The organism is Anaeromassilibacillus sp. Marseille-P3371 (assembly GCF_900169665.1).
Taxonomy (GTDB): Bacteria; Bacillota; Clostridia; order Oscillospirales; family Acutalibacteraceae; genus Anaeromassilibacillus.
On record NZ_LT835157.1, the window covers coordinates 301,133 to 358,803 of the forward strand.

Sequence of the window (57,671 nt, forward strand, 5' to 3'; positions counted from 1 at the left end):
CCGACAACGGTGAAGCTGTCGATCGACGGGGAAGAGCAGACGATTGCAAACCTGATCGGTGCATATAAAGACGTCGTAATGGCAAACACGAATCTCGACCTGACCTTTGAGCCGAGAGTCGAAGGAAGAGAGATCGCAGGCGTCACCGTGAACGGCGAAGCCGTAGCAGAAGAGAACTTTGACGTTGCCGAGTATATCTACAGCCTGGCAATGCCGAATGCAGACACCACGATTGAACTGGGCTTCACGATCGTGGATAAGGAAAATCTGCGCGAAGTGATCACAATCGCAGAGAGCGAGAACGTGAAAGCGCAGGTAGAGGCGGCAGTCCCGTCGGTACAGAAGAAGTACAAGAATGCGTTGCAGGCAGCGAAAGCGATCGAAGAAAAGAAGACCGCAAGCCAGGACGAGATCAACAACGCGATGTTTGAGCTGATCGAGGCATTGCAGTATCTGAGCTTTACAGCGGGCGACAAGAGCCAGCTGGAAATCCCGATGGAGATTGCAGAGAGCATCAATCGAGAGAACTTCACGCCGGAGAGCGTACAGGCGCTGGACGACGCCTACAAGGCGGCAGAGGACCTGATGGACGACGAGGAAGTACTGGAAGCAGACATCCAGGCAGCGGCAGAAGCGCTGTATGAAGCGCTTGACAACCTGGTCTTCCGTGCAGATAGGACGGATCTGGAAGCTTTGGTAGCAGAAGGCAAGAAAATTGTAGAGAATGCTTCGAAGTACATCCAGGACGAAACCTGGACGACCTTTGAAACCATCCTGGGCGATGCAGAAACTCTGTTGGAAAATGACAATGCAACCCAGGAGGCAGTGGATGAGAAGGCCGAAGAACTGCTCAATGCGATTACAGCACTGCGTATGATTCCGAACAAGGACGCTCTGAAAGACCTGATTGGAAAAGCAGAGGCAGTGAACACCAGCAAGTACACAGCAAAGAGCGTGGCAGCGATGCAGAAGGCATTGAGCAACGCAAAGGTTGTGTTGAACAATGAAGCAGCGACCGAAGAAGAGGTCAAGAGTGCAGTAGAAGCACTGGAAGCAAGCATCCAGAACCTGGAGACAAAGACGACGATAGCGAAGAAGAGCGGCTCCACATCGAGAAATGTAAGCAACACATATGGAGCAGCGGGTGTGGTTTCTGCAAGCCAGAGTGCAGCGGCAAGTGTGCGCAGTGATGCGGCAAATGCCATCACGCTGAACAGAGGAAGCATGTACACCTTCAAGATGACCGTGGTCAATGGAAACGGACTGGCGCCGAGCTTCACAGTGGGCAACGGAAGCGTTCTGAAGACGCAGTTTGTGTCCCAGATCGGCAATGACTACTACTACAGAGTTTATGCAGTTGGTACACCGGGCCAGAGCACAGGTGTTTACACCACCCTGCCGGGCCAGAATGCAGAACTGCATTGCACGGTAACCGTTGGCTGAACGCCGGGCAATTTGTGTAAGGTATAAACGTGTACATATTCGATCAAGCACCCGGCAGCCGATAGCAGAAAGTTTGCGTAGGAGACGCCGCAGGCGAGGAAGACGCTGTGCGTCCACCGGGCCGGAGCACAGGCGTTTACACCACCCTTCCGGGCCAGAATGCAAAACTACATTGCACGGTAACCATTGGCTGAACGCCGGGCAATTTATGTAAGGTATAAACGTGTACATATTCGATCAAACACCTGGTAGCCGATAGCAGAAAGCTTGCGCAGGAGACGCCGCAGGCGCGGAAGACGCTGTGCGTCCACAGGAGCATGGCCCAGCCATCCTTGGCGGACATCTTAGTAAATTGAGCGAAGGGAGCCCCTTTCGCAAAGAGCAGAATCCCCGCTCCGGGAAACCGGGGCGGGGGTTTACTGCGTTGAGACTTTGTGTACTTGGGATGTAAGCGAAAGATAAAATGTATGGGAATTTCCAAAAGGAAGCAAAAGATTGCAGGCGCGGAAGACGCTGTACGTCCACCGGGCCAGAGCACAGGTGTTTACACCACACTTCCGGGCCAGAATGCGAAGCTGCATTGCACAGTAACCGTTGGTTAAGTGTTGAGAGCGAGCAAAAGACACAAGCCATTCAATTGGGCAACCGTTGACGGAAGCGCGCTTTAGCAGGAAACGCCGTAGGCGCGGAAGACGCTGTGCGTCCACCGTGCCAGAGCACAGGCGTTTACACCACCCTGCCGGGTCAGGATGCGAAGCTGCATTTCATGGTAACGGTAGCATAAGAGTTCGTAAGAGCAAAAAAGAATAAAGAATATGGGATGTCTCAGATCGGTATATCGGCAAGATAGAAGCAGACACTTCCAAAAGTGCAATACTTCGAACCGGTAACTTTCCCAGTGTGTATGTATATCATTCGGTCTGTTTCTTATAAGAGAAATAAGAGGCCGGACAAGTAGGACACAGGCAGAGACGTTCCAACAATATGGCCCAGCAGGCGGTTTCCAAATGTAAACGCGGAAATCCCTGCTGGGCCATCTTTTTACAAGGTCTTGGTACAAATCCGACTATTGCGCAATTGGAGATACGGGAGGCAATGCTCCAGCATACGATTATACGATGCAAACCTTTCCGGAAATCCACTCATAAATCGATGTCCGGCCCTACATCATACATGGAATTTAAAACCGACCAGTTTTGTGGGAACTCCCGCATGAGATTCCAATATCCTACGCCTTTAAGTCCATACTCCTTTGGAAGCAAGAGTTTTGCACGAATACTGCGTGCATCCTCAAACCACACCTCATGTGCTTGCCCCTGTGCATCCATATAAGAAAACCAGGGGGATTGCGCTGTCTCATCGTATTGGATGGTTGCCCCAGTCCGAACAGCCAACTGAACGGCCTCCACATTGGAAATCGATCGCGCTTTGGTCGAACCCTTTACATAGGGCAAGGGCCAGTCGTAACCATAGTTTGGAATCCCCAAAAGTATCTTGTTGGAGTCGATCTGTGTCACCGCATAGTCCAAGACACGGCGCACATTTTGAATAGGGGCTACTGCCATCGGCGGACCATAAGCATACCCCCATTCATATGTCATGACCAATGCAGCGTTGGCGGCCCACCCCATACCGGCATAGTCATGCCCTTCATATAGAGTTCCCTGTTGATCGCTGGAGTTCTTGGGGGCCAATGCGACAAAAACCACATATCCCATGGGGTTTAAGGCTGTGGACAATTCCCGCACAAAATGGACATAGGTTTCCGTATCCTGCGGCAAAACATATTCAAAATCCAGGTCGACCCCGCGATAGCCCTTTAGCTCAATCATCCGGGAGATTTCCTGAACGAGCATCTGCCGTGCCGTCGGATTATTGAACACCTGACTGGCAAGTAGATTACTAAACTGTCCGTTCTGGTCCATAGCGGTCAGCAAAAGCAAGGGAGACACTCCATACGGCTGTATGGTAGAAAGCACTGCTTGATCGTTGAGATTGATAAGACGACCAGCCGGGGTAATCCCATAAGAGAAGATCGTCAAATAGGTGAGAAATGGAGCAATCTGCCTCAACAGCGATTGTCGAATGGAGGGATAAGCATATCCGTTGACTACGAGCTTCCCCATAACAGGGGCTGGATAGCGGATTACCACGGTTTGCCCCGGATAAAAAAGAGTGGGGTTTTCAGCAATGGAAGGATTATTGCGCAAAAGCTGTAAGAGAGAGACGTTATATATGCGCGATAGATAAGAGAGCGTTTCACCGGGCGCGACAGTATGTACTTGTTCTGGGAATAGAATGACCAATGCTTCTCCCAGCGCCAGTGAAAATGGTTCCTGTAGCCCGTTATTCGCTACAATCTGACTGACAGGGACACCATACTCCTGTGCAATGGAATACACCGTCTCGCCTGCCTCTACAATGTGAATGACCATCCGTTTTCCCTCCTATAGGATTCCTCCAACCTTTCAACAGGGTATGCAGGGATTACCATTGATATGAGTGTAAAGAAATAATCGAGTCAGAATATACAAATAATGGATTTTTTTTGCACAATTACAGATTCACACAAATAATTTATGAATAAAAATACGGAAAACTTGGAATGAATTATAGATTTATACAACATAATTAAAAAGCCTACAGCTACAGAACAAATTATTCAAAGGCAGAATCAGTGATTATTGAATAAGAAAGCAAAAAGATTAAACCGATTTTTTGGTTTTTTTCTAAAAAGCGTAGTGGAGAAAATTCCCAAAGTTTTGATATGATAATTTGTTATGCAATATTTCTAAAAAATTGACTTTAAAACGAAACAAAAATATAATATGAATGCATTATATCCTATAAATTCTGTGCTTTTTCAGAAAAGGAGGGGAGAATTTACAAATCTTTCAGATGGGAAGCCCGTATAAAAACCGTTTGGAAAGAAGGAGATGTACGAATGAAAAAGAATGGCAGCAGGCTGCTGTCCATGCTCTTGGCGTTTACCCTGCTCTTTAGCAGCCTGAGTTCCGCTGCTTTTGCAGCAGCAAAGGAGGAAGCAGTCAACTTTGCCCGCAGTGCAACAGTAACTGCTTCCAGCGTCGAGCCAAACACCACCTTGACCGCCAATAAGGCGATCGATGGAATCGTAGACCGCGATACGACGCCAAAATCCAATCAGTCCCGCTGGGCTGCGGACAAATCCGATACGCAGGAGGCCCGCTGGCTCCAGCTCGATTTCGGCGAAGAAAAAACGTTTAATAAGGCAGTTCTTGAATGGGAACGCCTGAACATCGACAGCTACAGCCTGCAAATTTCGGATGATGCAACGGATTGGGAAACGGTCTATTCCTCGGACTCCCGCATTACCGAGTTGCAGGAGACCATCCTGTTTGAAGACGCCAAAACGGCACGCTATTTCCGCGTCTATGTTGACGGGTATTCCGCCAACGGAACTGGAGAAACCAACGTCAATTGGGCTTCTGTCTCTTTGTTTGAAGTGGAAGTTTGGGGCGTTGGTGAAGAACCTGATCCAGGCGAACCCGGTGAACAGCCGGCCAACGGCACGAATTTGGCGCTGAATAAGACTGTGTCCGCCAGCGGTACAGAGTCCGGGACAAGCTACTATCCGCAGAATGCAGTCGACGGCGATATGGGGACCCGTTGGTCGCACGACGGCCTGCGAGCGAATCCGCCTAAATGGCTGCAAGTAGACCTGGGGCAGGTTATGACCTTCCGCCAGTTTAAGATCTTCTGGGAGGCCGCATATGCATCCGGCTACCAGATCCAAGTTTCGGATAATGGTGTTGATTACACCGATGCATATGCCACCACAGACGGCCAGGGGCGCAACGAGGTCATTACCCTGGATGAGCCCGTAACCGGCCGGTATGTCCGCCTGTATTGCACCCAGGCCCCGGCGGATACCTGGGATGGCGTTTCGATTTATGAGTTCGAGATCTACAATTTTACCGATGAAGAGATGGTGGATAGCGCCATCGAGGACATCACCGTTCCATCGGTTGTCAACCATGACTTTACCGTACCGGTGGCAAACGACGAAGGTGTACAGATCTCTTGGACCTGTGACAGCGATCTCCTGGCGATCGATGCAGAGACCGGCAAGGTCACTGTAACAGCGCCGGAGGAGAGCACGGACGTCACATTGACCGCGACGGTTGTCTTTGGTGCTTGTTTCAAACAAGTCTCCTTTACTGCCAACGTGCGCAGCGAGGCCGACCGTCAGGTAGAATATCAGGTATACCCGGTTCCGCAGAAGATGACATTGAGCGACAGCAATATGACCATCTCGGAAGAGGTCAATGTCGTTATGGAATCTGGGATCAGTGAAGTGACCAAAGCGCGTTTGGAAGAGGTGCTCACAGAAGCTGGTCTGACCTACAGCTACAGCGACGCTGCTGTAGAAGGAAAGACCAACGTGCTCATCGGCATCAATGGTTCCGGTGAAGCGGCAGATACATACGCAACCGCCAATAACGTTCCACGCGACGTCTTTACCGAAGGCGAGAATAAGTTCGATATGGAACTTGTTCAATTGGATGCCAGCAACAACGTCCTGCTGTTGGGCAGAGATGACGATGCAGCGTTCTATTCCATCGCAACCCTGGAGCAGGTGCTCACACAGTCCATGGGCGGGAAGTATACCACTGTCCTGTTTGAGGACTACGCAAACAAGCAGTACCGCGGCATGGTCGAAGGATTCTACGGTTATCCGTGGAGTGTAGAGGCCCGTCTCGATTGGTTTGAGTTTGCCAAGAAGTACAAGATGAACATCTTTGTCTATGGACCAAAGGGCGATCCGTATCACTTGGGCCTGTGGGACGAGGAATATCCCACAACGGTTACCGAGGATGAGAGAAAACGCGGCGTCTTGACACAGGATGACATCCGTGCGTTGACAAAGGAATCCAAAAAGTGCAACATCGACTTCGTATGGGTTGCTCACCCTGCTATGCAGAGAAGGCTCGATATGAGCAGCAATGCGACGGTCGATCAGGAAATCACCAACCGCTTGATGCCGAAGTTCGACAGCCTGTATGAACTCGGCGTGCGCGAGTTCGGTATTTTTATGGACGATATTACCATCGGCGAAGGCCTGCAACAGAAGTACACGCAGCCGTATCTGATCGATCAGGTACAAAAGCGTCTGTATGCGACCTACAACACGCCGGAGGCAAAAGAAGAGGACAAGGTGAAGCCGCTCTTCTATACCCCGACTTGGTATACTTATGGTTTGGGTTATGCTGATATGCAGAACCAGTGTATGGAAGCATTTAAACAGTCCAATGTACATGAAGATGTTGTAATCTGCTTCACTGGTGACGCCGTGTGCGGCCCGATCAACAACAGCTCTTGTGAGAATTTTGCCACCCGTACCGGGCGCAAGCCGTGTATCTGGTGGAACTATCCGGTAAACGATTATTCGGATGCGCAGCTCTTTACAGACCGTATCGATGCAAACTTCTCTGTCAGCACCGATACCACCGAGTGCGTAGGTGTTTTGTCCAACCCCATGAACCAGGCAGAAGCCTCCCGAATCGCCTTCTTTGGCGTGGCGGACTTTGCTTGGAATACCGCAAACTTTGATTCTCAGCAGAACTGGGAAGATTGTTTCCCGTATTTGGCAACCGAAGGAATCGGCGATGTGTCCCAGGAAGAGCTCGCGGCCGCTTATAAGGTTGTTGCGAAGAATATTGTGACCACGCCGGAATCCAAGGATATGCAGGAACTCTATACGAAGTTCCAGGCCGAATATCCGTTGGGTGATATGACTACGGCGACCAAGATGAAGGATGTCTTCCATGAGTTGAACGATGCAATTGCCATTATGCGCCTCATGCAGAATTGTGGCAACGCGGAGTACGAGCGCCTGTACACGGAGATCGAGGGCAACCTCAATAAGCTCTCCGACATGGCGACTGTGATTGAGGACAGCCTCACCGTATTGTTGACGGACGACGAGACCGTGGCATGGGAAGCCTACAATGCTGCAAGCCAGATTAAGAACACCGAACTTTCCAACAGCAACAACCCACGTTATGTTGTGCATGCTCTGGAAGGCGCCGGCACCGATTTCAGCTATGCAGATTATCAGGCAGATCCTTCTAAGACATACATGAAGCCCTTTGTCAATACAGTTTTTGATCTGGCAACGAATAAGATTTCCAATGTGGAGCCGGTTGCGACCGTCCCGCAGCTGTTCACCAACATTCCGGAGGCGGCCTTCGCCGTCGAGGATGCCGGCAGCTCTGTGACGATCAATGGGCTACAGGATGTTGCCCTTCAGAGCAATGAGTATATTGGCATTATCTTTAACAAGATTCGCACATTGACCGGGTTTACCGCGCCAGAGGCGGAAGGCTTGACCGTGGAATACTCGATGGACGGAAAGACCTGGACGGCTTATACCGGCGAAGGAGAGCCAGAGGCGGCCTTTGTCCGCGTAAAGAACAACACGCGCGAGACGATTGCACTTGGCGTAGATGCGTTGACGTGGGCGCTGAAACCCATTGCAGAATTTGCTGGCGCCTCCTGCAGTGTGGAACTGTATCAGCCTGCTAACTATCCGTTGAGCAACCTGACAGACGGCGATTATAGCACCAAGATCTGGACCAACGGTGCGCAGAATGAGGGCCAGACGGTTACACTGGAATATACCGATCTGATCAATGTCAATGCAGTCAAGCTGGTGTTTGGCGATGGCGACCGTGCAAAGGGAGCCGTTGTAGAAATTTCCGCAGACAACCTTAACTGGACCGAAATCGGTTCCTTTACCGAGACGGATCTGACAGCGAACGGCAATGCCTACAGCTGTAATGGCAACGGGCAGCCGGCCAAATATGTGCGCATGCGTCTGACAGAGAGCAGCACCCAGTGGTTGCAGCTCTATGAATTTGAAGTCAATAAGGGCGAAGTTCTCGGTGGCGCAATTCCAGTCGCTGTGACCAACGATGGCAAAGACGCAGGCGTCGTATGTGATCGCAATGTTTCCACTTCCTTTACCGCTACCGATGCGGGATATGTGGAGTATAAACTGATTCATGGACAGAAGGTTGATGAAATCTCCGTCCTGTTCCAGGCAGAAGAAGCAGCAACCGGAGCCAATCCGACGGTTGAAATTCTGGCCGGGGACGAATGGGTCAAGGTCGGAGAGCTCGATGAGAATCCGGCAAAATTCGATGTATCCACCTACATGAATGTGACGGCTGTAAGAGTCTCCTGGAATGCGGAGAACATTCCGACCCTTATGGAAATTGTTGAAAAAGGCGAGGCATATGCTGAGCCGAACCGCGTGGCCCTGTATGAGACCATTGCAGCGGCAGAAGACCTTTCTGAGGACGACTACACCGAAGAAGAGTGGGCAAACATCCAAGACGCACTGGCAGCCGCAAAGGCAGCTCTTAACGGTGAGAGCACACAGGAAGCTGTTGACACAGTGGAGACGGAACTGAGAGAGGCGATTGGAGAGATTGAACCCACAGCGCATACGCTGACCCTGAAGTTCACCACCAATGCAATGCTGCTGGGCGACAACGTCGAGTTGGCAAACCTGACGGGTACGTATACAGAAGAGTTGCTTCCGAAGGAAGCTTATGCATTCCACTTTGCACCGCGTGTGGCGGGCCGTGAATTTGCAGCGATCACCGTGGACAATGAATCGGTTCCGTTTGACGATGAGACCGATACAGAGTCCTATGTCTGTGAAGGCATCATGGGCTCCACAGACAAGACCATCACGGTTTCCTTTGTAGTAGTGGACAAACAGATTCTGAACCAGGTCATCGACATTGCAGAGGAACTTATGACAAGCGAGGAATTCGAAGCAGCGATTCCGAAGGTCCAGAAGGCGATTCAGGATGCATTTGATGCAGCGGTTGCCGTTGCAGACGATAAGACTGCGATTCAGACCGAGATCAACGACGCATGGAGCAACTTGCTCGACAAGTTGCAGCTATTGTCCTTTGAAAAGGGCGACAAGACGCTTTTGGGCGAGCTTCTGGAGCAAGTAAGCCAGATTCAGGGCGATGGCTACACAGAGTCCTCTTGGAAAGATTTTGTGGATGCCCGCGACAACGCTCAGACTGTCTATGACGATCCCAATGCGATGGACAAGGAAATCCAGGAAGCCTATGATGCGCTGGAAAACGCGCTCTATAACTTGGACTTCGCAGGAGACTTAGGCCAGTTGAAAGACCTCGTAGATCAGGCACATGAAATCGAGAAAAATCTCGATAAGTATCTGGATCTCGACAAGGACGACTTCAAGACTTTCCGCGAAGCATTGGCAAAGGCAGAGGACGTTTTGACGATGACCACACCGGAGCAGGATGTCATCGATCAGGCGGCGAGAGATCTGACGGATGCAATGCTTGCAATGCGTCTGATTCCAGATAGCGATGCGTTGAAGGACCTCCTCAACAAAGCGCAAACGGTTGACCGTGGCCAGTATACAAGCGCGAGCTTGTCCAGGCTGGATAACGAAATCGAGAAGGCAAAGACGGTTTTGAGCGTAGAGAACGCGACGCAGGAGCAGCTCAATGAGGCATATACGGATCTGTACCAGGCTTTGAATGCGCTTGAAAAGAAGAATGATTCCAAGAAGTCTTCGAGCAGCAGCTCCTCCTACAATTGGAATCTCTATGGGCCGGCTGGCATTGTCGCAACGAATGCTACCGCTACGGCAATTGCACCGTATGTTGTCTCCGATACCACTGTTAACTTTACGGTAAACAGAGGAACCGCCTATTGCTTCAAGATGACTGTGATGAACAGCAATACCTTGATCCCGAACTTCACAGTTGGCAATGGAGACGTGTTGAAGACCCAGTATGTGACCCGCATTGGCAACGATTTCTACTATCGTGTATGGGCGATTGGCACGCCTGGACAGAGTGCAGGTGTTTACACCTCGCTGCCGGGCCAAAATGCTGTCAAACATTGCACTGTCAAAGTTGCGTAAGGGTTTCATCTGGAAGAACAGCAACGGAGTGCTTATCGTGAAAATCCAATTGTGGATGCGTTAAAACTGTGTTTATAAGGAAGATCCTGAGACTCCTTTGTGAAAAGGCAGCCCCCCGGACACTTGTCCGGGGGGCTGCTGTGTTTAGCGCTGAATAGGCATGATAAAAACCCCAGTTTCATTCAAGATCAATAAAGAATACTTGCGTAAAAGAAATAGGTTCCAGCGAACGCTGGAACCTAAAGAAAAGCAGCATGTTTTAAAATAATGAAAAAGCTACATGATATAGCCCTGGGTAAGGAGTTTGCAGTGAGAAAATGATTGAATAATGGTTCAGTACTCTCTTTAGGGGGCTACCAGAAGAGATAGGCCCTTATGGGGCCTGTTCAAACCACCCGTTGAAAAGATCGGTCAGATCAGAAACTTTTTAGGAACAGCCTGGGCTATCGTCTCTAGTTTCTTAAAACAATACGCTAAAAGGCGCGTTCAGATCGGAAAAACTTGTGTGGGGTGAATATCATTCTTCTCTAGGCAAGATTGTTATCCGTCCCTACAGGTTTTCTTAAGAGGAGGCCCTAAAAAGAGCGGTGAGATCAGAAACTTTTTGGGGACAGCCCGCAGGCATCCTCTCTAGTTTCTTAAAACAACACTCTAAAAGGCGCGTTCAGATCGAAAAACCTGTGTGGGGTGAATATCATTCTTCCCTAGGCAAGGTTGTTATCCGCTCCTACAGGTTTTCTTAAGAGGAGGCCCTAAAAAGAGCGGTGAGATCAGAAACTTTTTGGGGACAGCCTGCGGCCATCCTCTCTAGTTTCTTAAAACAATACTCTAAAAGGCGCGTTCAGATCGAAAAACCTGTGTGGGGTGAATATCATTCTTCCCTAGGCAAGGTTGTTATCTGCTCCTACAGGTTTTCTTAAGACAACGCTTTAAATGTAGGCAGATATTTGTGTACCAGATCGTAAACGGAACGGGCTGCTGTTTAGGAAGATGAAGGTGTGCGGTGAAAAAAGCTCACCCCCGGACAAACTGAAAAGGATTTATGCAGGTGTGTTGGAAACCGCCGGACATAAGACGGCCGTTCAACGGGTGTTTTTGATTGATTGGAGTATTTGAGGAAAGACAGAGATTTCTTTCCAGCGGTTATCCAGCTGCAGGTTGTACCTCTTTCTGGATGGCGTGGAGCCATCGTCCACTACAAAAACGGATGAAGAAGAGAATTGCGCGGAAAACCCAGTCTGCAAACATGGCTACCCATACACCCATGACACCCATATTTGCCCAAAGAACCAGCACATAACTCAGGCCGATACGGAAGGCCCACATGGAAAAGATTGAGGTCAGCATGGTGAATTTTACGTCGGTGGCGGCGCGCAGTGCATTGGGAAGAGCGAAGGAAATGGGCCAGACAACCATGGCAAAGCTGTGCACCACGATCAATTCTACGGCTATGGAAGCCGCCCCAGGCGATAGATTGTAGATGCTAACAAGCGGGGCGCTAAGTGCGGCTAAAAGAACCGCTAGAACCGCCAAAATTCCATAGTTGATCTTGAGCAAGTATTTGGTGTATTGCTTGGCCTGTTCATGCTCCCCTGCGCCTACACACTGCCCGATGACGGTCACAATTCCCAAACCAATGGCCGTTCCAGGCAGATATTCAAACTGCACGAGGTTGCTTGCCACGGCAAACCCGGCGATAGAGACAGTTCCCAGGGAGGATACCAAACTCTGCACCAAAATTTTGCCAAGCTGAAACATGCTGTTTTCCATACCGGCGGGAATACCGATGCGCAAGATGTTTCGGATCATGTGTGGGTGAAAGCCCAAACGCAAATGTTTGTCCACATGGATCAGATTCTGCGGGTTACGCACAATCACCAGCATAATAATCGCCGCCGTGGCACGAGAGACGAGCGTGGGGATACCGACGCCAGCGACCCCCATATGAAGGCCATAGACGCACAGGGCGTTACCGGTCACATTGATAGCGTTCATACAGAGGGACGTTTTCATAGAAACCTTTGAGTTGCCCATGGAACGGTACAGTGCTGCACAAGAATTGTAGATCGCAAGGAATGGGTAGGAGAGCGCAGAGAGGAAAAAATAGATCTGCGCGTTCCCCATGACATCGGCTTCAATCTGGCCAAAGATGAGATCCAGCAGGGCACGATTTCCTGCTAGCGCCACTGCCATAATGAGTATCGAAAGCAGAAAAGTTGAAAGAAGCAGCTGATTCGCAGCGATGGATGCATTTTTTACATCTTTGCGTCCAATGTACTGCGAACAGACTACAGCGCCGCCGGTAGCGAGGGCAGCGAGCAATTGAATAATCAGTGTACTGATCGAATCCACTAGGGATACACCGGACACGGCAGCTTCACCAACTGCAGCAACCATGACTACGTCGGCCATGCCAACCAGTACCGCAAGAACCTGTTCAACCATCAGTGGGATCAGGAGGCGATAGAGGTCCCTTTTTGTAAACAATACAATCACCTGCATTTAACGAAAATACCGCAAAAGAGCCGGAGTCCCCTGCCTCCGGATTTTTTGCGGTATTTCCAAGATAGGGTCATTTTCCACCAAAAGGGGGAATCCTGTGGAAAATGAAAGGATTCCGTACTTTTATTATACGAGCTTCCTATGAAAACCGCAAGGGAAGCGCCTCTTATGAGAACACAGGGTCAAAGAATCTCGATTGGCTTGAAAACCTAAAAAAAGTACAAAGATCAAAAAATAGTTGTAATTTATTCGTATGATTCAAAATATTTCTGGAAAATAGCTAAAATAATCACACTTCTTTCCAAAAAATCTTCTATGTATCGCACAAGAAAATATTTTATAATAAATAAGACAAAGCCAAACGGATTTCCCAATTCTCTCGCCTAACAGCAAGACGGAAGTTGTAACTCTTTACACCTTCTCCTCAAATTTTTTCCTTCTCTAAAACAATCGAAAAACCGCTCTATCGATGTGCTTCGGTAGAGCGGTTTTTCGTGTATGTTGATCCGGATAAAAATCTACAACACTTGATGTGCTTATATCACTCTCTGTGTTTTTCTTGCGCTGTAACAATTTATTCATATTTCGATCACCTAACGATCACGTTACATTGCTAAACTGATAGTCACGTATAGGGGAACAAGCGGAATCCTTTGCAACCGGCTATCCCGATCTGGCAAATAAAATTGGATCGCTCCGGGCGGCCTTCTTTTTCCATTTGGCTTTCGTTCCCTGAATTTTAGAAATCGGAGGGACGCATATGATTGAGGTGAAAAACCTCACAAAGCAATACGGTTCGAATCTTGCTTTGAACCATATCAGCTTTTCCCTGGAGGAGGGAACCATCCTCGGGTTCCTTGGCCCAAATGGCGCGGGGAAATCTACGACCATGAATATCATCACAGGTTATATCTCCCCCACGGAGGGAAGTATTACCGTGGACGGGTTTGACACCCTGGAAAATCCGTTGGAGGCCAAGAAGCGCATCGGCTATTTGCCGGAAATCCCCCCTCTATATACGGACATGACCGTCAAAGAGTACCTGAACTTTATGTATGACCTGAAGAAGGTAAAACTTCCACGCAAGGAACACATAGAGGAGATCTGTTCGCTGGTCAAGATCGACGATGTGTATCACCGTCTGATTGCCAATCTTTCCAAGGGATACCGCCAGCGCGTCGGCATTGCACAGGCTTTGCTGGGCAATCCACCGGTACTGATTCTGGATGAACCCACAGTAGGGCTCGACCCAAAACAGATTATCGAAATTCGAAACCTCATCAAAGGTCTGGGACGAAAACACACAGTCATTTTAAGTTCCCACATTCTGTCCGAAGTACAGGCCGTATGCGAGCGCGTGATTGTCATCAATCGCGGTTCCATCGTTGCGGACGGCACCCCGGACAGTTTGGCGCACAGCCTGTCCAATGAAAACCGTCTGCTCCTGCGGTTAGAGGGCGAGGAAGAGCCGATCAAATATGCATTGCAGGCGATGAATGGCGTCAAAGAGGTGCTCTCCTACGGAGAAAAGGAGCCCGGTGTATTCGCATTTTCGGTTGAGAGCGAAGAGGGAATCGACTTGCGCCGCTCGGTCTTTGCCTTAGCAGCACGGAACGATTGGCCCATCCTCTCTATGAAGAATACCGATCTCACGTTGGAAGATGTTTTCCTGCGCCTTACCAGCGACCTCTACGCCGATCAAGGGTCGGAGCATTCCTCTGAGATTCTCGATGGAAAGGAGGGGGCGTAATGGGTGCGATCTACAAAAAAGAACTCCAATCGTATGTTACCTCCCCAGTCGGTTATGTGGTGGCGGCGGTATTGTTTGCGTTGTACGGCTTTTATTATTATTCGGTGATGTTGTCCGGTTCCACCTATTATATCTCCACATTTGTCTATAGCAATATGTTTATTTGGAGCATGATGCTTTTGCCGATTTTGACCATGCGGGTATTCAGCGAAGAGCAGAAGAACCGAACCGATCAGGCCCTTTTGACGGCTCCGGTGGGAGTCGGCTCGATTGTTGTGGGTAAGTTCCTTGCGGCTGCGACCGTTTATGCGGCGATCCTGGTGGGCAGCCTGATTCCCGCCGTGGTCATCGGTTTTTTCTCCTCGCCCAATTGGGTGTTGATTCTCGGTACGGTCATCGGTTCCTTCCTGTACGGTGTGGCGATTCTGGCGATTGGCACCTTTGTCTCTGCTCTTACGCAAAGCCAGATCGTGGCCGCGATCGGCACCTTCGGGATTTCCATTCTGTTGGTGGTAATCGATCAGTTGACAGGGATTATCAGCAACGAAGTAGTGGTCAAGATCTTGAACTGGTTGTCCTTCAACAGCCGGTATACCCCCTTTACTACGGGGACCTTTAATCTTGCCAGCATCGTTTTTTTCCTCAGCGTGGCGGCAGTCTTTCTGTTTTTGACTGCACGTAAGCTGGAGAGCAGACGCTGGAGCTAAGGGAGGGATAGCAGATGGACAATGAGAATAAGAATCCTTTGCTGCCGGAGGAAAAGGTGTTTCCGGCAGAAGGGATGAGCGAAACAGAAACGCCGGAAGGTTCTAAGGAAGAGCAATCCTCGGGGGAAATGCCGGTTGCGCCACCGAGTCAAGAGGAACCGGAAGAAGATTTTTCCAGAGAGGAACAAGAGGCTCCAAAATCCGACCTAGAGGCAATCGAAAAGGGGACGTCTGAACAGCTTCCCCCGGAGACGATGGAGCCGCCCATCGCGGAAGACTCCATAAAAAAACAGAAGAAACCCCGCAAGGACAGTCATAAGGGCAAATATCGGGGGATTTCCCTGGCAATGACCGCCGGGTTTCTGGCGGTTATCATCCTTTTAAATGTGGTGGTCAGCCTATTGGGCGAGCGCTATCCTTCGATCAATTTGGACCTCACGGAGGGGCATGTCAACACGCTGTCGGAAAGTGCGGCGGAGATTGCTTCCAATGTGCAGAATCCAACCACAATCTACATCATGGCGAGCGAGGAAATCGCCAAGGCGGATACCCTCTTGGCGGAATATGGAATCAAATACAGTCAAGTCAGTACGCTGGCCGAGAAGATGGCGGAAAAGAACTCCAATATATCGGTGGAATATATCGATCTGGATCAGAATCCGGCCTTTGCTTCGGAGTATAAGGACGACGGCTTGATGACTGCGGATGTGCTGGTGAAAACGGATAAGCGCTATCGCGTGTTGGCGTACACGGATCTATTTGACGTACAGTACAGCCAGACAGGAATGACCGCTTACTCCATGGTGGACAGTGCGTTGGCTTCTGCGGTGAGCTCAGTCAATGCGGACACCCTTCCACTGGCGGTGTTCGATACAGGACACAATGAGATGTTGGACACGACGCTTTATAAGAACATGTTGACCAGCAGCAACTTTGAGACACAGGAGATCAATTTGTTGACGGATGAAATTCCCGAGAATGCACAACTTTTTGTCTTGGCCACCCCTGCAACGGATTATACGCAGGATGAAATTGAGAAGTTGGAGGCATTCTTAAACGACGATGGGAAAACGACCGACCGTTCCTTGTTGGTAACCTTCTATCCCGGTCAGGATAGCCTCCCGAATCTAACCTCGTTCCTAAAAGAGTGGGGCATGGATGTACAGCAGGCTACCCAGGTGATCGAAACCGATCCCAACAGCTATATCACCAGCGATCCATCCTATCTGCTGGCAAATCAGGGAAGCGACATCACCCTCAGCCGGGCAACACCGGATTATGGGTATCTTTTGATGCCGCAGAGCTGCCCGATTCAGCTGCTGTTTGACAGCCGCAATGGAATCACTACGCACGTACTTGCAACAAGCGGCAGCACAGCGTTCCCCTATGATGGAACGGAGGAAAGCATCCGCAATCCACAGACCGGCGAGCAGACTTTGGCAGCACTTGCACAAAAGACCATCACGGCTGGAGACCAAGAAGCTACCGCCAATGTAGTGGTTCTGGGAAGCACCTTTATGTTTGTGGACGGCATCATCAATTCCAACACATTTGGAGATGGTAAATACCTCACAGATCTTTCGAAATACGTAACCGGAACAGAAGGGGAGACAGCGGCGGTAGAGACCAAACAGGTACAGACCTCGGTAGCAGATATTTCGATGAGCCTTTTACAGGTGATGGTTTTCGGATTGGGCGTGTTTACGGTTCTGATCCCGTTGATTGTCGTGGTGATTGGTATAGCCGTCTATTATAGAAGGAGGAGGTTATAATGAAACCGGCGACCAGGAATCTGCTGATTCTCGGCGTGTGCATCGTTGCGCTGGGGGGAGTGTTGGCCGCTTTGATGCTGACCGGCGGCACGACCGAGGCGTCCACTACGGCCTCTTCGTCGCAGGACATTGCACTTTTAAATCGGGAAGAAGCGGAGGTTGCCTCGATTGAGGTGACCAATACAAACGGGGTATTCACGATCGTGCCTTCGGAGGAACAGCCGGAGGACAGTGCAGCGGGCACGAGCTCCGCTGTACTGTCCTCGGAATCCACGGAGAGCGCCAGCGCAGTATCTTCGGAGTCTGAGCCGGAGATCCATTTTACCATCCAGGAATTGGAAGGGCTTCCACAGGACAGCTATGCGGTTAAAACCGCGGCGCAGGGTGGCTGGCAGCTCTTTGCCACAAAGAAGATCGGCACGGTCAGCAACCTCACGGATTTTGGCCTGTCTACTCCGCAGGCGACCGTGAAAGTTACTTTTAAGAACGGAGATACCTACGGGTATGAGATTGGGAATGCCTCTGTGGAGGATAGCACGGCTTACTATGTGCGTGGACAGACCGGGGAGGACATCTATGTGGCCAGCGTTCCAATGGCATATTTGCAGGATAAAACCGGCTTTTTGTCCCGCCAGGTATTGGATTTCAGCAGTCTCAAGGCCGATGCTGCCGCGCCGTTCCGTAAGCTGGTGTTGAGCGGTACGGCGGTTGCGGAGCCAATTACCCTTCAGCAGGGGGAAGGCACCCTATATTTGATGACAGAGCCGAAAAGGATGGAGGCGGATTCGGAAACGGTGACCTCCTTGACCGATCTGTTGTCTTATTTGACGGCTGGCGGAGTAGAGGCATTACACCCCGACGCGGACGCCCTGCGGGAGTATGGCTTGGAAAACCCGGCCAATGTTGTTCAGATGACCACGGCGGATGGGACGGAATACACGCTCAAGGCGGGGGCGGAGAAGGATGGAAACCGCATGGTGATGTTGGACGGTGTAGATATCGTATATCGAATCATGGACGATAGCCTGATTCCATGGACAAGCCTGACAGAGCCGTTTGACGTGCAGAGCAAAGTCCTTTTGACAAGGAATGTGGAAGCTGTACAGACGCTTTCGATCGAACTGGATTCGAGCGAAACATATCGTTGGAATGTCACCCGCACAAAGGATGAGGAGAAATCCACGGACGATACCACATATTATAACTATACCGTAGCGGATGCTTCTGGAACCACAAAGGATTACACCGCGTTTACAAATCTCTATCAGGTGTTGACCAGTGAGACCGTTTTGGAGGACGCTGGTGACACGGAGCCTACCGGTACGCCGCTCTTCCGGGCGGTTGTCGAATACTACGATGGTGCACTGACCAATACTTTGGAATTCTATCCGGATGGAGAGCGCAATTGTGTGGTGGTTTTGGATGATGTGGTTCGAGGGAGCGTTCCGAGAGGAGACATCGATACCTTACAGGAAGCGTTGGAAGGAGCCGTACAGTAAGGCGCATTTGACCATATTGATAGAAGTTCAGGCAGAAACGGCCCCAACAGAGCATTTTGCTTTGTTGGGGCCGTTTGGCGTTTATTGGCAAAAATATGGATTGTCTCCCGTTCGCATTGAAAACTTTTGGCCGGAACCCATGGGGATTTTACTTATTACGATCGAGAAAATTTGCAGGAGCTGCCAATCGAGGAGGAATAGCAAAGACCCCCGACTTTCTGGAAAAAACCGGTTCCCTTTTCTTTGGTATGCGATGGCACATCCGGCCCAAGGGGAGTATCCAAAGAACAGGAAGAAAAAATCAATAGCAAGGCCGAAAAGCCTCCCTTTTCAAATACATTGGAAAAGGAACAAATTTTGAAATAGGGGACTGAAACCGCATGACAGATGGACAAATGATGTTCCCTGTGTGCTGCATTAGAAAGGATCTGCCGAGGGGGAACCTTTGATAAATGGTTCGCAGGGAAGTTTCATCTCGCAGGAAAAGCCCTGACCGGGGGCTGTGTGCGCGATAAATTGTCCGCCATGGGCCTCCGTTATGCGCCGAACCAAAAACAATCCCAATCCGTGGGCACGCTTTGGCGCATAGGGGGCATTCAGAAGGTTTTCCAATTTTTGCGGATCGGCTCCAACGCCGTCATCGTACACACAAATTAGGCAGAAGCCGTCCTCCCTGCGAACGGCTATTCGGATCGCGCAACCCTGCGGATTGTGCAGAACACTGTTTTGGAGAAGGTTTGTCAAGGCGCGCAGAAGCAGCCGCTCGTCCCCCTTCAGCTGAATGGATTCGTCTATGGCTTCGAGTTCGATGCCGCAGGGATTCTCCGGCATGGCATTCATAAAATCCGTAACCGTGCGGCGAACAAGCTTGGCGGCTCGCAACAGCCGATATTCCAGAGGCTGCATGTCGTATTCCAAACGCGATACAAGATTCAGATCGCTCACCAGGTCGCGTAGGCGAATTCCCTGACGGCAAATCACAGCAGCTTGCTCCTGTTCCTGTGGAGGGAGTGCCGGATCGTCCTGCAATTCACCTGCATAACCGAGGATGACCGAAAGCGGGGTACGGATGTCGTGGGAAATACCGGCAATCCAGTTTGCGCGCGCTTCGTCTTTTTTTCGGAGGGCGGCATCCCGGCGCTGTAATTCACCCGAAGCCGCGTTGATTCCAGCGGCTACTTCGCGGAGGCTGCCGCGTTCTGCAAGTTGAACCGCTTCCCCATGGGCCAGACAGGAAAGGCCATGGAGAATGGGCCGTACTGGCCGCACCGTCCACCAACAGAGAAACGCATAGAGAAGAATGGCAACCAAACTGTTTCCGATCACAAATAACACGAGGTATTGAAAGAGGGTTCGGACATCCGATTCTGCAAAGTCGAGCGTGTAGCGCATGTAGGCCCCTTTTGGATACCCCGTCACCACGAGACCATCTGGATGCGCCCAGCAAAAGACCGGATAATCCTTTAAGTAGTATCGGGTGAAGCCAGCGATCTCCTTTGGCGTATAGGAGAGGGGAATCTCTGGAGGAAGATCCAGAGACCAGACCACTTTTCCCCGATCATCCAACAGCATGGCCCAGGCGCCATGCTCCTGCAGTTCTTTTGTCACAGATGGGGCCAACTGATATTGTCCGTCCCGTTGAACCAACCCTTCTACAGCCACTCGGACCGTTCTTGAGGGGGAAAAGTCCGTCTCCCCTTCATGTGTGTCGTACAGAACGCGCAGATAAATGGATAGTCCCGCGATATTGGCAATCAAAAAAACCATGACACAGACAAAAAGCCCAATCAAAAAACGGCCTAAAAAACGCCGGATACTCTTCATGGCGGTCGCCTCCTGTGAAAAATAGCCCACCGGGGCCGCCACCGCGCCGGCCGACGCGGTGTCTGCGAACACAGTTCGCAGGAAAGACGGCGGCTTTAGGCCGCCGCTTTGCGGCCCCTGCCCCATCAGTCTGCGCGAGAAGCCACTTGCAGCTTGTATCCCAATCCACGTGCAGTCAATAGATATTGGGGATGGGAAGGGTCCTCTTCCAGTTTTTCACGCATGCGGCGGATATGAACCATCAGCGTGTTTTCATATCCATAGAGATCGTCCCCCCAGGCGGCTTGGCAGAGCGAATCGCTGGTTACGATGCGATTCCGGTTCTCATAGAGCTTCTTGAGAAGTGCAAGCTCCTTGGCGGTGAGGGTCCACTCCCGGCCATCCAAAGCTTGGACAAGTGAAGCCCCCAGGTCGACCGTGCGGTTTCCCAGGGCAAATACCGGAAGCTGTTCCTGTTGGATGGGCACATAGACGCGCCGCAGGATGGCGGTGATGCGCAAGGTCAGTTCCTTTGGAAGAAATGGTTTGACAAGGTAGTCGTCCGCGCCCATTCCCAGGCCGATCAGCCGGTCTTCATCTTCTCCGCGCGCGGTGAGAAAAATCACGGGGAGGGGCGAGACGGCACGCATCTGTTGTAGTAGGGAAAAACCATCCCCGTCCGGTAACATAACGTCCAAGACGGCCAAGTCTGGGCGGACTGCGCGCAGTTGTTCCATCGCACGGGCACAGTCCGGCGCCAAAAAAATACGCGTGAAGCCCTCTCGCCGAAGGATCTCGTCCACCATGCGCAACAGCTGCGGCTGATCGTCCACTACCAAGATCTTCTTTTCTTTTAATGCATCCATTGTTGTTCCCCGCTTTCTGTCCAGCGAATCGGCCGGGAAAAGCCTGATCGGCAGGTATCCTTATGGAATTGCCAGATTTGTTTCCTTGTTTTTCACCATGGGCCCGTCCCTAGGCGGACCTTTCTTTAGTGGCGTGCCTTTATTATACCACATGCGCGCGGATGGTTTCATCCCAAGGGATGTATTGTAAGTTTGCTGTAAGGTTTTATGAAGCTTTCTGTAAGGCAGAGGGTATATGCTTTCATCATCCTAGAAAAAAGGAGGCGGCCCGTATGGAGCGGATGAAGAAAAGATTTGGAATTCTGGCGCTGGTTGCCGTAGTAACCCTTGCGTTTGTTTTGGTGAGTGCGTTTGCCAGCCGGATGGTATATCAGAATAGTCTTCCTGCGTATTACGCAGAGATCGCTTAGGGGGAAGTAAAGATGGAATCGATTGTACACACAGAGGGACTTTCCAAAGAATATAACGGTGTGTTCCGCGTAAAGAATGTAGATTTGCAGATCCGAGAGGGCGAAGTATACGGCTTCTTGGGGCCAAACGGTGCAGGGAAGTCCACCACAATGAAGATGCTGCTGGGGCTGGCCAAGCCGACAAAGGGAACGGTACACCTTTTTGGCAAACAGATGAATGAGAAAAATCGGGTGGAGATTTTGCGGCAAACGGGCGCGCTGATCGAAGCGCCGGCATATTATGGGCATCTAACGGGTATGGAAAACCTGCGTGTCATGCAGAAACTGTTGGACATCCCAGAAAAGAATTTGAGAGAGGCTCTGCACATTGTGCGTTTGGAAAATCAGGCCGACAAAAAAGTAAACCATTATTCTTTGGGAATGAAACAGCGCCTTGGAATCGCCATGGCGCTGATGCGTTTTCCAAAGCTGCTGGTACTGGATGAACCGACCAATGGCCTGGACCCCGCTGGAATCGAGGAGATCCGGGAACTCATCAAAGCGTTGCCACGGCAGTATGGCATGACCGTGATGCTCTCGAGCCACTTGTTGGCCGAGGTAGACCAAATGGCAACTGCGGTCGGGATTATCGATCATGGAGAACTGATTTTCCAGAACAGCTTGGAAGTATTGCGTCAAAGAAGCGCCCATTATGTGGCGGTCCGGACGCAGGACGCAGAAGAGGCAGCGCGCTTGTTGGAACGGTATTGTCCCAAACGAGAACATGGCTGGTTGCTTTTGGAAAACGTGAGTGACGCGGCGGTGGCACAGATCAACCAGCAGTTGGTTTGCAGCGGGATACAGGTGTACCGAATTGAGGAGCGGCAGCGCAGCTTAGAGGAAATTTTCCTCGATCTGACCGGAAAGGCGGGAGCATTATGATGCGGTATCTGTCGTTGGAATTTTATAAGATTCGGCGCCGTGGTATTTTCTTAACTGCGTTATTTCTCTGTGGGGCAGAGGGGGCGTGGACCGCCTATTCCGCACAACAATATCTGGAGGAAAACGGTACCCATTTGGTTTGGAACAACCTATTTACGAATTTGGCACTCCTGCATGGCCTTTTCCTCCCCATGGCCATCGCGGTACTTGCCAGCCGTATCTGCGATATGGAGCATAAAGGGGACACCTGGAAGCTGCTCGGCACAGCAGCAGAGCCAATGAACCGGCTGTACCTCTCCAAATTCTTATGTGCGTTTCTGATTCTAACCTTTACCCTAACGGTAGAGCTCGCCGTTCTAATTGTATTTGGTATTTGGAAGGGATTCCCTGTACCAATTCCAACGGACTTGGTACTGCCCATCTATTTTGGAACGCTTCTTGCGAGTGTGTTTGTGCTGGCTTTACAACAGTGGGTTTCGATGGCGGTCTCCAATCAGTTGGTAGCGTTGATCGTTGGCATGGCTGGCGCATTTCTGGGGTTTGTAGGAGCGCTATTTCCCGCACAAGTGCGGATCGTGTTTCCCTGGTGTGCCTATGCCGACCTCTCCTGTGTACAGACGGTTCCGTTGGGAGAACATGAATGGGCGTATATCGCGATAAGCCCCAATTTGTTTCCATCGCTATTGGTGTGTGCTGTGGGAGTGCTTGTATATTTCCTGGGGAAACACCACCTGTGCAGAAAAGAATTTTAGGAGGGGAAGGTCATGTTAAGACATGCAGTTGTGGCCGAATGCCGTAAGCTAAAGGGATCGTGTATCTGGTTGGCATTCCTGTTTTTACCTGCATTCAGCGTCTTTGTGGGAAGCGCGAATTTTTCCATGAATCGGGATATTCTCACAAAAGAATGGCAAAGCCTTTGGACCCAGGTTAGCCTGTTTTATGGAGATCTGTTTTTGGCGGTCCTGCTATCGATCTATGCTGCCTATGCATGGCGTTTGGAGCACCTCAACCACAATTGGAACAACCTGATGACAGCTCCTGTACCCGTACGGAATATCTTTTGGAGCAAATTTCTGGTGATTGCGGGCCTAAGTTTCGTAACACAGGTATTCTTTTTTGCACTATACTTGGCGGCGGGGTTCTATTTTGGATTTCAATCGTCCATTCCGCCGGATGTGGTCCGTTGGTTTCTATGTGCTTGGTTTGGTTCCCTTCCCGTAGCGGCCATGCAACTTTTCTTTGCCATGCGTATCCGAAGCTTTGCAGTACCGGTGGGAATCGGATTCTGTTGCAGCGTAGTAGGGTTCCTATTGGCGGTTAAGGGCTGGTGGCCAATTTTCCCCAACGCCCTTTTGATTGCAGGAATGGGCTCGGTCAGTCAGGAAGCATTGGGAGAGGTGGACATGGGGATTTTCTTTGTAATGTGTGCTATGTTTACGGTAATATTCTGTGGATTGTCCCTGCTGGTTTTGAAGCGGACAGATGTCAAAAGCTGATTTGAGGTTCCTATTTCGATTGGACAAGGAGCCATCCAAAGGACGTATGTACAACCATTCCTTCTATTGCGTTCCAAGCCCCAAAAGGGATAGAAGCTCTTTTGGTCGATGCAACAGTTTGGTTTGTCTCAGAAGAACGGCCGCAAAGTGCAAATGCCAGATCGACTGCCAGCACACCCAATGTGCAAGGATTATGGCAAAGCTTTGGCCTGTACGGGCTTGCGTACAGAAACCGCCACAACATAGGGAACGGATTCCTGTATGCTTATTCATTTGACACGGTTCCCCGTCTCATTTTTGTTATTCCAACTGTTCCAATTCTCCGAAGGAAAGGGCAAGTGCTGAATGGAACGCACCTGCATGGGCCCGCTTTTGCCTTGCCGGATATAAAACTTGTGCTATTTTTTCATCGGAGAAATTGTCAGGAGAGCCCGAGGGCCTTTGTTGAGAAATACAAGAAAAGGCTTGACCGATCAGACGGGATAAAATGAAGCGCCCCTGGCTGCGTGGCAAAAGAAAGCTTGCTTTAGAGCCCTATCTTAAGAAAACCTGTAGGAGCGGATAACAATCTTGCCTAGGGAAGAATGGCATTCACCCCACACAGGTTTTTCCAATCTGAACGTGCCTTTTAGCGTATTGTTTTAAGAAACTAGAGAGGATGTCTGCGGGCTGTCCCTAAAGAAATTCTGATCTCACCGCTCTTTTATGGTGCGCATTTTTTATTTTAGTGGATGGATACCTGTTGGTTGTGATCTTCTATTGGAAAATGCTGCCCAGCTGTCAAGAGTATGACAGCTGGACATTTTTTCTCCGGAGCACAGGGCCCAAGCGAAAATTCCTATGGCAGTTTTTCCGCGCGAATCCGTGTAACAACCACACGTTTCGTTTGGAGGCAGGCGGTTTCTTCTTAGGCGTGTATTCCGGAAGGACCCTGCGCACATGGGAGGGAGTTCTCTCTTTTTAAATATGATGGCGGTCCCCGAATTCGGATGAAAATGATACTATGACCTCTGTAGGAAAAAGAGGAAGGGAAGCGATGATTTTCAGCAGTGGTCATAGTTTATCCAATCCATTCCCGGTTGCGTACGTTACTGAGCCAAGGGGTTCGTCGGTCGTGAAGGCCTTTAGGCAGACATTCCCAAGGGTTAAGTTGTGAATACCGCTGGAAACATACGTCGATTCCTGAAAATCTGCGAGATCCAGCCAAGTTCCATTGGACCCGCGGAGAAAACTTTGGCCAGGTGCGATAGCGGCGTCTGAAAAGATTCCATTGCAGGGACCGTTGCCCTCACACGCGATCGGATAGATGGGGCCGTTGGAATCTGTCAACCCGTTGCTCGTGGGGTTTTCCAACTTTACAACAATCGAGAAGGGTTCCCCGCTCTGGATGGAAACAGGTTGTTGTAACGCGATTGTATGGTAACCGGCATAGGGCTCCCAACCTTTTTGTTCTTTGAAAAAGGCGGGCACACCGCTATCTGGAACGTCGGACTCCTGTAGGCCGGTGTATACTTGAATGGAATACTGAGCGTCCGGCATGGTCGTATAGAAAGAGACCGCTTGAATCGACTGCTGTCCTGTTGCAGTAAATACATTGGCCATCGAAACTGGAGCGGTTGGCTTGTCTCTGATACCGACCGTAGTATTCCATCCCGTACCGTCATACTGGTATAGGTGGTCATAAGACGGATCGGCGGAGGCAATGAACTGGCAGGTCTCTGAGATGGAAGAATCTTCATAGGAGAGATAGAAACAGCCGTCCATTCCCCAATGGTTTCCCCAATTATTGCGGATGAGCCATCCGCCGTCATTGGAGGGCATATTGCCGGTAGGCTCTCCATTGGTCCAGCTGGTGCAGAATGATTCCTTTGGGATGGTGTCGTTCCAGCCGATAATCTGTACCTCATGGTTCACGGCTACACGGTTGGGACCGTTATAAGCTTGGGCGACAATTTGTTCCCCGTTCGGGAGTGTATACGTGTTGTATTGATTGGATGCATAGGCAACTACAATACAGGAGCCTTCTAAAAGAGCTTGCTTAATCGCATTGCCATTGAGATTTCCAAAGGAGTCCCTAGTGGGAAGATAGTTGCTTTCTACTAAACGGTAAGGGGCCGTAAAATGAAAGGTTTCTGAGACATTTCCGTAAAGGGCAGTATACGCGTCCTTAAGCGCAGGAGTACCAAATGAATCGATCTCTGTGCCAAAATATTGATAGGATTCCGGGTAAGGCACGACCTCTTCCGTCTGTACGCCGATTCGTGCGAGCGTAGCGGTTGCAAGGAACGTGTTTCCGCCGAATTCATACCATGGATACCAATAGAAACGGGAATCATTGGATGGATAACTCCAGGGATGGAAGGTGTCACCGGCTGTGCCATCCTCTGGCGTGTGCGGATTGGCTGCGCCGTTATAAGCGAAATAAGCCAAGTGGCGGGGAGAAAATACAGTGGTGTCCTCCGGATATAAGGAGGATTCCGCAGAGCCAACCGCGGCAAACGCCCAACAAGTGCCCCAAGCAGCTTGGTTGCGGACAGCCTCACAGATTTCCTGTTGTTCCCGCAGGTCATAACAGGACGGAAACGAGGCAGTCGTGCGTGTAAGCAAGGGGGAAGATCCTCCCTGCAAAAGGTAAGAGGGGTCGATAGGCGGCTGTACATACCCCGGTGAAACACTTTCCAGTCGGCTTTCTAAATCGTCCGGGGAGGAGAGATTCTTGGAAGTCGCCACGCGACTGGGAGCAAACTCCGTCGATCCATCAGCTGAATGGTTGCCAGCGTAGGAGGAAACGGGCGCAGGAATCAAGGCAATTGTCGAAATTGCCAATACGACGGACAAAATTTTGCTGCCCGCTTTCAAAAGCGATGGCAAAAGGGTCACACTCCTCTGTATATAATCTGGAACAGATCCCTTTGATGCAAGTCCACGTTCTCAGGATATGTGAATGAAGATCCTTTTGTGACACATTCTGTCCGTTTTTCTACAGGAAGATAAAAGAAAGGAATTTTTAGAAAATTTCTTAGAAAGAGAGAAACACATTGTGTGTTTTATAAAACAAACAGCCAGATACATGTATAGTATACATATACCTGGCTGTTCGTTTTTCATGCACAATTTAAGCCCGTCAGGAAGATTTCTCCGTGGGGAGGATGAGGGACCACCCAGAGATGCCGGACGCACAGCGCCTTTCGCGCCTACAGAGTTCCCTGTTATCGGTAACCGATCCCTTGATTAAATATCGGTTAGTTTTACTCTTCCCATAATACAATTCTGATGTTCACCTATCCATTCCAGACGTACAACGTCTTTCATACCTATGGTAATTCCTACGGAAGTTCCCTGCTGTCGATTGCTGGACACTTGATTCGAATACCCATTATTTTTACTCTTTCTACAACTTAATTCTTATGTCCACCTATCATAAACGGATACATCGTGTCTTTCGCGCCTACGGCGTTTCCTACGCTGGCTCTCTTCTACCAGCGGTTGCTTAATCGAATGACTTATGCCCTTCGCTGGTATCCAATATTCAACCAATGGTCACCGTATAGTGTTTCACTGCATTCTAACCCGGCAGGGTCGTATAGACGCCCATACCCTAGCCCGGTGGACGCACAGCGTCTTTCGCGCCTACGGCGTTTCCTACGCAGGCTCTCTTCCAGCAGCGGTTGCTTAATCGAATGGCCGATGTTTACGGAAGTTCCCTGCCATTGACTGTTAGGCCTTGATTGGATACAAGCTACTTCACTCTTTGTATAACATGATTCCGGTATTTATCGATTATTGCCGGATTTCTACAGTGGAAATAGTTTTTATGCCGCCCCTAAGAGTTTGCCTGCGCTCTTCCAGCTGTTGCTACATAAATCGTCACCATACCATACATTCCTATACCTTGTAAAAAGTTTGACCCAGCAGGGGTTATCCGCATTCTCGTTTGCGAACACTCCTGCTGGGTCATATGGGTGGAATATCTCTGCTTGGGCTTTCCTATGTATTCGATCCTATGGGGGCAAATCATCTACATACGATTAGGATATACATTTACATGTAGAAAAGCTATCCGTCAGAGTCGTTCCATATTCCTTTTTCTTTCCGAAGCCTTATAGTTACAATCACCGTATAGTGCTTCACCGCATTCTAACCCGGCAGGGTCGTATAGACGTCCATACCCTAGCCCGGTGGACGCACAGCGCCTTTCGCGCCTATGGCGTTCCTACACAGGCTTTCTTCCATCAGCTGTTCTTGATCGAATGGCTTATGCCCTTCGCAAGTTACTCGACATTCAACCAACGGTCACCGTACAGTGTTTCACCGCATTCTGACCAGGCAAGGTGGTGTAAACACCTGTGTTCTGGCACGGTGGACGCACAACGTCTTTCGTGCCTAGGGTATTGCCTACGAAACTCTTTACTATTGGTTACTGGGTTCGATTGGATGTAGTTTACCTTCTCGTTGTTCAGAATAGATTTGGTACTCAGCCGATTGTAACTGTGCAGTGTTTGACTGCATTCTGCCCCGGCAGAATCGTGTAGACGCCTGTGTTCTGGCCCGGTGGATGTGTAGCGTCTTTTGCGCCTTTACGTTTCCTACGCTGGTGCTCTTCCATCAACGGTTACTTGATCGAATGGCTTATGCCTTTCGCAAGTGTCCGCCATTCAACCAATGGTCACCGTACAGTGTTTCACCGCATTCTGACCAGGCAGTGTCGTGTAGATGCCTGTGTTCTGGCCCGGTGGATGTGTAGCGTCTTTTGCGCCTTTACGTTTCCTACGCTGGTGCTCTTCCATCAACGGTTACTTGATCGAATGGCTTATGCCCTTCACTGGTGCCCGGCATTCAACCAATGGTCACCGTGCAGTGTTTGACTGCATTCTGCTCCGGCAGTGCCGTGTAGACACCTGTGCTCTGGCCCGGTGGACGCACAGCGTCTTTTGCGCCTCCGGCATTCCATGCGTTGGTGCTCTTCCACTAGCGGTTACCCGATCAAATAATTTATGCCCTTCGCTGGTATCCGGCATTCAGCCAATAGTCACCGTACAGTGTTTCACCGCATTCTAGCCAGGCAGGGTTGTATAAATACCCGTGCCCTAGCCCAGTGGACGCACAGTGCCTTTCGTACTTTCAGCGTTTCCTACGCTGGCTCTCTTCCAGCAGCGATTACTGGATCGAACGACTTATGCCCTTCGCTGGTATCCGACATTCAATCAATGGTCACCGTGCAGTGTTTGACTGCATTCTGCCCCGGCAGGGTCGTGTAGACGCCCGTACTCTGGCCCGAGGTGCCGGTTGCATAGACTCTGTAGTAGTAATCGTTTCCAACCTTTGCCACATACTGCGTCTTGAGAACGCTGCCATTGCCTACCGTAAAGCTCGGCGTCTGGTTGTTTCCATTTACCACCGTCATCTTGAAGCAATAGGCCTGCCCGTGTTTCAGAGTAAAGTTCACCGTCGTATCGCTGTGGACATAGGCGTTCACAATATTCTGCCCAGCAGCTACGATACCGGCCGTACCATATGTATTAGATGGAGTGGAAATGCTGGTGGAACCCTTTTTACCGCTGGATGTTTGACCAGCAAGGACAAGCTGCTCCTTTGCTTCTTTGGCACTGTAATAGACTGCTGCATATGCCTCTCCTGTCGCGTTGGGATCTTCGACGGTTGCACGAAGTAAGTTGATCTGCGCCTGCATGGCGGCGGCACTTGTTGCGGTGTATTTGGACAGATCCAGCTGTTCCAATTCGGCCAAAAGCTCAAGAAGCTCTGCCTTACTTGGAATTCTTCGCAGCTCCAAAAGTACCTTTGAGAGAGCTTCTGCAGCGTCGTCCACTTGCTTCTGGCTGGCATCCGTATCATCCATCACAGTCTGAGCCTCTTCGATCGCTTTACAGAGTATTTCTTCACTACCTTCAACGTAATGATCGATTTCTTCCAAGATGGCTTTTGCTTTAGTTAGCACAGTATGCAGCCCGCTCTTGTCGGCCTGGTGGATCAACCCAAGCATGGCATCATAAAGATTCTGCCAAGCCTTCTCAACATCAACCGCCAAGGCGTCGTTTCCATCGTCATAGACTTCTTGGGCGGCTTCCAAAGCAGCTTGGAAAGTCTCTACGGTTTCGCTGGTAAATTCGCTTGTGTCGATACTCTCGGCCAATTCGATCAGGTTGCCCAATTCGGTCAGGTCACCCTGCTCAAAGGATAGATAGTGCAATGCGTCTAGCAGCTTTGCCCAAGCTTTGTTGACCTGTTCTTGGGTAGAAGCAGTGTTTTCATAGATGGATTTTGCCTGTTCAAGCGCTCTGTCAATCGCCTTTTGGACGCTCTCAACCGCATTTGCATATTCATCGCCTTCTACCAGATTTTCTGCAATTGCAATGGTCTGCCTTAGAATGGTTTTGTTTACCATATCAAAGGCAAAATGCAGATGGGAGTCTGTGTCCGGCATGATATAGGTATAAGTGACACGATTTGGAGTGAAGTCTACCGTCTCGCCGTTCACACGGGCTTCCAGGAAGGATCGGTCTTCGCCCAACGGTGTGAAGGCAAAAGTAATTGGGTCGCCTGCCAATATATGGGTAGCATAAATGCCATCTGCATCGACTAGGGGCTCTGTGTCGGAGGTAACCACAAGATCTACGCCTGGGCCATAGCCAGCGATCAGTAGGCGGGGAAGCCGTTCAAATTCCGCTACAATGGTGACGTCCTCATTGGGCATCACAAACCGATTGTTGTCTATGGAGACGGTTTCACCGCTTGCGGTGCGGTAGGCCAGGGACTTGAGATGGTAGTTGGGGTCTGGATTGGCGAATACGTCTACCATTTCCCCTGCATTTGCAGTGGTACGGGTCAATTTAATGGCCCCGCCCTCGGCTTGTTCAGCCGCAATATGGTGTACATCATTGAGTAAAATGGCCGCAAGGCTGAAGTTGCCATACCGTTCAGAGGAAACCGATTTGTTGTAGATGCGAACCTGTACGTCCTCAACAGATCGATAGGTTAACGTAAACATGCCGTACTGGACGGGCTCAAAGACTTGATATTCATAAGATGCAGTCTTATCCCCCGAAGTCATTTCGACAATCATGTCCGCATTCCAGTTGCCGATGGTGATCTTGGCCTCATGGCGGTTATCCCCTCCCGGCAATGTAAAGCTAACGCCGTTGTTCACATCTTCCACAACCAAGTATGGTTTTTGATTTTTCATGCTGGGGGTGGGGGTACCATCTGTGAAGGAATAGACGGTGTTGTACTCGCTGTTGTTAACACGATGCGGTGCCTTTTCTGTGTCAAAGATCGTGAAATCCTGAATAGATGGCTCCACATTTTTGCGCTCATAGGCGGGTTTGCCGTCCACACTGTTGAACAGAATCCAGTCTTTGCCGCCTTCTTGTGTCAAGTTGATTGCATCTGGAAGCGTATTGGTAAACCGGATATTGAAGTCATTGTCAACAATCTCTGGTTCATCCGGCTCAGGAGGCTGATTTCCTGTGTCAGACAATGTGACAGCACCCAATGCAATGCTGCCCGCAGTTCCGGAGGACGCGAGGGACTGGTTCAACACCATCCGGACTTCGACTGGGTCGTCAGGGTTCTCAGCCCAGTAATCGATGCCAATTTTATGAACTTCCCATCCATTGGTATTGCCATAAGTGGTACTATAACACACTTTCCCACCGATGAGCAGCTGAACTTCGCATGCGCCTTTCCAGGAACCCGCATAGAGGTTGACATGCTGTACAGTATCAGCAGTAGGCAAGCGGAAAGCGAAGCCGGCCTGTCCTTCCGGACCGCGGCAGGTAATGGCCCACTGGTTCTTCGGCTGAGTTCCGCCGGCCGCATCACTAGCGGTAAAGTTGAGCTGCATATCTTTTGCGACGTCCACAGCCAAAGGAGTATCGTCGGAAACCAGCCGGCGGAAGTCCGTGATGACATTTTCGGTGTCTTTCTTGGCATAGTCGTCGACGTATTTTGTTGGGAACTGTGCCCAGTCCTTTGTCCCCTCTGCAGTGAGGTCAACCGTTGTGCCAGAGGCGTCTTCCATGGTTCCGACCGCATAGTCATTGGTCGGCTCTGGAATGACCGCATCTGTCTCTGCCAAAGTTACCGCAGGCAGGCCGACGCTCCCACCGACACCGCCCGTGTTGGACTTCACAAGAATCTGACGGACGATCATTTCATCGCTGGGGTCTGGAAGTTGATAATCCAGGCTGATCTTTCGAACGTCCCAGCCATCACTCCCGCCATAGGTTGTGGAGTACTGGACGCTGCCATTGACCAGAACATCCACCCTTGTGGTAGCATTCCACGAGGATACATATAGATTAGCATGTTGCATCTTCTCACTGTAAGGCAGCTGGAATTCGAAACCCGCTTTTCCTTCGTCTCCGCGGGAAGTGATACAGGCCTTACTGGTTGGTTGCGTATCCTTTGCATCACTGGCTACATAGGAAAGGGGCATGTCGGTCGCATGATCGACGCCGCCCTCCACCAGACGGCGCAGGCCGGTGATGGTATTTTCGGTATTCTTCTTGGCATAGTTGTCCACATCATCTGCGTTGAATTGCGCCCAATCCTTGGTGCCTTCTGCTGTAAGGTCTACTGTTGCACCCATGGCGGAGGTCATGGTGCCGGACACATAAGGTTGCTCGTCATAACGAAGGGATAGAACCGTGACAGGTTCGACGATTTTCACGGTTTCACCACCATACGACGCTACGATGGTCAATTCACCATTCTGGTCCAGAGCAGGTACGGTAGGACACAGTACAGAACCGTCGTCCATTAGGCCCGTCTCAAAGCCGTTCATCGAGCTGGAAAACGTGAATGTGGTACCGTAGATGGGGCCGATCACGTCGAAATGCAATGCCTTGCGCAGGGCTTCGAAGCCGGTATTGCCGTTCAGAATGGTATCGCGGACCGCTTCATAATCGGCATAGGCGCGTTCACGCGCCGTACGCGGTGTCTGTTCAGGCACTTCACTGAGGACATCGCTTAACGGCCCTTCTTTTCCATCCGTTACTCCGGAAATTGCGACGTAATAACGCGTATAATTCTCCAGACCTTCGATCACATACGGAAGGGTAGCCGTAGAGCGAAGTTCGGACAAATTCGCTTGGCTCGTACCGAAATAAACATTGTAACAGTCGTAACGGTCGGAAGCGTCAGCCGATACGGTGATGGTTCCATTTCCAGATTCAATGGAGACATTTGGAACTTCTGGGGGCAGTGGAGAACCGCCAGATTCGAGAATGATTCCCTTGATAGAAACAGACCCGGTACCTTTGGAGGCACGCTCTGCCGCGTATTCCACCAGCAGATGACGGTCCTTATCTCCGCCCGCGCAGTAAGGAATTTCTACCACATAGGTGCGTTCCTCGGCATCGCCGTACAAGGTCCGGCTTACACGCGGAGCGCTGGCATCGGACAGTGCCGCCGTCAGAGTAGCAGAGGTGCCTTGCACGCCAACAATCAGTTTTACCGTTTGGCTAGTGTTGGTTGCCGGAACCGTGAACATAAAGCCCTCTTGCCCGAGCGAATAAGTGCCCTTGGAGAGACTTTGTGCTCCGGCGAAACCGAGAGCTTCCATCTCCGCGCTGTTGGAATATGTAACAGGACTTTGGCTGCTGTCAGCGCGGAAACCAACTGTATTGACATTTTTAATAAGTCCTGCTCTTTTACCGGCCTGGTACAGAAGTCCGTCGTCTATGGATGGGTCCTGTTCTGTGCCAAAGATCACATAGTCAACAGCGTTGGCATCCAACGCTTCTTTTGTCAGGGAATCGTCGTCAGAGCGGAACGGATGTGCTGCTGCATCCAGATAGGGTTCCTGCTCATCCTCCACGCCATCGATGTGATAGGATGTTGTTCCGGCTGGAACCTCTAAGGTCTCCTCCACATCGCCATTGCGTACATGTAATGTAAAAGCGTGATTGGCGGTGACGGTGATGTCTGCGGGAGACTCCGAGCCCACACGTTCTGCCATGGAGAGGGAGATGCGAACCGGTTGGCCGTCGTGGCACATATATAGATTGCTGATGCCGTTTTCTTCGGTCAAACGGAGGTCCCAATCGACTGCGTTGTCCGGGGCGCGCAGACCGATCCCGAGCAGATCTTCAATAATAACGCCGATACCGAGAGCGCCTGTCCAGCCGACAAAATTGTCGCGTGCAGGGTCGCCTTGACGGGTGTACTCACTGGAATAATTTTCCCAGAAGGTGGCGCTGCCGATCACAGAATCGGTCTTACCCGCCTGGTAAACATCTGAGAGCGCCTCGACATGGCGGAGAGCCTCTGCAAACGCCAACTCCCGGTAGCCATAGTATTCCAGCCCCTTAATATATTGGAAGGAAGCCGGCGCCCAGACTGCGCCATTCCAATAATTCCCGGTGGGGTAGAAGGTAGACCAATCATAGGTTGTTGTAGACAAGCCTTGGGGGCGGAACATTTTTTCAGAATTTAAACCGTAGTTTCGCACCATGGCGTCGGCACGTTCCGGTGTTGCGACATGTCCGGAGAGCGCCCACAATCCCGTTGGCGTTGGAACATTGGTAAATTGTTGATCCTTATCCAAATTAAAGTAGAACTGGCCCTCTTCGGACCAGAGCTTCTCATTAATCAAGTCTGTGAGATCTTCATATTCCTTCTGGAAACGTTCTTCTGTTTCAGTATCGCCAATTTCGTGGGCGATTTTGGCGATATAGTACGCAGACTGCGCCTGCTGGATGCTCAGATCGTTGTACGTTTGTTCCTTACTTCCCCAGTCCTGGTTGGGCGTATTGTCAAAGCCGTTTGCCAGGCCGGTGGTCTTGCCGTACAGGCCATTGTCCATCAAGCGGGTGCGCTTGATAAAATCAAAATGGGAGACAATGCGCTCCAAGATGGTCTTTCCGTCGATTTCCTTGGTAAAGCGCGATTTGTCACCGTGCACTTCGTATTGTTGCCACTCTGCCCATGCGAAGAGAGGAGGATTCACCGAGTGCGGGTCGTCGTATCCGCCATTATAGTCGGCGTTTTCACCAGTAATTTCACTGATTTCGCGGGCGATAAAGCCATCATCTGGCTGTCCAGGGTTATCTACCTGACAGTAATAAAAGTTGTCCATGGCCTGCAAAGTCGGAAATTGATGAATACCATACTTGTCGAACATCATCATGAGCAAGGTGTCCCACACAAAGATCATGTCGCTGAATGCTTCGTCCACATAGTAGGGTTCTTCAGGGTTCAGGACACTTTTGGCTTTGCGGATATTGCTCTTATGGGACTCCCAAGCCGCATCGTAGAGTTCTTCCCATTCTGGATGTTCTGCGAAGTGGACCTTGGGCAGATCGTCCATATCGATCTCGTACCCACCGGCCACAATCTCTGGTTCTCTCGTTGCACCCATCGCGGTTCCAAATGGAATGGAAGTCAAAAGTACAGCGGCTGAGAGACAGAATGCAAGCAACTTTTTCAATCTTTTCATTTTCTCCTCCTTATTCTGGAATGGAAGTTCCATTCCGTTTGATGGGTCGCCACAGATATTCAGCCCTCCTTTCCCTGTGAACAACGACCGTTCCAAAAATTTTCTTCTGGATGAATGATTCAATCGCCCTTTTTAATTAGCTGCAATGACACATTATCATCATAGCGAATCGAAAATAGAGGGTCAACAGAAAAACCTGCCAAAAATTAGAAGCTGTTTTATAATATTTGCACGATATTTCGTTTAAGATTATTAAAAATTATGTGAAATTGCTATTATAATATAGCAAAAGCCAAGAGTATAGCAAAAAATCCCCTCTTTGAAATCTTTCAAAGAGGGGATTGCGTATTTTAGAATACATATTTATCCGTTCGATTTTGTACTCTGAGACCGCACAGTTGGCCGAAAGTGTTTGGCACTGATCCGGTGTAAAACGACCAAAACAACAATCAGACAAGCCAAACCGCTCAATAGCGTCAACCAGACATTTGCACCGCTCAAACCAGCAACCAGATAACCGACAAAGCAGCAACAGGCAACTGCAATACAGTACGGCAACTGAGTTGAGACATGTTGAATATGGTTGCAACCCGCGCCGGTAGAAGACAGAATCGTGGTGTCAGAAATGGGGGAACAGTGATCGCCAAATACGCTGCCTGCCAAGGTAGCGGAGAGCGTGACAACAAGAAGCTGCGGCGCAATTGCCACGCATGTCGGCACGACGATCGGGATTAAAATGCCGAAGGTCCCCCATGCCGTCCCCATTGCAAAGCTGAGCAGGGCAGCTACAACAAAGACGATCGCGGGTAACAGAGCTGGAGGAAGAGCGCTTCCTGCCAACATGTCCTTCACAAAGTCCCCTGTCATCAATAAATCGCGGCAGACGCCGCTGATTGTCCAAGCCAAGGTCAAAATGATAAATGCGGGTACCATGGATTTCACGCCCGTGGTAATTCCTCCCATAAAATCACGGAAGGAGACAACCTTGCGGGGAACAAACAGAAGAAACGCAACAACCAGAGCGGCAAATCCACCCAGGACCAAAGCCTCCGCAGCGGTACAGTTGCCGAAGGCTGCGCTGATAGAATGGTAAGCGGGGTCATCCCCCCAGAATCCGCCGTTGTACAACATGGCGAGGATGGAGAATACAATCAATGCAAAAATGGGGATCAGCATGTCAAAGACGCGGCCCTTCGGGTTCTCCTGAAAAGGAGTTCCCTCGGCGTTGGGCTGATCAACTGCACCGAGTTCTCCCTTTTGAGCGGCAATTTCAGCTTTCTGCATGGAACCAAAGTCGAGATTCACAAAGCATAGAAGAAAAACCATGACAATACTCAGTATGGCATAGAGATTATAAGGAATCGTAGCGACAAAAGCAGCTAGATCACTTTCAAATTCGCCGGTGATCGCCAGATTGGAACCTACGGCAGCCGCCCAACTCGAAATTGGGGCGATGATACAGACGGGCGCAGCTGTCGCATCGATGATATAGGCGAGCTTTGCCCGGGAGATTTTATGTTTATCGGTGACCGGTTTCATAACAGTACCGACGGTTAGGCAATTAAAATAGTCGTCGATAAAAATCAGCGATCCAAGCACGCCTGTGGCAAGCATAGCTGTTTTTCTGGACTTGAGTTTTCCACTGGCCCAACGTCCATATGCTTGGGAACCACCAGCTAAGTTGACGACTGCTACGAGCGCGCCCAGGAGTGCTAGAAATAGGATGATGTTGATGTCCACGCGGCTGGCCATCAGTTGAAAGGTATAATCGACCGTCCCTACAATCGGATTCGCTCCGACGATACAGGAGTAGATCAGCGTACCGGACAGAATGCCAATGATGAGCGAGGAGATCACTTCTTTTGTGATCAATGCCAGAGCGATTGCGATAATGGGCGGGATGATCGATAACCATCCAGCATAAATTGGGTCCATACAGACTCCCCCCTCCATTTGGCCCACTCAGATTTACGTGCCAGTCGGCATGCGGCGGACTCTTTTCTCCTATTTTAATAGAATCTTAATGGGAAAGTCAATAAAAATTCATATTTTGTTCATAAAAACAGAAAAAATTTCAATTATTTTGTCAAATATTGCGGCCCGAAAAAAGATAAAAATAAAACGGATGAAATCTGCCATTCGTCAAGAATATCAGAAGGTCTTTTCCAATTCGTCCATCTTTTGCCGTAGATATGCCTTGGTCTCTGAGAGCGTACAGACGAGGTTGCCCTCCATCAGGTAAGAAAACAAATCGTCAAAGCAGGCGGACAGCGATTTCTCGTATAGGAAGAGGATCGCGTACTTGTTGGGGGAGAGCTCGTAAGAAAATGCAATAGAACCATCCCAGAAAGAGGTGATCTCCAAACGGGAGGAGAAAGAAACCGAGGGTTCTCGCAACAACAGACGGGTGCAAGAAGGATTGGTGTCTTCACAAAAGCGCCGAAGAACCTCCCAACGGTCGCGCGGTTCCAAAGGCGCATAGATGGAATCAGGTGTATGCCAGAGGCGACCGGTGCGGCAGAAATATTCCACCCCTTCCCTGGTAAAATATCCAATATAGGGGGTCTTTTCCTGCGCAAGGGAACCCCAATAGTTTTGATAGTGCAGAAATGCCTGAACGATCTCCTCACGGTTTGGGGAATCACAGAGATATTTTTCCAGCAAGGGACGGTCTATATAGAGAATAAAGTATGGGTTACAGGAGCAGGACCAGCGCGGAGAGGACTGTCGATTGACAAATTCATGGTAATAATACTGAAGATTTTCCGTGATCGTTCCCAAGGTTGAAATCATGAGATTGGAACGCTTACAAGCGTCGTCAAAAAGATTTTCAAAGAATGAAACATATTTCTCTCCTCGCAAACAGATCGCATAGTTGCGGTTGTAGGAAATCTGTAAAGCGCATTCGCTGGTGACCACTAAGTACGGAAGCAGATTACTGTTCTTAAAATGAGAGGTGATACTGTCATAGTAATAATAGGGCTTATAATCCCTATTGGAGAGCATTAACTCGACCACGGCTCGTAGACAGTCTAAGTTGTATTGATTGTCCCCCTCCGGGGAGTCGCTTTCGAGGCAGATGACATGCTCAATGGAACATGGACGCCCCAATGTGAGAGAGGAAAGGGAGTGAATCAAGAAATCGTATTCCGGCTGAGCAATCACCCGAATTTTTCCATTTGGCCGGGTGGCCTCTGCAACGACCACCGACTGAACAAGGCTGTTGACCGCCAGAATACCGGAACGGACCTCCGCGCCCTCCTTTGGCAGCGGCAATGGCTCTAAAATAGGAACCGGCGTGAGCGAATGGACGTCCACATATTGGTTAAAATCGTTTAGAAATTCGACGGTATTGCGCCTGCGCTGATAGCTTTCTTCTCCCATGCGCGAAATATCGTAGGCGGTGCGCAGTTCGGAAGATTGTGTGGGGCTGAGTCGAAGCGCCTCCATCAAACGGTTTAAGACCGCTAAGCTGGCGGGAAGGCGTTCCCCATTAAGAAATTTATAAAGGCTTGACCGATCAATTTTGCTATTTTGTGCAAGCCCGTAAATCGTGAGCTGCCCTTTGTCAATCCGCGGCTGGATCAGGGCCTGCATCTTCTGTGAAAAAACCGACATATTCTCACTTGATCCTCCCAAAATACTACTCCACGCGCCCTTTGGCGTCCAATCAAAATACGGAAAAGTTAAACGCTTTATTATATTAGTATAGCAGAATAAAAAGTGCTTTGGTAGCGGGAGTTTCCTACAAAATTTGGGAAGAAACGGACTTTGGTTTTTACGGGGATGAGACTTTAGTGTTGGTTGGCAGGGGAATTCTTGGAAGAAGCCGAAAAAGGGTTGCTTTTTTAGAGCCTTTGCTCTATGATAGGAAAAATTGCTCTGCAATTCGAATGAAAAGGAGAATGATTTTGAAAAGGAACAAAAAGGTTGGCTTAACAGTGATAAGGAACTAATTTACTTATCAACTGTTAGCTGACGGTTTCCGGGGTGCATACGGACAAATCCCGTCTGATTTCTAACAGGAAGTCAGACGGGATTTTCGCTTTATATTTCGAATTATGGAGGACATACCATGAAAACCTTAATATCTTGTGCTTACACTATGGATAATTGCTGTGTGGAACTGAAATTCAGGGACGGCAGAATGATTGCGATTGACACTATCGCTGTTGAGAACGAGATTGCAGACAATATGTATCAGCGGTCAGAGTTGGATTATTTGATCTACAATGACCCGATAGCATATGCTGACTTGATATTGAATGGCGATCCCGAAACCTATCTGAAAACTGTAACAGAATACAAGCCTTTGGATAGCTGACAACACGCTGCCCGCAGGAGAAAATCCTGCGGGCGTTTTTCTGTTTATATTATTTCCCTCCGTTGGATCTCAATTTAGGAAAGAAGATGACAATCTTGAAGCCCTTTCCCCACTGGGAAGTAGCTTCCAGATGAAGATTTAGATCGTCGGCCATCTTCTTAACCAGGTAAAGTCCCATACCGGTAGCCTTCTTTCTGCTGTCAGTAGAATCCCCGGTAAAGCCCTTTTGAAAAATGTACGGCAGATCATATTTTTTTACGCCAATGCCGTTATCTTCAACAGAAAGGATATCTGCGGTCTCCGAATGTATCATGGAAATCGTAAGCATGGGACTATCGCTGCTATATTTGATGGCATTGCTAACGATCTGTCCCAACATAAACTGAAGTCCTCTACGGTCTGTATAGACTGTTTCAGATTGCAGTTTGTTGAGAATGACAAACTGCTTCTCTTCAAGAAGTGGGGCATAGTCCTCCAGAACTTCACCCAAGCAGTCATTCAAATTGACATCCTCAAATCGGTAATCCTTTGTACTGCTCTTCAACCGGGCATAGTACAGCATCTGCGTGACATCCTCCTGAAGCTGACTGCGGACATAATCCAGCTTTGCTTGCAGGGAAGGAGAGATTTCATCGTTCCGGTTATCCAAGAGCATGGTCAGCAACGATAGGGGCGTTTTCGCTTCATGTGCCCAGCCCTCCACGTATTCTTCATAGTCCCGTAGGGCATCCGCCATATTGTTACTCTCGTTTTTGTATTCCCGTAAAACCGAAGCCAAAAATCGGACAGATTCTCCTTCTTTCTGACTAATGGCACTGAGCAGCCGTTCTTCATTGCAGATGGTAGGATCACTGAGGAAATCCCGGAACAGTTCCATGTGGGTGTTCTCCCTCTTGTTTAGTACAAACAGAATCGCTGAAAACAAAAGGATGCTCGTCAGAACTACTAACCCGATCAAGGTTTGAAATGCCTGAATGTCAGAAATCCAAAGAATGACAGCGCAAAAGCAATCCACGCCCAGCAGCAACAGAAGCCAGGGGTAGTACCGTTCTATCATGTGCCAAAGCTGCTTCATAGAGACACCTCCGCTTCCAAACGGTAGCCCATTCCTCGAACTGCAACGATTCGCTGCTTCATTTCAAGGGCGGACATCGTTTTTTTCAACCGGGTCAGGTTAACCTGCAAGGCATTTTCATCTATGTATTCCGTAGTTCCCCACAGTGCCATGCAAAGCTGCTCCGTTGTAACCAGTGCATCACCACTTGCCAAAAGAGCAACCAACAGTTTTCCCTGATTTTTTGGAAGCACCACAGAGGTGTTATGAATATAAAGTGTGTAGGTCTGCTGGTCCAACAAGAAGTCCAATCCCTCTATGAGGTTGGTACGACCTTCATACCTTTTGAGAATATTGGATACCCTGGCGAGAAGTCGGTCTTTTCTGCACGGCTTCGTCAAATATTCATCTGCACCCAACTGGAACGCTTGCAGTTCATCCTTTACCTGATCTCTGGAAGTCAGCACCAGGATGGGGATAGCGGTTTTATTCTTTAACTCCTGGCAGATTTGAAAGCCACTGATTTCTGGTAAATTCAGGTCTAAGATCACGAGGTCAGGACGGAGGGCTGCCAAGAGCCGAGCGGCATCTTCAAACTCGGTGATTGCCTCCACAAGATACCCGTCCTTTTGGAGCATATTGCAGAGTTCTTCCCGCATATAGACTTCATCTTCCACAACAGCAATTCTTTTCACGACAGCACCTCCTTCCAAATTATTCTTCTCTCTGCGGCTGCATCAGTGTCAGCAAATACCGATCACTGGAGTGCTTGACCACTCTCATATAAATATATTCTATCACGCAAAGCAGCAAAATCATAGCAGCAGATACAAACATCATTTCAGCCACTGTCCCACGGGTTCGGGACGAGAGTATCCCTGTAAATAACGCCCTGACTCCAAACAGACTGCTGACAGCTGCAACCAATACAGGAAGTCCCATAAACCAGGTAATTTGCTTTCCAGCAGACTGGCAAAGGGTTTCGTAAGTAGCTCCCAGGCGGATCAGAGTCTGGTATCTGCGCCCGGTTTTCTGCTGACTCATCAGGAACTGAACACCCACGATGGTGTTGGCAACTACCAGGAAAACAATCGCAAGATAGAGGGTAATATAACTGGATGCTATGGTGTAGAAAAGCTGGCGGCCCATATTCTGAAGATAGCTTTCATATTCGATACCTATTTTGTCCAGCTTCTCGTTCAGATCGGAATAGGCAGTCATAAGGCTATTTCCTTCCATAGCCTGCTCACTGAGTACCGCATTCACATACGTATCATACATTCCTTGGGTATGATAGAGGAAGGCTTCATCTGGAAGAATCAATGCAAAGGACAAAGTAATAGAACGATCCGTAATCAAATTTACAGACTGAACCTCTCCAGTAAGATAAATCGGACTGCCAACCAGTTCCGTTTCAGGCTGTTCAGTAAGTATGTCGTTCAGCATTGCGGTACGATTTACAGTAGTAAAGTCGGAACCTATATAAACAGCGGCTTCATCCTCACTTAATTTAATGACAGGCTTGCCGGACAATTCCAACAAACGATTATAGTCCGATAAACAAATCAAATATGGGTATGTGGCATAACCAAGATTGTTCAGAAGGACATCCCGGTCTTCCGACTGGGGCAGGCTCCGAAGAGAGTCCATAACAGCGTCCATGCTGTAGGCATTATCATAATCTTCTGTGGTGCGAATACGCCCAACCCTCATTTCAAAAAGCTCTGAAAATTGATTTTCCAAACTGTTTTCTTTCAGGACTGCCTTTATATTCGGAAGAACCTGCGATGAGTCTTCTGCAGTATGATCTTCAAAAGTATAGTCGATTACATGGCCAGAAGACAGGTTATTCGTTCCTGCAATTCCTACGCCCGCACCAAAACAACACAGCGCCGCCAGAATCAGCAGGGAGCTGATGGCCATGGAGTTTGACTGATGAATGACATTCTCCTGAATCTGCCGGAAGGTAAATACATGAAGCTGCTTATTTCCTTTTCCTTTCTTAACAATCAAAGCAATCAGCGCACGCATCCCATAGAAAAGCAGCATCGTACCAACTATGCCCAACAGCAAAGTCAGTCCCATCATACTTACCTTTGTCCATGCAATTCCCTGAATCGCCATGTAGTAAGCCACTGCCAACATCACACTTCCGCATATAGCAGCCAGTCCATAGATAACAGATGGCATTTGCTTTTTGGGGCGGTTCGTTGGCTGGGATAGCAAAGTACCGATCTCCTGGCGGCTGATTCGTCCACTCAAAATCAGAAGTGCCGTCAGCTTAATTGCCAGAAATCCTGCCAGCGTCCATTCAATCGCAGACCAGGATAAAGAAAACTGATGACCGATGATCCCCATGCCTACCAGCTTGGCGGTGACAAGACTGACAATTTCTGAAAGCACCACAGCCACAGGTAAGCCTATGAGCATGGCAAGAATACTGGTCAGGAAATCTTCCGCCAGAAGCATCCAGAACAGTTTGCTTCTGCGCATTCCCAACATCAGATAGACACCAAACTCGTGGCGTCTGCGCTCAAATTGATACTTGCAGGCGAAGTAAATCAAAAAGAAAAGAATACCCAGGGTCATTCCGTAAAACACAGGAATCAGAAGCAAGAGCCTGTTCACTGCGTCGCTCTCCATTTTCTGCAAAAAAATCATTACATCCTGTGTGGAGATGGAAAGAATCATATAAAAGGCAATAATAGAAATCACCAGGGAGCTGAAAAACAGACCGTTTTCCTTTCGGCTGCGGCGACTGTTTCGAAAAATCAGATTAGAGAACATTTGCGCTACCCCCTCCCAGTTGAGCCATCACCTTCAGGATGCGCCCGTAGAACTCCTGCTGGCTTTCGTCTCCACGCCGAAGCTCATGAAAGATCACGCCATCCTGGATGAACAGGATGCGCTTACAGAAGCTGGCGGCATTGGAATCATGGGTTACCATCAGGATCGTAGCTTGTTCGTCACGATTCAGGCCGGACAGCTTCTCCATAAGACTTCTTGCGTTCTTAGAATCCAGCGCACCCGTCGGTTCATCGGCAAGGATCATTTGGGGATGTAAGATCAGAGCCCTTGCTGCCGCAACACGCTGACGCTGGCCGCCGGACATCTTGGACGGAAACTTATTCAGAACATCAGTGATTTCCAGATAGTCAGCCAACTGCTTCAGCCGCTGGCTGCTTTCTGCTTCGGATACCCCATGCAGAGAAGTTGGAAGCAGTATATTTTCACGTCCGGTCAGATTATCCAGTAGCTCAAAATTCTGAAATAGATAACCAACTTTTTTTCCACGGTAATCTGCAAGAGTCCTTCCCTTGAGTGCTTGCAGATTAACGCCCTCCACCTGAATGCTTCCACCTGTGGGTTGAATCACAGTCGCAATACAATTGAGCAGTGTGGATTTACCAGAACCACTGCTTCCCATAATGCCAAGAAACTCTCCCGGCATCACCTGGAAGGTGACCCCATTCAGTGCCTTTGTTTGACTTGGCACATTGCCATAGATTTTTGTTAAATTTTCAATATTCAAAATGGGTTTCATGTGAATACCTCCTATCATTTGTAATAAAATGATAGCATGGGAACACAGCAAATACCACTTACAGTTGTTGTAAGGATTCAAGATATAAGTGGCGGCTCAAGGGGGACGAGCATATATTTTTTAAGAGCATCAGGCGACAATGATAAAATATACCGGATCGCCTCATTGGCAAACCAGTTCGTTTTAATTGTATCCCAATCAGCAAGCCGAATGATTTCTGCTGTGCCGTTCTCAAAATCAACTGATATTTCGCCCCATTCGCCGTCGCAGTCTGCCTGGTATTCGTAGATTGCGGCGGCGATTTTCTTTTTGCGCTTAGTTTTGGATTTCTGTTTCAACCGGACAGCATGGATTGCATCCTCGGCAACCAGAAGTTCCGTCAGTTTGTCTACTGCTTTCCGATAGGCTCGTTCTGCACCGCTGGCTGTGCTGCCCTCAAACATAACCGCCAGTTCTTCAAAGGTGGGGCGGTCTTTCCATGAGCCGACACGCCCACAGGTCATGCAGATCGCAAGACGCTTTTCAAGCAAGGTCTGTTCCCGGTAATTCAGTTTCTCAAATGCCCGCTGCACCTTTTCTGCTTGTATGCCGTTCCAGAGGATGTCGGTATAGTTCCAGCTATCGTCAAGGGCAACATCTTCGCCTGTTTCCTCGCCATCCTCGTCTGTTACATAGAACAGTTGCTGATTGCGGATGCCACGGACAACTTTCAGATATTCTTCCGCAAGGGCAAGCTCGCAGTTGTACTTCTTGGAAAACTCGCTGACCGCATCCTTGGTGTTATGGTACAGCCATGCCATTGACCGCACCATTTTGTAATTGGTCAAAGAGGACACCGACCATTTTTCTTCGCCCATGCGGAAACGGAGCATAGCATCCCGGATAAACGGGAAAATGTAGGTAGCATACTCTGCACCCTTGGCAGGATCATAGTCCATCAGCTTTTGGAGCATTTGCTCCCGACAGGAGAGCTTTATATCTATAAAACGGTCTGTGTCATACAAATCGCCGCCATCCACGCCGAGAAAGAATTTGATGCGCTTGTTGAGCTGCGGTTCGTAGTGGTGCAGGAAGAACGAAAAATAAAGCAAATTCTTTTCCTGCAAGGCAGACAGAATATGTTCATTTGGATTGCTAACCGCTGGCGGTTCCGGCTCCAGTTGGAAGATGCGCTCTGCCACATAGGGAATGATGCCATCACCGTATGGATTGACAGCGTGTTTCGGTATGTATCCGGTCATATTCCATGTAAAATCATTCAGCATAGCGCACCTCCTTCCAGTTTAGTAATACTCATAAATATCCCGTGGTCAACTAATGGGTTATTTATTACTTTATTTTCTTTAACATACGGTGATAAATAGGTGCATTTGGTGCAGGAGTTGTGATTGGGACCAGAAGTCCCTCTTTGATAAATTGTTCCACACGCAAAGCAATCCACCCATCACCGATCCCTAATGGATTCTTTCCAAGAACCTGTCCAACAAGCACGCTTTCCTTAAACTCGTCGTCCAGTGTATCCAATTCTCGAAGAATAAATGTATCATACAGAGTTTCTGATACGCTGACCAGTTTGCCGTTTATAACAGCACGAAGAGGAGAATTTTCCTGTTGGAGTTCTCTCCAGCGGTTAGCCAAACTACGAAGGTAATTTGTTGGCAACTTCTTTCCAAGAGATGCCATCCGTCCCAAGTGATAAGGTTCAACTTCTCCCCAACCGTTATACTGGACAATGCATCCATCTGGTCTTGTTTCCCACATTGGAAGCTCCACAATGGTAACATCCAATTTTTCAAAGCCGATTGGTCGTAGTTGTTCCAGAAGCCAATACAATCCGCACACATCATCTGGTTCTCGTCCGACCCAAACACGAATCGGCTCTCCGTTTTGTGCTTTTTCCAGTAGCGTAGCATAGTTCTTTCGGGATGTATTGAGAAGTTCAGTTACGATTTCAGATGCCATATCGGGCAGTATGCTTAGTAGCAAAGATAATGCCGACTCACGCTCCAAACAAATTCCTGCTTCGGAGATGTTGCCCACAGACAATGCCAACGGAAGATTAACTATGTCCTTACGATTTCCCTCCAACGGTATAGCATTCTCCCAACCAGAACGCTCCCGTTCTTCTGCTTGATGCTGGAACTTTTCTATTTCTTCTTTTGAAACTGTCCCATCAGAGATAATTACACTGGTTGCTCCGCCTAAAAAACCCTTATGTCCAATCGCAACCGCCATAGTCCCTGCGGCACTGTCGCTAAATACTACTTCTAACATAACGTTGCTCACCTCTTAGCTAAATTCAAATTCTTTTTAGTGCTTCTTTCTTCAAAGCCGCCTGTCCCATTTCTTTTTCATAATCGCCCTTGGCATAAGCGACATTGCTCAATGCCTGGAGCATCTTATCTTTTGCCAGCTTTTTCATGACCTCCGCAAGATCTTCATCCAGAGTACCACGCTTTATATAGCGGTTTATGGTATTCAGCCGCTTCTCATAAATCTGTTTCAGCGGATGATCGTCCGCAAGTTCCCTCTGTTCTCGCCCTTTCAGATTGCCGATCTGCCGACAGGTGCGGTGCAGCTTGTCCCCCGGTGCATAGCCACCGCAGTATTTGGTGTGCCTTGCGTTGGTGGTCAGAAACCACTTGCCGCAGATCCGGCATTTCTTCGGTGCATGACCAACACATAAGCCCTCAAAAAGATCAGACCGGAACATCCCTACAAAGGATACATAGTGCATCCGCTTGACCAGCTTCGCAACTTTTTCGCCGGGACGGATGACGGATACATACTGAACGGAATTGTTCAGGGTAGACATCCAGGCATTGCCTTCCGTGATGGAAAACTCCGGCGGGAAATAGCTGCCGAACATTTTTGCAAAACCCTCTGCGGTGCGGTCTGCTTCGTTGCCGTCTGTTTTTTCTGCAAAATCAAGCATGGCCGTTTGGTATTCCCCAAGGGAGTATGCCAGATGCCCGAAAACTGCGGTATAGCGTTGGAGCATCATCGCATCGGTAAAGTTCTGGATTTCTTCAAATTGCAAAGAATTGGTTGCGGCTTTTATGGCAAACTCCACATATTTCAGCGCATTGTCCACAGTAAAGACTTTTTCAATCCGTTCTCTGTGCTTTGAGATATTCATATAGGAGAACGGCGGTGTTTGACTGAGAATATCAAGCATCGTCAGAGCAGCTTCCTTTGCAATAGGACAGAGTGCAGAAGCATCCTGTCCGGCGTTTAATATTCCAAGCAGCAGATTGATTTTCTCGCATTGCTCGTTTATTTTTGCAATGGTATTCACAGGAACATTCAGTGCATCACAGGCAAGCGTACCGACAGGAAATGTTTTGCTCTCATATATGACCGTATCCTGCCAGAAATCCAATGTCATCAATTCTTGATTCATGCTTGCCCTCCTGTCCTGTTTTTTCATTTTTCTAATTATATCATGTAAATGTAAAGAAATCTACGCCCTCAGATAAGTTGTCCTGTTTTTTGAAACAGGATTGTCCTGTCATTAGCCTGTTTTTTGAAAAATCCGTCATAACCATAATAGAAGGAGCGAAGCACCTGCCAATCACGGCGGGTGCTTCGTGCTTTCCAGAATATTATGAACGGAGGGTTTTCTATGACAATCTATGAAACCATCAAGGCGGCAATCAGCGTCAAGCAAGCCGCCGAACACTACGGGCTGAAAGTGAGCCACAACGGCATGGCTTGCTGCCCGTTCCACAACGACAGGTATCCGAGCTTGAAGCTGAATGAGGACTATTTTTTCTGCTTCGGCTGCGGAGCCAAGGGGGACGTAATCGACCTTGTGGCAAGGCTGTTCGATTTGAGCAGTTATGAAGCAGCGCAAAAGCTGGCTGCGGACTTTGGACTTGACCCAAAACCGCCCACTGCCGCAGCTATGGTCAAGCCGAAGCGTCCCTATATCCGTCAGTTACGGGAGGATGAAATGCTGTGTTTCCGGGTGCTGACGAATTATCTGCATCTGCTGGAAGATTGGAAAGTACGATACGCACCCAAGACACCGGAAGATGCTCTGGATGACCGTTTTGTGGAAGCCTGCCAGATGCACTGCTATATCGAATATATGGCAGATGTGCTGACGGTGGGTGATCTGGAAGAACGGGTGGCATTGGTGGACAAGCTGATGCAGGACGGCAAAATTGCTTTTCTGCAAGAGTACATCACACGAAAGAAAAAGGAGGTGGCGCACCATGGCGAAGAACCGGAAAACGCCTGATATGAACTTGCCCATGTGGTTTGACGGGCAGAACATCAACGAAGCTCTGTTTTGTGAAGAATTTCTGCAAGAGCGCAGGATCATCTTCGCAAACGGAGCTTTTTTCACGCCCGATGGTCGAGTGACGGACGATCTTCCTCTGCGTGGGGAGATTTACGACAAGCTGAAATTCTGTGCCGTAAACAATATCCCCCGGAAGATCACCAACATTCTGGAAGTGCTGAAACTGGAAGCGCAAGTGCCGGACTTTCCACCGGAGCAGGATCGGATTCATTTGTCCAACGGTACGCTGCTATTGAACGGCACATTTACCGAGGGCAGACCGGCTATCGTGCGGAGCCGTTTGCCGGTTGCTTACAATCCCGATGCTACTGCGCCGGTGATCTGGCTGAACTTTCTGGATGGGTTGCTTTACGTCGAGGACATTCCAACTTTGCAGGAGTTTATCGGCTATTGCCTGATTCCCTCCAACAAGGGGCAGCGCATGATGGTGATTAAAGGCAACGGCGGCGAGGGCAAATCCCAAATCGGAGCTGTGCTTTCTGCTATCTTTGGCACGAATATGAAAGACGGCAGCATCGGCAAGATTTCCGAAAACCGCTTCGCCCGTGCCGATCTGGAACACATTCTGCTGTGCGTGGATGATGATATGCGGATGGAAGCCCTGCGCCAGACCAACTATGTAAAATCCATCGTGACCGCACAAGGCAAGATGGATTTGGAACGCAAAGGCAAGCAGAGTTATCAGGGCTGGATGTTTGCCCGGTTGCTTGCGTTCAGCAACGGTGATCTGCAAGCCTTGTATGACCGCAGTGACGGATTTTACCGCAGACAGCTTGTGCTGACTACCAAAGAAAAGCCTACTGACAGAGCTGACGATCCTGACCTTGCAGAGAAGATGAAAACCGAAGCCGAGGGCATCTTCCTGTGGGCATTGGAGGGTTTACAGCGGCTTGTTGCCAACAACTTTCAGTTTACGGAGAGTGACCGTATCCGGGAAAACAGGGAAGCGGTCAAGCGTGACAACAACAATATCTTTGATTTCATGGAATCGGAGGGATACATCCGGCGTAAAGCGGATGCGTCCATTAGCTCCAAGGATTTCTATGAAATCTACCGGATGTGGTGCGAGGAAAATTCCCTTGCTCCGCTGAAAGCCCGCAGCTTCAGCGACGCCATGATTGCCAATGCCGGGAGATTCAATCTGGAGCATTGCAACAACATCACCAACTCTGCCGGACGGCGGGTGTGGGGCTTTATGGGCGTGGAAGCTGTGGCAAGACCTCATATAAATGGATTTTACGATGTTTCGCCGTGTACGTACGTACCGGAGGGCTGGCGGGAATGATTTTTCCAGTCGTGCTCTGTACGTATGTACGCAGCATTTACCCCCCGTTCTCTCTTGTTATAGGAAACAGCGGTTTTCAGAGCCGACCTGTTTTCGGACATCGAAAATCAATGGTAATGAAAACAGCGAAGTTTTTGACCGCAGGACGAAACCATTTCGCCAAATCGTGCTTCTCTAAACCGTGTACTCTGTTCACGGAACAATGGGTGTTTTCACTGTTCCAGACTAAACCTCACGGAACAATAAAATGGGATATATGCCTATATGGACAGAGTATCGCACCCGCAAAAATAAAACGATTTTGGAGTTGCCGGATTTTTCACTGTTCGGTGCATCCGCTCCGCTTCGGAGAGTAGCTATCGTACCAAACTACAAATCAAAATTATGGAGGAATTTTCAATATGAATGTACGCAATGAAATAAAGGCACAGATCATCCGTGCCGGAATGACCATGCAGGAAGTAGTTGACTTGCTCTCGGACGAATACGGATGGAGCGACAGCGTTTCCAATTTGTCCGCAAAATTACAGCGGGAAAGCATCCGATATAAGGAAGTATTGGAGCTTGCCGCTGTGCTTGGCTACGACATCGTATGGCAGAAAAGACGGGAGAAGTGATGCCTCGGCAACAGCCCCTCGCATCTCCCGTCTCCATAGGCGCACCGCAGTGCTGCCTATGGATGGCAGTGAAAGATACGGTTTTTGCTGCCACCGGATGCAAGAAGTAGTTCGGCAGAACGGCTCCATGCAGACGGGCTGACCATGGGAAAAGGCGCAGACATTTTCGCTTTGGTCAGCAGAGGTCGCCGCAGTGACCGCATCCCCTCTCGGGAGAGCCCACGGCACTTTGCAGCCAGTATGGATGAAAGTGTCATAGTGGGTTATTACACTTTGAAAAAGTGCCGTTCTCCAGCCCTCCGCTGTCTGCAAATTTTAAAGAAAGGAAAAATCCAATGGCAAGAAATGATGGAATCCACCGCACCGTAGCTCGGAATCAGGACTTGGAAACACCGGCTGATGTGGCAAAGGTACAGGAACACAATGAGCGTGAAAAGGACAGCTACAGCAATCAGGACATCGTACCGGAACGCACTTCTCTGAACATTCATTTCAAAGCCCCCGCGGACGATTATGTAAAAATGTTTGAGCAGATGGAACAGGACGGTGTAATCTCCACAAGAGGTCTGAAACCGGATGCCGTCAAATACGGTGAGTTGATTTTTGATGTGAACTCTGCTTACTTCTACAATCACGGCGGCTATGAATTTGCAAAACAGTTTTATGCCGATGCCTATAAAGCCGCCGTGGAGATCGTAGGCGGTGAGCAGTATATCCTATCCGCTGTGATGCACGCCGACGAGCGCAACCGGGCAATGTCCGAAGCTCTGGGCGAAGATGTGTACCACTACCACCTTCATGTGGTTTATATCCCGGTGGTGGAAAAGCAAATCCTGTGGTCGAAGCGGTGCAAGGATGAATTCCTCCGGGGAACGGTAAAAGAAACGATCACACAGGTCAGCCGCAGTAAGAAATGGGAATCCAAACCCGTTCTCAATGAAGATGGCAATCCGATGTTGAACGCAAAAGGGAAAAAGATTTTGAAGTCGTCCTACAGTGTGCTGCAGGATGACTTTTTTAATTTCATGCGAGCCGCCGGATATACCGATGTGGAGCGTGGAGAGCGTGGCAGTACCGAGGAACATCTGACGGTGACACAGTTCAAGTTACAGGCCGAACAGCACCGCCTGGAAACTGTGACCGGACAGGTGGAACAGGCCGAGCAGAGTTTGGCGGATGCCAAGGCTGCTACGGAGAAGCAGAAAAAGAAACTGGAAGCTCTGCAAAAGGAAACCAAGGCAGCAAAGACCATTGCGCTGACGGTGCAGGATATTGAGGAAATGGGCAAGAAAAATGCCCTCACCGGAAATGTCTCGCTCACGCCGGATCAGTGCGATACACTCAAACGCTATGCGGTCAACGGCATTATTGCCAATGCTGACAATAAGCGTTTGAAAGAGAAACTGGCTTCTGCTGAAAAAACAATTTCCATCTGGAAACAGCGGTATGAAGCAGTAAACGAAAAATATATGGAACTGAAACAGAAAGCCCAGCCTTTCTTGGATGCGATAGAGATTGCGTCTGAAAGGGTTTGGGCTTTTGTTCATGCCATTCTCGCCAGAGGAAAGGAAACACAGGAACATAAGCACCCTGCCCGTAAGCGTAGGCAGGATATGGAAATTTAAGAAAGGAACTATTTGCCTATGAATAAAACCGTAGAGGAAATTAACAAGATGATTATGGAAGATGCCCCGATGGAAGAAATCAATGATGCCATCGGCTATATTGATATTTACTCCTGCTTCGACCCGATTTTTGAGCCGCCCATTGATTTTTTGGAAGAATGCCGCAAGCATTGGGAAACAGCGCAGTCTTCTTTCCGCAAAACCATTGAGCGTAAGATCGGGAACACATGGTATGTGATTGAAACAGAATGTGACGGGAATGAGCCGCTTGCCGACAAGGTAAAACGGCTCATTTTTTCTGACAAGGGGGTGATTTGTTAATGACTGCGACACAAAAGCATGATATAATTCCAGTATGCACAACGGTACTGTCGGCTGACCAACAACCGAAGGAGGATATTATGTTGGATCAGCAGAAAATTACCATTCTCTACTGTCGTTTGAGCAATGAGGATGCCCAAGATGGAGAGAGTAACAGTATCGCAAATCAGCGAGAGTATTTAACCCGATATGCCCGTGACCACGGGTATACAAACCTGAAAATTCTGGTGGATGACGGTTATACGGGGACGAACTTCAATCGTCCCGGTGTGCAGGAGGGCTTTGAGCTTGTCAAGCAGGGGCTTGTAGGCTGCTGGCTGGTCAAAGACCTCAGCCGATTTGGTCGTGACTATCTGACTGTTGGACAATATACGGATATTATCTTTCCGAGCTACGATGTCCGCTTTATCGCCGTAAATGACGGTGTGGACAGCAACCGGGGAGACAGCGAGGGCTTCGCCGCAATCCGTAATCTGTTCAACGAGTGGTATCCCCGTGATACCAGCAAGAAAGTCCGTGTCAGTTTGCGGCAGAGAGGAACCAGTGGGAAGCACATGGGCAAACCGCCCTACGGATACCGCTGTGACCCGGAGGACAAGGATCACTGGATTCTGGATGAAGAAGCGGCTCCGGTAGTCAAGCTCATCTTCGACCTTTGCATTGACGGCAAAGGCCCGGAGCAGATTGCAAGGATTCTGGAAGAAAAGCAGATTCTGACCGCAAAAGCTCTGTATGCCAAGCGAAAGAAAAAGCCGATGCCGGAAAGACCGTACCACTGGAGCAACCAGTCCATTGTAGGGATTTTGGAACGGCAGGAGTACACAGGCTGTACCTGCAACTTCAAGACTTATTCCAAGTCCTACAAGCTGAAAAAGCGGATTCCCAATGAGCCGGAGAATATGTTTTATCTGCCGGACACACAGGAAGCGATTGTATCTCAGGCACAGTTTGACAGGGTGCAGGAACTGAGGAAAAACAAACGCCGCCCCGCAAAAGCGGAACGGCAGGGATTGTTCTCAGGGCTTCTGTTTTGTGCCGATTGCGGCGGCAAGCTCCACTTTGCCACAAGCAAAAGCTTTGAGGGCAAGCAGGATCACTACGTCTGCAACAACTACAAGAGCAACCGTGGTACTTGTACTGCCCACTATATCCGGGAAGATGTGCTTCGTGAAATCGTTCTGGAACGCATCCGGGCAGTCAATGAGTATATCCGAAGCGATGTGGACGGTTTTCAGGAGGAATGGCTGCAATGCCGCAGGACTGACCAGGAGCGCAGCATCCGGGATGACAAAAAGAAGCTGGAACAGGCAAAGAAACGCCTTGCCGATCTGGATGTCATCATCTCCCGGCTGTACGAGGACTATGTTCTTGGAAATCTCAATCAGGACAGATACAGAAAGATGTCTGCGGACTATGAAGCCGAACAGGAACGGTTAAAGCTCGAAATTGAAGTTATCGAAGAATGGGTGGAACAGCGGGAAGAAATGAATGACGGTCTGGATGCCTTTATCGCCCTGACACAGAAATATGTGGATGTGGAGGAACTGACACAGACCATCGTGAACGAGTATATCAAGAAGATCGTTGTCTATGCCCCGGACAAGTCCAGCGGCAAGCGCAAGCAGAAAGTGAAGATTTTTTTCAACTTTGTGGACGATGTGGATATTCCCGTTATTTCCGAGCCTATTGTCACACAAACAACCTATGAACGCAGAAAAACGGCGTGACCTTCGGGTCACACCGTTCTCTGCGACAAAATAGTTACTTGTCACTATTAAGCCTTGTCTTAAATGTTTTATTGACACTGGCGGTCTTGATCTGGATTTTTGTCGCGAATCCCAACCTGAATCCGGTCTACGCTGATGGCGCATTCCATTGGTGTGTCATCCTTTCCTGTTACGTGGTTTTGAATTTCCTTGTGGGTTTTGGCGGCGTGACGGTGGAACAGAATGCTGCTGGGATACCGACTGTGCACGTTGATCGAAAGGCCCGCGGAGCTAAGGCCGGTTTCCGGATCTTAGGCGTGTGTTGGGGACTCTTCCTCGTAGCCTGTATTGCCTCGACGGTGTTTTTCAATTATGGCGCTTATCGCGACCAGTTTGGAACGCCGGAAAAGGCTGAGTTTACCGATTCCGTCCAACCGATTGCACAAGACCAGCTGCCCATTGTGGATAAAGCGCTGGCAAGCGAGCTTGCCGATAAGAAGCTGGGCGAGAATCCCGGTTTGGGAAGCCAGGTTACGCTCGGTACGCCGGTTATCCAGCAGGTAAATGGAAAATTGATCTGGGCAGTCCCGCTGGAGCATTCGGGGTTTTTTAAATGGCTCAAAAATATGGATGGCTCGGCGGGGTATATTGTGGTGTCTGCAACCGATGTCAACGACGTCGAGCTGGTGACGGATTACAAGATCAAATACCAGGATGGGGCCTATCTGCTGGACAACCTGGAACGCCATACACGGTTATTTGGCGGCGCTCTGTTCCGCGGAATTACAGATAAGTCATTTGAGTTGGATGACAATGGAAAGCCCTACTGGGTCATCACCACCTATAGCAACCGTTGGCTGTTCTCACTGCCGGAGGCCACCGGTATTTTGACCGTAGATGCGACCACAGGCGAGACTGCCCACTATACCATGGACAATATCCCGGAATGGGTGGACCGTGTACAACCAGAGGACTTTATTGTTGAACAGATTCAAAATCAGGGTGAATATGTCCATGGTTTCCTGAACTTTTCCAACCAGGACAAGTTCCGTCCCAGCACGGGGCATATCATCGTATATAATGACAACAATTGTTATTTATTTACTGGACTGACCAGCGTCGGTTCGGATGAATCGGCCATTGGCTTCATGATGGTGGATATGGTAACAAAGGAATCAAAAATGTACCAGATGAGTGGCGCTACAGAGACAGCGGCCATGAGCAGCGCCCAGGGAAAGGTTCAGCAATACGGATATATCGCGTCGTTCCCCATGATTATCAACCTCGATGGAGAACCGACCTATTTTATGACGTTGAAGGACAACGCGGGCTTGATTAAACAATATGCGTTTGTCTCGGTTGCTACCTATACAGACGTCGGTACCGGCGAAACCATCAGCGCGGCATTGCGAAATTATCGTCAGACCCTACGGGAAAATAACAGCGGCAAAGTGGAAACCAGTATCGGCGATGAAACCGTGACGGGGACGGTATTGCGAATTGCAAGTGAGTCCATCGGGGACACCATCACATATCGTGTGATTCTGGAGGAACAGCAGAACCGTATTTTTACTATTCCCTATGATGCCAGCGCAGAGCTTTCTTTAACGCAGCCGGGCGATCGCGTGCGTATGGACTATCTGCCAAGCGAAACGGGGGTTTGTTCTGCTACCACGTTTGACAACTTAGAATTTACGCAGGAAGGTACTTCATCCACGGGGGGAGCTTCAAAGGAAGATTTGCCTGAATCGACTGCGCCTGACCGTACAGAAGATGCCTGACCACGTGGGCTGTTCGCTTGTATCTGAAAGACAATCGTATATATTTCTTAGAAACCGGCGGCCTTTTTAAGGGCTGCCGGTTTTTCAATTAAAACATTGCAAATTTTCGCTAAAATAATTGAAAGACAAGGGGCTAAAAAGCTTTTATAATGGGAGTAGACCAAAACAGCAGAATATGGGGAAGTATATACGGTCGGCATTCCACTCTGACAGTTGACAGGATGTGAGCGGCATGCCGATTGTTGCCATGCCTTTCGGTAAAACCAATCTGCTTATAAGAAGACTGTTTGTAAAAGCTGGGGCCGGGACGACGGTTTGTTGTTCCGGCCCTGGCTTTTTCGATGTGGTTGTTGGAAACCTCTCCACCCGCCTCCATCCTGGGATTGGACATCGAGAAAAAGATGTACGTTTTGTCATCCATTTGTAACCATCAAAGTGAAAAATTTCTGCAAGTATGCTTGTATTCTGGATGAAAGCACAAAAGGGAGGCGGAATCATCAAAGGATAGGGGGGATTTTTGTGAAATCGATCCGGCGAAGAAGCGTTGCATGTATTCTCAGCCTCATTTTGCTTTGCAGCGGCCTGTTGGCTGCCTGCCATGCACAGAGCGATCGCTCGGAAGGGACGGCATCGATGTCTGTCGATTCTGCTTCTGGCGAATCCGGGGCAATGGATACGGTGAATGGCGCAAAACCAGAGGAACTCATGGAAGAGAGCACAACCGGCCTGGGAGGAAACGCAGGCGGCGTAGATTCCGGAACCCGCCCCACAGATGGGGAAAAGCTGATAGAGAATCTGTATTATAAGATCGAAACCTTGCAGTTCGAGGACTCCGTGGAAAAGGTACAGAACCTTTATGAGGAATTGGGGGGATATGTGCAGGAATCCAGCGTCGAAGGCATTTCCGGTCAACACTTGCGCTGTGCACATTATGTCCTTCGGATTCCCCAGGAAAAGGTGTCACAGTTTCAAGGGCGCACTTCTGAACTCGGCAATGTTCTTCGGGTGGATACCAATGTTCAGAACGTGACGGACACGTATTACGACATCGAAGCGCGGCTGAAAAGTTTGCGTACACAGGAGGAGCGGTTGCTGGCGCTGTTGGAAGAATCCGGCTCCTTGGAGGACATTATACAGTTGGAGCAGGCGCTTTCCGATGTGACCTATGAGATCGAAAAACTGACGGGAACTCTGCGCAACTACGATTCTCTGATCGAATACACAACCGTTACCATCGATTTACAGGAAGTCACGAAGGAGACAGAGGTTTCGCAAGCCCCCGTTACTTTGGGAGAGCGCATGTCAGCGCAGTTCCACTCCACGATGACAGGCCTGGGTGCGTTGGGAGAAGCTGCCCTAATTTTCCTAGTGGGGAGTCTGCCGGTATTGTTCCTACTGGCGATCCTGTGCCTGGTGGTGTTCCTGATTGTGCGGAGAATCACACGTTCGCACAAAAAGAAGAGGGAGCCAAGACCTGAGGAACCTTTTACAAAGCCAAATGAAGATTTCCACA

36 protein-coding genes (1 of these 36 cut by a window edge) are annotated in these 57,671 nt (G+C 49.4%); 21 read left to right on the forward strand and 15 right to left on the reverse strand.

Going from position 1 to position 57,671, the window contains the following annotated elements:
• Together B9Y59_RS00705 and B9Y59_RS16370 are read left to right on the forward strand one after the other, a co-directional pair.
• Positions 1-1,443 (forward strand): FIVAR domain-containing protein (locus tag B9Y59_RS00705; protein ID WP_198945578.1); only part of this gene is annotated, 1,443 nt, incomplete at its 5' end.
• Between the two features lie 467 nt (positions 1,444-1,910).
• The gene (locus tag B9Y59_RS16370; RefSeq protein ID WP_256366509.1) at positions 1,911-2,045 is read left to right on the forward strand and encodes a hypothetical protein; all 135 of its coding nucleotides are present in this window, start codon (positions 1,911-1,913) and stop codon (positions 2,043-2,045) included.
• A 540-nt stretch (positions 2,046-2,585) separates the two neighbouring features.
• On the opposite strand, the gene B9Y59_RS00710 is transcribed toward B9Y59_RS16370, so the two are convergent.
• Positions 2,586-3,878, reverse strand: a complete 1,293-nt coding sequence (locus B9Y59_RS00710) for a glycosyl hydrolase family 18 protein (protein WP_085531163.1) — start codon at positions 3,876-3,878, stop codon at positions 2,586-2,588.
• A 509-nt stretch (positions 3,879-4,387) separates the two neighbouring features.
• On the opposite strand from B9Y59_RS00710, the gene B9Y59_RS00715 reads away from it, so the two are divergent.
• A complete protein-coding gene (locus tag B9Y59_RS00715; RefSeq protein ID WP_085531165.1) occupies positions 4,388-10,408 on the forward strand; it encodes a beta-N-acetylglucosaminidase domain-containing protein in 6,021 nt (2,006 codons plus the stop codon).
• 1,143 nt (positions 10,409-11,551) lie between these two features.
• Here B9Y59_RS00715 and B9Y59_RS00720 read toward each other — a convergent pair.
• Entirely contained in the window at positions 11,552-12,904 is a 1,353-nt protein-coding gene (locus B9Y59_RS00720; RefSeq protein WP_442856169.1) for an MATE family efflux transporter, read from the reverse strand.
• 766 nt (positions 12,905-13,670) lie between these two features.
• On the opposite strand from B9Y59_RS00720, the gene B9Y59_RS00725 reads away from it, so the two are divergent.
• The 4 genes from B9Y59_RS00725 to B9Y59_RS00740 are packed head-to-tail and all read left to right on the forward strand — an operon-like array spanning position 13,671 to position 18,638.
• Positions 13,671-14,660 carry an ABC transporter ATP-binding protein gene (locus B9Y59_RS00725; protein ID WP_054324842.1) on the forward strand — a complete coding sequence of 330 codons (990 nt, stop codon included), beginning with the start codon at positions 13,671-13,673 and terminating at the stop codon, positions 14,658-14,660.
• The gene (locus B9Y59_RS00730) at positions 14,660-15,367 is read left to right on the forward strand and encodes an ABC transporter permease (RefSeq protein WP_085531167.1); all 708 of its coding nucleotides are present in this window, start codon (positions 14,660-14,662) and stop codon (positions 15,365-15,367) included. The genes B9Y59_RS00725 and B9Y59_RS00730 overlap by 1 nt, the downstream gene beginning before the upstream one ends.
• A 14-nt stretch (positions 15,368-15,381) precedes the next feature.
• A complete protein-coding gene (locus B9Y59_RS00735; protein WP_085531169.1) occupies positions 15,382-17,139 on the forward strand; it encodes a GldG family protein in 1,758 nt (585 codons plus the stop codon).
• Positions 17,139-18,638, forward strand: coding sequence for a DUF4340 domain-containing protein (locus tag B9Y59_RS00740; protein WP_054324840.1), 1,500 nt, complete (start codon positions 17,139-17,141; stop codon positions 18,636-18,638). The genes B9Y59_RS00735 and B9Y59_RS00740 overlap by 1 nt, the downstream gene beginning before the upstream one ends.
• Before the next feature lie 417 nt (positions 18,639-19,055).
• On the opposite strand, the gene B9Y59_RS00750 is transcribed toward B9Y59_RS00740, so the two are convergent.
• Together B9Y59_RS00750 and B9Y59_RS00755 are read right to left on the reverse strand one after the other, a co-directional pair.
• Positions 19,056-20,462, reverse strand: coding sequence for a HAMP domain-containing sensor histidine kinase (locus tag B9Y59_RS00750; RefSeq protein WP_158088903.1), 1,407 nt, complete (start codon positions 20,460-20,462; stop codon positions 19,056-19,058).
• Between the two features lie 125 nt (positions 20,463-20,587).
• Positions 20,588-21,307 carry a response regulator transcription factor gene (locus tag B9Y59_RS00755; protein ID WP_085531175.1) on the reverse strand — a complete coding sequence of 240 codons (720 nt, stop codon included), beginning with the start codon at positions 21,305-21,307 and terminating at the stop codon, positions 20,588-20,590.
• 272 nt (positions 21,308-21,579) lie between these two features.
• Here B9Y59_RS00755 and B9Y59_RS15570 point away from each other — a divergent pair, with 272 nt between their 5' ends.
• From B9Y59_RS15570 to B9Y59_RS00770, 4 genes are read left to right on the forward strand one after another with little or no spacing between them, the layout of a single operon-like run.
• Complete coding sequence (locus tag B9Y59_RS15570; RefSeq protein WP_153802360.1) at positions 21,580-21,717, forward strand: hypothetical protein; 138 nt, start codon at positions 21,580-21,582, stop codon at positions 21,715-21,717.
• 12 nt (positions 21,718-21,729) lie between these two features.
• A complete protein-coding gene (locus B9Y59_RS00760) occupies positions 21,730-22,638 on the forward strand; it encodes an ABC transporter ATP-binding protein (RefSeq protein ID WP_054324835.1) in 909 nt (302 codons plus the stop codon).
• Complete coding sequence (locus B9Y59_RS00765; RefSeq protein WP_085531177.1) at positions 22,635-23,390, forward strand: ABC transporter permease; 756 nt, start codon at positions 22,635-22,637, stop codon at positions 23,388-23,390. Before B9Y59_RS00760 ends, B9Y59_RS00765 begins: the two co-directional genes overlap by 4 nt.
• A gap of 12 nt (positions 23,391-23,402) precedes the next feature.
• Positions 23,403-24,134: an ABC transporter permease gene (locus tag B9Y59_RS00770; protein ID WP_085531180.1), complete on the forward strand. Its 732-nt coding sequence runs from the start codon at positions 23,403-23,405 to the stop codon at positions 24,132-24,134.
• A 1,053-nt stretch (positions 24,135-25,187) separates the two neighbouring features.
• On the opposite strand, the gene B9Y59_RS00785 is transcribed toward B9Y59_RS00770, so the two are convergent.
• From B9Y59_RS00785 to B9Y59_RS00800, 4 genes are all read right to left on the reverse strand, one after another.
• Positions 25,188-27,005, reverse strand: a complete 1,818-nt coding sequence (locus B9Y59_RS00785) for a lectin like domain-containing protein (RefSeq protein ID WP_143255187.1) — start codon at positions 27,003-27,005, stop codon at positions 25,188-25,190.
• Positions 27,006-29,334: 2,329 nt separating this feature from the next.
• Entirely contained in the window at positions 29,335-35,592 is a 6,258-nt protein-coding gene (locus tag B9Y59_RS00790; protein WP_158088904.1) for an MGH1-like glycoside hydrolase domain-containing protein, read from the reverse strand.
• Between the two features lie 363 nt (positions 35,593-35,955).
• Positions 35,956-37,527 carry a Na+/H+ antiporter NhaC family protein gene (locus B9Y59_RS00795; protein ID WP_085531190.1) on the reverse strand — a complete coding sequence of 524 codons (1,572 nt, stop codon included), beginning with the start codon at positions 37,525-37,527 and terminating at the stop codon, positions 35,956-35,958.
• A 216-nt stretch (positions 37,528-37,743) separates the two neighbouring features.
• Entirely contained in the window at positions 37,744-39,210 is a 1,467-nt protein-coding gene (locus B9Y59_RS00800) for a helix-turn-helix domain-containing protein (protein ID WP_054324875.1), read from the reverse strand.
• 457 nt (positions 39,211-39,667) lie between these two features.
• Here B9Y59_RS00800 and B9Y59_RS00805 point away from each other — a divergent pair, with 457 nt between their 5' ends.
• A complete protein-coding gene (locus B9Y59_RS00805) occupies positions 39,668-39,916 on the forward strand; it encodes a DUF6061 family protein (protein WP_085531192.1) in 249 nt (82 codons plus the stop codon).
• A 49-nt stretch (positions 39,917-39,965) separates the two neighbouring features.
• On the opposite strand, the gene B9Y59_RS00810 is transcribed toward B9Y59_RS00805, so the two are convergent.
• From B9Y59_RS00810 to B9Y59_RS00840, 7 genes are all read right to left on the reverse strand, one after another.
• Entirely contained in the window at positions 39,966-40,991 is a 1,026-nt protein-coding gene (locus B9Y59_RS00810) for a sensor histidine kinase (protein WP_085531194.1), read from the reverse strand.
• Positions 40,988-41,665, reverse strand: coding sequence for a response regulator transcription factor (locus B9Y59_RS00815; RefSeq protein ID WP_085531196.1), 678 nt, complete (start codon positions 41,663-41,665; stop codon positions 40,988-40,990). The genes B9Y59_RS00810 and B9Y59_RS00815 overlap by 4 nt, the downstream gene beginning before the upstream one ends.
• A 19-nt stretch (positions 41,666-41,684) precedes the next feature.
• Positions 41,685-43,757: an FtsX-like permease family protein gene (locus B9Y59_RS00820; protein WP_085531198.1), complete on the reverse strand. Its 2,073-nt coding sequence runs from the start codon at positions 43,755-43,757 to the stop codon at positions 41,685-41,687.
• A complete protein-coding gene (locus B9Y59_RS00825; RefSeq protein ID WP_085531200.1) occupies positions 43,747-44,514 on the reverse strand; it encodes an ABC transporter ATP-binding protein in 768 nt (255 codons plus the stop codon). Before B9Y59_RS00825 ends, B9Y59_RS00820 begins: the two co-directional genes overlap by 11 nt.
• 77 nt (positions 44,515-44,591) lie before the next feature.
• Complete coding sequence (locus B9Y59_RS00830) at positions 44,592-45,779, reverse strand: sigma-70 family RNA polymerase sigma factor (RefSeq protein WP_085531202.1); 1,188 nt, start codon at positions 45,777-45,779, stop codon at positions 44,592-44,594.
• A gap of 64 nt (positions 45,780-45,843) precedes the next feature.
• Positions 45,844-46,788 carry a DUF3658 domain-containing protein gene (locus tag B9Y59_RS00835; RefSeq protein ID WP_085531204.1) on the reverse strand — a complete coding sequence of 315 codons (945 nt, stop codon included), beginning with the start codon at positions 46,786-46,788 and terminating at the stop codon, positions 45,844-45,846.
• A 25-nt stretch (positions 46,789-46,813) separates the two neighbouring features.
• Positions 46,814-47,917: a DUF6076 domain-containing protein gene (locus B9Y59_RS00840; RefSeq protein ID WP_085531207.1), complete on the reverse strand. Its 1,104-nt coding sequence runs from the start codon at positions 47,915-47,917 to the stop codon at positions 46,814-46,816.
• A gap of 222 nt (positions 47,918-48,139) precedes the next feature.
• Here B9Y59_RS00840 and B9Y59_RS00845 point away from each other — a divergent pair, with 222 nt between their 5' ends.
• The 9 genes from B9Y59_RS00845 to B9Y59_RS00890 form a co-directional block, all read left to right on the forward strand.
• Complete coding sequence (locus B9Y59_RS00845; RefSeq protein WP_085531209.1) at positions 48,140-48,760, forward strand: CHC2 zinc finger domain-containing protein; 621 nt, start codon at positions 48,140-48,142, stop codon at positions 48,758-48,760.
• The gene (locus B9Y59_RS00850; protein ID WP_085531211.1) at positions 48,735-50,108 is read left to right on the forward strand and encodes a DNA primase family protein; all 1,374 of its coding nucleotides are present in this window, start codon (positions 48,735-48,737) and stop codon (positions 50,106-50,108) included. Before B9Y59_RS00845 ends, B9Y59_RS00850 begins: the two co-directional genes overlap by 26 nt.
• Before the next feature lie 401 nt (positions 50,109-50,509).
• Positions 50,510-50,725 (forward strand): type 2 periplasmic-binding domain-containing protein, encoded by a 216-nt coding sequence (locus tag B9Y59_RS00855; protein ID WP_015566117.1) that lies wholly within the window; start codon positions 50,510-50,512, stop codon positions 50,723-50,725.
• A 335-nt stretch (positions 50,726-51,060) separates the two neighbouring features.
• Positions 51,061-52,350, forward strand: a complete 1,290-nt coding sequence (locus tag B9Y59_RS00865) for a plasmid recombination protein (RefSeq protein WP_085531215.1) — start codon at positions 51,061-51,063, stop codon at positions 52,348-52,350.
• Positions 52,351-52,368: 18 nt separating this feature from the next.
• On the forward strand, positions 52,369-52,671 hold the full coding sequence (locus B9Y59_RS00870) for a hypothetical protein (protein ID WP_085531218.1): 303 nt from the start codon (positions 52,369-52,371) through the stop codon (positions 52,669-52,671).
• Positions 52,671-54,398: a recombinase family protein gene (locus B9Y59_RS00875; protein ID WP_085531220.1), complete on the forward strand. Its 1,728-nt coding sequence runs from the start codon at positions 52,671-52,673 to the stop codon at positions 54,396-54,398. Before B9Y59_RS00870 ends, B9Y59_RS00875 begins: the two co-directional genes overlap by 1 nt.
• Before the next feature lie 86 nt (positions 54,399-54,484).
• Positions 54,485-56,158, forward strand: coding sequence for a hypothetical protein (locus tag B9Y59_RS00880; protein WP_242967168.1), 1,674 nt, complete (start codon positions 54,485-54,487; stop codon positions 56,156-56,158).
• A 232-nt stretch (positions 56,159-56,390) separates the two neighbouring features.
• Positions 56,391-56,585: a hypothetical protein gene (locus B9Y59_RS00885; RefSeq protein WP_054324876.1), complete on the forward strand. Its 195-nt coding sequence runs from the start codon at positions 56,391-56,393 to the stop codon at positions 56,583-56,585.
• A gap of 92 nt (positions 56,586-56,677) precedes the next feature.
• Positions 56,678-57,671 carry the 5' portion of a DUF4349 domain-containing protein gene (locus B9Y59_RS00890; RefSeq protein ID WP_085531222.1) on the forward strand. Its footprint extends 14 nt past the window's final position, so the window shows 994 of its 1,008 coding nt (coding positions 1-994); the start codon lies at positions 56,678-56,680; its stop codon lies beyond the right edge, outside the window.

Bases quoted from the DNA above. Each gene is read 5' to 3' on its own strand.
- B9Y59_RS16370 (WP_256366509.1), top strand. From the start codon at position 1,911: ATGGGAATTTCCAAAAGGAAGCAAAAGATTGCAGGCGCGGAAGACGCT.
- B9Y59_RS00710 (WP_085531163.1), bottom strand. From the start codon at position 3,878: ATGGTCATTCACATTGTAGAGGCAGGCGAGACGGTGTATTCCATTGCA.
- B9Y59_RS00715 (WP_085531165.1), top strand. From the start codon at position 4,388: ATGAAAAAGAATGGCAGCAGGCTGCTGTCCATGCTCTTGGCGTTTACC.
- B9Y59_RS00725 (WP_054324842.1), top strand. From the start codon at position 13,671: ATGATTGAGGTGAAAAACCTCACAAAGCAATACGGTTCGAATCTTGCT.
- B9Y59_RS00730 (WP_085531167.1), top strand. From the start codon at position 14,660: ATGGGTGCGATCTACAAAAAAGAACTCCAATCGTATGTTACCTCCCCA.
- B9Y59_RS00735 (WP_085531169.1), top strand. From the start codon at position 15,382: ATGGACAATGAGAATAAGAATCCTTTGCTGCCGGAGGAAAAGGTGTTT.
- B9Y59_RS00740 (WP_054324840.1), top strand. From the start codon at position 17,139: ATGAAACCGGCGACCAGGAATCTGCTGATTCTCGGCGTGTGCATCGTT.
- B9Y59_RS00750 (WP_158088903.1), bottom strand. From the start codon at position 20,462: ATGAAGAGTATCCGGCGTTTTTTAGGCCGTTTTTTGATTGGGCTTTTT.
- B9Y59_RS00755 (WP_085531175.1), bottom strand. From the start codon at position 21,307: ATGGATGCATTAAAAGAAAAGAAGATCTTGGTAGTGGACGATCAGCCG.
- B9Y59_RS15570 (WP_153802360.1), top strand. From the start codon at position 21,580: ATGGAGCGGATGAAGAAAAGATTTGGAATTCTGGCGCTGGTTGCCGTA.
- B9Y59_RS00760 (WP_054324835.1), top strand. From the start codon at position 21,730: ATGGAATCGATTGTACACACAGAGGGACTTTCCAAAGAATATAACGGT.
- B9Y59_RS00765 (WP_085531177.1), top strand. From the start codon at position 22,635: ATGATGCGGTATCTGTCGTTGGAATTTTATAAGATTCGGCGCCGTGGT.
- B9Y59_RS00770 (WP_085531180.1), top strand. From the start codon at position 23,403: ATGTTAAGACATGCAGTTGTGGCCGAATGCCGTAAGCTAAAGGGATCG.
- B9Y59_RS00790 (WP_158088904.1), bottom strand. From the start codon at position 35,592: ATGAAAAGATTGAAAAAGTTGCTTGCATTCTGTCTCTCAGCCGCTGTA.
- B9Y59_RS00795 (WP_085531190.1), bottom strand. From the start codon at position 37,527: ATGGACCCAATTTATGCTGGATGGTTATCGATCATCCCGCCCATTATC.
- B9Y59_RS00800 (WP_054324875.1), bottom strand. From the start codon at position 39,210: ATGTCGGTTTTTTCACAGAAGATGCAGGCCCTGATCCAGCCGCGGATT.
- B9Y59_RS00805 (WP_085531192.1), top strand. From the start codon at position 39,668: ATGAAAACCTTAATATCTTGTGCTTACACTATGGATAATTGCTGTGTG.
- B9Y59_RS00810 (WP_085531194.1), bottom strand. From the start codon at position 40,991: ATGAAGCAGCTTTGGCACATGATAGAACGGTACTACCCCTGGCTTCTG.
- B9Y59_RS00820 (WP_085531198.1), bottom strand. From the start codon at position 43,757: ATGTTCTCTAATCTGATTTTTCGAAACAGTCGCCGCAGCCGAAAGGAA.
- B9Y59_RS00825 (WP_085531200.1), bottom strand. From the start codon at position 44,514: ATGAAACCCATTTTGAATATTGAAAATTTAACAAAAATCTATGGCAAT.
- B9Y59_RS00830 (WP_085531202.1), bottom strand. From the start codon at position 45,779: ATGCTGAATGATTTTACATGGAATATGACCGGATACATACCGAAACAC.
- B9Y59_RS00835 (WP_085531204.1), bottom strand. From the start codon at position 46,788: ATGTTAGAAGTAGTATTTAGCGACAGTGCCGCAGGGACTATGGCGGTT.
- B9Y59_RS00840 (WP_085531207.1), bottom strand. From the start codon at position 47,917: ATGAATCAAGAATTGATGACATTGGATTTCTGGCAGGATACGGTCATA.
- B9Y59_RS00845 (WP_085531209.1), top strand. From the start codon at position 48,140: ATGACAATCTATGAAACCATCAAGGCGGCAATCAGCGTCAAGCAAGCC.
- B9Y59_RS00850 (WP_085531211.1), top strand. From the start codon at position 48,735: ATGGCGAAGAACCGGAAAACGCCTGATATGAACTTGCCCATGTGGTTT.
- B9Y59_RS00855 (WP_015566117.1), top strand. From the start codon at position 50,510: ATGAATGTACGCAATGAAATAAAGGCACAGATCATCCGTGCCGGAATG.
- B9Y59_RS00865 (WP_085531215.1), top strand. From the start codon at position 51,061: ATGGCAAGAAATGATGGAATCCACCGCACCGTAGCTCGGAATCAGGAC.
- B9Y59_RS00870 (WP_085531218.1), top strand. From the start codon at position 52,369: ATGAATAAAACCGTAGAGGAAATTAACAAGATGATTATGGAAGATGCC.
- B9Y59_RS00875 (WP_085531220.1), top strand. From the start codon at position 52,671: ATGACTGCGACACAAAAGCATGATATAATTCCAGTATGCACAACGGTA.
- B9Y59_RS00885 (WP_054324876.1), top strand. From the start codon at position 56,391: ATGCCGATTGTTGCCATGCCTTTCGGTAAAACCAATCTGCTTATAAGA.